Origin of the sequence: Hyunsoonleella sp. 2307UL5-6 (assembly GCF_047345485.1) — a bacterium.
Classification (GTDB): Bacteria; Bacteroidota; Bacteroidia; order Flavobacteriales; family Flavobacteriaceae; genus Jejuia.
Genome location: NZ_JBLFEN010000004.1, coordinates 346029 through 403699 on the forward strand (window position 1 = coordinate 346029; position 57671 = coordinate 403699).

Genomic DNA, 57671 nt, shown 5'->3' on the forward strand with positions numbered 1-57671 from the left:
ACCAGTTTTTGAGTCGTTTATGTTAATAAGCTGTGTTAATCCAGTTTCATGATTAACATGAATAGAATCTGATTTACCACTCATATCAGATTTATAAAGCTTTACATTTCTAAATATACGTGTTATACGCTTCTCTGGCTTACCAGTAAGCATAAGGGTATCCCCATGTATATATACGGAGTCTTTATCTTGTACTGTAATAGCATAAGCACGTTTTGTTATAAATATAGAATCTTTTGCTTTAAACACTTCAGCGTAATGTCCTTTTACAACGCTATTATTTAGGGTATCAGTAATTTTAATATTATTTGTGGCAGAGGAGAAGTTTGTATTTTGATCAAAATATAAACTATCACCCACTATTTCTTTACCATCATAATCAATCTTAGCGTTTTTCATGGCATAACCAATTTTTGCCTTAGTATCATAAAAACCTTTTTCGCAATAGGTTACACTTTCTGTTGTGGTTATTGTTGATGGTCCAAATAAATAAGCATTTCCAGTATCAGAATAAAAATCAAAATAATCTGTTACTATTTCTGCATCAGGATTTGTAAGTACAACGTTTTCAACAAATCTGTACTTTTTTTGTTGCATATAGTATCTGCCAATTTTGCTAGTAATGGTACCAGAAGAATCTTTCACAACAGTACCATTACTTCTGTAAAAAGCTTGTTGGCGTTCTCTGTCAAAATATAAAGTGTCTGAACTAATTGTAGAACTAGGGTCTGTTAAAACCACGTTACCACTAGCAAATGCTAACTGTGTAGCGCCATTATATTCAACATACTTAGACGTCATATTAATAGTATCACCTTGTATCATTTTTACATTTCCATATGCTTCAATAAAATTTTCTTTACCAAAATAATAGGCCTTGTCGCACCACATATCTGTTCCACTATGAAAAATATGAACCTGCTCAGAGTCGTCACGGGTTAAAATTTGTGCGCCAGGGTGTTTGTTTTCGTCTTTATTTAAAAAACCAGAGTATTTAATTTCGATTTTTTGTTGAGAATAGAGTACAGAAACTCCATAAAATATAAATAAAAAAAACAGGTAAGAAGTGATAGGTGTTTTCAAGTTAAAAATAATTTATAACAAAAATAACGATAATATTATAGTATAAGTATGAAGCAACAAAAAACGCTCCAAAATAATTTTTGAAGCGTTTTTTTAGATTTAACTATTTATTAAAATTTAAATCTTAGCAGATTTAACTGTTTTTATGATTCTACCTGCAATTTTGTATGGATCTCCGTTAGATGCTGGTCTTCTATCTTCTAACCATCCTTTCCAACCTTTCTCTACAGTAATAATTGGAATACGGATTGAAGCTCCTCTATCTGAAATTCCATAAGAGAAATCTGTAATAGCTGCAGTTTCGTGATCTCCTGTTAAACGTTGGTCGTTAAACTCTCCGTAAACAGCAATGTGTTCTTTTACAACAGGACGGAACGCTTCACAAATAGCTTCGTAAGTTTCTTTAGACCCACATGTTCTTAAAACCTCATTTGAGAAGTTTGCATGCATACCAGAACCATTCCAGTCCATATCTTTACCTAATGGTTTTGGATGGTAATCAATATAATAACCATACTTTTCGGTTAAACGATCTAATAAATATCTTGCAATCCAAATTTCATCACCCGCTTTTTTAGCTCCTTTTGCAAACAATTGAAATTCCCACTGTCCAGAAGCAACTTCTTGGTTAATACCTTCAAAGTTTAAACCTGCATCGATACATAAATTTGCATGTTCTTCAACTAAACCTCTACCGTGGGTATTTCTTCCTCCTACAGAACAGTAATACATTCCTTGAGGAGCAGGATAACCACCTACAGGAAATCCTAAAGGCAATTGCGTTTTAGTATCCATAATAAAATACTCTTGCTCGAAACCAAACCAAAAATCATTATCATCATCATCAATAGTAGCTCTACCATTAGATACATGAGGTGTTCCGTCAGCATTTAAAACTTCTGTCATTACTAAATAGCCATTTATTCTATCTGGATCAGGATAAATAGCCACAGGTTTTAATAAACAATCAGAAGATCCTCCTTCTGCTTGTCTTGTTGACGATCCATCAAAAGACCAGTTTCCTAGCTCATCTAATGTTCCTTTAAAGTTTTCATGTTCTTCAACCTTAGTTTTACTTCTCAAGTTTTGTGTTGGAAAGTAACCATCTAGCCAAATATACTCTAATTTAATTTTTGCCATAATTAATATTTTATAATGAATATCTTATTGTAATAAACACAAATATATATTTTTATCAAGATACTTTAAATTTTAGGGGTGGTTTTCATAAAAAGCAATGTTGTTTTTATTTATACCCTATTTTTTTATGGTTTATTTTAAAAAAAGTATAGTAAATTATGCATATATTGAAATATCTTTAATTATAATAAATATTATTTTGGGGTGTTTGTTTACCATTATCCACTATTTTTGTAGCAAAATATTACAAAAAATAAACCAATTTAAATCATGGCAATTTTACGATTTCATGCGCTTAAGGCTTCTATAAATTATAAATCTACTACGTTTCTTGAAGACGGTAAACGATCAGAAAACTTTGGATTAAATGTGTTTAATGTAAATACAATGCGCCAGTATCTTACAAAAGATGCTTTTTTAGGTGTAATGAGTGCTGTTGAAGATGGAAAAAAAATTAATAGAACTGTAGCAGATCAAGTCGCGTCTTCTATGAAAGATTGGGCGCTATCTAAAGGTGTTACACATTATACACATTGGTTTCAGCCCTTAACAGGTGCTACAGCAGAGAAACACGATGCTTTTTTTGAGACACTAGAAAATGGAAACGCTATTGAAAAATTTGGTGGTAATCAATTAGTACAACAAGAACCTGATGCTTCTAGTTTTCCTAGTGGTGGTATTCGTAATACGTTTGAGGCCAGAGGCTACACCGCTTGGGATCCTACCTCACCAGCATTTATATATGAAACTACCTTGTGTATTCCTACCATTTTTGTGGCTTACACAGGTGAGGCTTTAGATTTTAAAACCCCTTTATTAAGAGCATTACACGCCGTAGATGATGCTGCAACAGCTATATGTAAGTATTTTGATAAAAATGTAAAAAAAGTAACCTCGTCTATGGGGTGGGAGCAAGAGTATTTTTTAGTTGATAAAAATCTTGCAGCAAGCAGACCAGATATTACTTTAACTGGGCGCACATTACTAGGACATTCATCTGCAAAAGGTCAGCAGTTAGACGATCATTATTTTGGATCCATTCCAAATCGTGCCCTAAATTTTATGCGCGACTTAGAAAATCAATGCATGCTTTTAGGTATACCTGTAAAAACACGCCATAACGAAGTGGCACCGAACCAATTTGAAATAGCACCAATTCATGAAGAAGCAAATTTAGCAGTAGATCATAATTCATTACTTATGGATGTTATGGGGCGCGTAGCTTCGCGTCATAATTTTAAAGTGCTTTTACACGAAAAACCGTTTGCTAATATTAATGGTTCTGGAAAACACAATAATTGGTCGTTATCAACAAATACAGGAATTAACCTATTAAAACCAGGTAAAACACCAATGAGTAACCTACAGTTTTTAACCTTCTTTATTAACACGATAATGGCGGTGTATGAAAACGAAGAGTTACTAAGATCATCAATAGCATCTGCAAGTAACGATCATCGTTTAGGGGCAAATGAAGCACCACCAGCAATAATTTCAATATTTATAGGAGAACAACTTACAAAGGTGTTACAAGAATTAGAAGGTGTTACAAAAGGAAAATTATCCCCAAAAGAAAAAACCGATTTAAAACTAAATGTAGTTGGTAAAATACCCGATGTACTTTTGGATAATACCGATAGAAATAGAACATCACCTTTTGCATTTACAGGTAATAAATTTGAATTTAGAGCTGTAGGTTCCATGGAGAATTGTGGCAATCCAATGATGGTGCTTAATACCATTGTAGCTAAACAACTTAAAGAGTTTAAAAAGGAAGTAGACGTACTTATTGAAGATAAAAATTTTAAAAAAGACGAAGCTATTTTTAATGTATTAAGAGAATATATTAAAGCTTCAAAAGATATTTTATTTGAAGGTAATGGCTATGGAGAAGCTTGGGAAAAAGAGGCAAAATCTAGAGGCTTAAGTAATAATAAAACAACGCCAGAAGCTCTAAAGGTTAAGTTGCATAAAAGCACCATAAACTTATTTAACGAAATGAACGTTATGAGTAAAATAGAATCCGAAGCGCGCTACGAAGTTGCAATGGAAGCTTACATTAATCATATACAGATTGAAAGTCGTGTTTTAGGTGATATTGCTAGAAACCATATAGTGCCAACTGCGGTTAAGTATCAAAATATATTAATTGAAAACGTAAAGGGATTAAAAGAAATTTACGAAAATGACTATAAAAATTTAGCCAAAGAGCAGCTTAATCTCATCAAAGCAATTTCAAAACATATTGATGGTATTAATAGCAATGTTACTAAAATGATTAACGCACGTAAAACAGCAAATACTTTAGAGGATGTTACTAAAAAAGCCGAAGCTTACTGTGAAACTGTTAAACCATTTTTAGCGGATATACGTTACCATTGTGATAAATTAGAGCTTTTAGTAGATGACGAGCTTTGGCCCCTAACTAAGTATAGAGAATTACTGTTTATAAGATAGTTGTTTAAGCTATAATATGTTAATTATATAAAATTTTGGTGCTTTTAATTAGCTTATCGTCTTTTTTTAAATATTAAGGTATTAGGGCGTTACCCTATCGGGTCGGGCTTTTCATTATATCTTTTTAAAAAGTATCCTACTAAAAATAAACTATTAGGTTATTTGCCAAATTGGTACATTACGTTTAGTATTATACTTATATTTTTTTAAAAAGGATGCCATTTCAATCCCTAACGCGGGTGTATCTGCCAAAGCATTTTTAGTATATCAGCATTCTACATATCTGTATAAGTAATTGTTTAAAAAATAACATGACAAATACCTAAAACTAATTTATAATACGAGTTCACTCATTAATATATTAAGTTTAATAAAACAGGATAGTTTATAATATTTCTTATTTTTAGTTTCGAGAGAACAATAAATATTATATCATGAAAACACATTTAAGTATCTCAATGCCAAAACCGTGCTCAAAGCAGTTTAGTCAGTTTAAAACAACAATAAACGGAGGTTACTGCAACCCCTGTAAACAAGAGGTTATCGATTTTAGGCAAATGCCAGATAGTGCATTAGTAAATCATTTTAAACAGCATAATACTAAAACTTGTGGTATTTTTAAACAGTCGCAATTACATAACGCCATGCAAAATTCTACAGGTAAACAACAAAAAACTAGTATCTTAAAAATAGCAGCAATAGCTGTGTTTTCAATACTTTCTTTACATACAATACAAGCTCAAAATAAAACAACTAATACACCTGTTCAAAAAGAAGTTACACAAAATAACGTGTTGCGTGGTATCGTTTTAGATGAAGATGGTCCACTTGCTGGAGCCAATATTTTATTAAAAGACACACGAATAGGCGCAACTGCCGATTTTGATGGTAAGTTTAAATTTCCAAAGGCCTTAAAAGAAGGCGATGTACTTTTGGTAAGCTATTTAGGGTATAAAACTCAAAAAGTTATAATTAAAAAAGGAGAGACTTTTTTAAATATTAAATTATCTGGTGACGATATTGATTTATTGGGTGCGGTAGAGGTAAATGCAGTATATAGCTCTAAGCGTAAGTAATTTTTAAGTTTGATAAAATCATTTTTATATATTTTAATCCTGTTTTTAAGTTTTCAAACGGAAGCTCAAAAACAGGATTTTGCACATATAGATTTTAACAAGGCAGATCGTATTGCAAAATCTCATACTAATGCCTCATTACGTAATATGCCAGTTTTGGTGTATAATTTAACCAATACCTTAACAACCGAAGTAGAAAAATTTAGAGCCATCCATACTTGGGTGTGTTTAAATATAGAGAGCGATCATTATTTTAGTGATGCTACAATTAAAAAGAGACATCAATTAATTAATAATAAAGCTGCTCTTGCTAAATGGAATACAAAAGTGCAATCTAAAGTTTATAAAAAGCTGTTACGAGAAAAAAAAACAATATGTTCGGGTTATGCCTATATACTTAAGGCATTATGCAATCTGGCAAATATAGAATGCGAAATTGTAAATGGATATGCACGCACAGTAAGTACAAATGTAAATACTGTTGATTTTCCTAATCATTCATGGAATGTGGTAAAACTTAATAACAAATGGTACTTTGCAGATACCACACAGGCCAGTGGTTTTTTCAATTTAGATGAACCACAATTTATTAAAAACTATATTGAGGGTTATTTTTTACCAGAGCCAGAATTATTTGCTAAAAATCATTTTCCTTTAGATACAAAATGGCTGCTTTTAGAAGATGCTATCTCGCTTACCTCGTTTGTAAAAGGCCCAATTATTTATCAAAATAGTTATAAATACGGTGTTATTCCTTTAAACCCTGAGATTTTGGTAACTAAAATTAAAACAGGAGAAACGGTTGTTTTTCGTTTTAAAATTTTAAATAGCGAGGTTTTAAAGACTACAAAACTTTTGTTAAGCTCTAGTTTTCGTTCTAAAACCATTGTGCCAAATAGCACCGCTTATAAAAATGGAATTTTAGAGTTACAACATCAATTTAATAAAAAAGGACAATACGATGTGCATTTAAAAATTGATAATGCTGTAGTATCATCTTGCACAGTAAATGTTGAAAAATGAAAAACCGTTGTATCCTCTCAGGTTACTAAATCATTTTTTATTAAAAATACATTTCTTACATTTAAGCAGTAAATAAAAAATATGCTTAAAAAAGTTTATGCAAGTGCTGTGTTTGGTGTAGAAGCCTCCACTGTAACTGTAGAGGTTAATGTAGATAAAGGCGTGGGCTATCATTTAGTAGGATTGCCAGATAATGCTATAAAAGAAAGTAATTTTAGAATTGCCGCTGCGCTTCAAAATAACGGCTATAGAATTCCAGGAAAAAAAATAATCATTAATATGTCTCCAGCAGATTTGCGAAAGGAGGGAAGTGCCTACGATTTAACCTTGGCAATAGGTATTCTGGCCTCAACCAATCAAATTAAAGCTGACAATTTAGACCACTATTTAATTATGGGCGAACTCTCTTTAGATGGCAGTTTGCAACCCATAAAAGGCGCATTACCTATAGCTGTAAAGGCAAGGGAAGAAGGTTATAAAGGCTTTATTTTGCCAATACAAAATGCTAAAGAAGCCGCTATTGTTGATAACCTAGAGGTGTACGGTATAGAAAATATTAAGCAGGTTATTAATTTTTTTGATAAAAACGAACCTCTAGAACAAACCATAATTGATACAAGAAAAGAGTTTGAGAAAAACTTAGATTTCCCTGAGTTTGATTTTGCTGATGTAAAAGGGCAAGAAGGTATTAAACGTTGTATGGAAATTGCAGCAGCTGGCGGCCATAATATTATTTTAATTGGACCTCCAGGAGCAGGTAAAACCATGTTGGCAAAACGCTTACCGAGTATTTTACCACCAATGACTTTGCATGAAGCTTTAGAAACCACAAAGATTCATTCCGTTGTGGGGCGTGTAAAAGATACAGGATTGATGGCACAACGGCCTTTTCGAAGTCCGCATCATACTATCAGTAACGTAGCCTTAGTTGGTGGTGGCAGTTATCCGCAACCTGGAGAGATTTCATTGTCGCATAACGGGGTGTTGTTTTTAGATGAATTACCAGAATTTAAGCGTGAGGTTTTAGAAGTAATGCGTCAACCTTTAGAAGATAGAGAAGTAACGATTTCTAGGGCAAAATTTACGGTAACTTATCCATCATCGTTTATGTTGGTGGCGAGTATGAACCCAAGTCCGGGAGGTTATTTTAACGATCCTGATGCACCTGTAACGTCTAGTCCTGCGGAAATGCAACGCTATTTGGGTAAAATTTCTGGTCCGTTATTAGACAGGATTGATATCCATATTGAAGTGACACCAGTACCTTTTGATAAGTTAAGTGATGATAGAAAAGGAGAATCTTCCGTGGATATTAGAAAACGCGTTACCCAAGCTAGAGCATTACAAACCCAACGTTTTGCAGATTCTGATGTTGTACATTACAATGCGCAAATGAATGTAAAGCAAATTAGAAAACATTGTGTGTTGGATGATGCCTCTAAAGCATTATTGAAAACCGCTATGGAACGCTTGAATTTATCAGCCAGGGCTTATGATAGGATTTTGAAAGTATCTAGAACGATAGCTGATTTGGAAGGTACTCAAGATGTAAATGGCTCTCATATTAGTGAAGCGATACAGTATCGTAGTTTGGATCGTGAAGGGTGGTTGGGTTGACAAATTCCTGCGGAGGCAGGAATCTTATTAATAAAGGTTATTAACCAATCTTTGACGCCACTAGTCACAGACTAGCGGTAGCGGGGGAGTAAGTAAAAGTAATTAGTCACTGACTAGTAACTTTTATTTCTTATTAAATCAACCATACTAGCTCTGTTGACACTATGGACAAGGTATTAACTGTCAGGGTATTAATAAAATACTACTACTTTTAGTTGTAGAGAGGACTCTTAGTTCTTAAGCTTTGTAGGTTTTTACAAAATTTAGATATATAATCAGAACGTTTTTTTGATGTTTTATATACTTTTCCTTTTTCAGAGTATTCATATGTCTTTTCCCAATCCTTCATTAAAAAGTATGCTATTGCCATATTATTATATAGTCCGCCGATAATTTTATCATTAATTTTAGCTTTTTTAGTATTTGGCTCGTATTCTGCTATAGCATTCTGCCAAATATTAATGCAATTTTTAATTTTTTGTTTAGATTTTTCGTCTTTGATAAAAAGCTTTCTAGTGTTTTTTGTTATTGTTTTAATAGAATCGAAGGCCTGTTGTAGATTTGAATAATCGTATTTTTTCCCTTTACCCATTGTAATTTTGAAGCTGACATTTTTAACAGTATAACCATATTTTTCACTAATCATATCTGAAAAATCAAGAATTCTTTTGTCTAGCATATTTCGGTACATGCCAAATGCCTTCTTTTTACCATCTCGTTTTAATATTTTAGCTGCTAACCCTATTTGTTCCATTGCACCTGTATCATAAATTTGTTCTGAAACAAAATCTTTTTGAACAATTATGTCTTTGCCGTTTAAAACATCACGCATCAAAATATCTGATTTAATTGATGAAGTTATGATTAACTGTTCAGCTGGGACTTCAACTCGTTCACCATCTTTTTTAACAGTTGTGGTAGTTTTATTGATTTCCGATTTGTATTTAGCTGAGTGAAAATTCATTTTTAAAAGAACATGTGCTTTGGTCGATTCTTCAGTTTTAGTATAACCGTTAAATCTAAGCTTTATATTTTTAATCTTCTTGATTGTAAAACCATTAATATCAGCTATTTCAGGTATAGTATTAAGAATCTCAGTATAATAGGTTTTTACGTTTTTTGGAAGTGGATCTGTTGGTGGTTTAACATATTTAATACTTATATTTTTATAGCTAGGTTTTTGTGCCGATATACTTAAAAAAACAAAAAGCAAAGAATAAATAAAAAGAAAATATTTTATCATAATTACAAAAAAATATAGTTAATAACATTCCAAATATATGATAAATAATAATTTAATATGATTTATATTTGAATTTAGCCTCCGCTACCGCTAAGCTCCGCTTAGTGGCGACAAGAGTGATTTTTTCTGTTTCCAGTTGAGAAGTATGTAGAAATACTCCTTACCAAAGTAGAAATTTTGTAAAAATAAATTAATGAAGCTACGAACGAGACGTTCGCGATAGGTAGGAATATTCTAAAATTAATTTAAAATAGTTTATGACTAGTGTTGATTTGAGTGGTAAAAACTAAGTTGAAATTTACCAGATACAACTTTTTTTCAAAGAGTTGGCAAACCAACCCGAACCATTACGTTTAAATCCATAGCCAGAAACGTAAACTTAGAGTTAGAATGCATCGATAGCGTTCAGCACAGACTTCCCCGACGAAGTCAAGATTGAGTATTGAAATACTTATATTTTCGAATATTTTTTTTGAAATAAAAATCAATGCGTAAAGCCAGTCTCGACCTTAGGAGGTTAGCCATTAAAAACAGGCTTCCCACTCTTTAAAGTGCTATTACATAAATAACTTTACATAATCCGCTCATCGGCATCCCAAACACCAGAGTCTGTAATATCTCCTGTAGCACTAAAAATTTTGCCTTTACCATTTTTAAGGTTTTCTTTCCATTTACCACTCCATTTTGTGCCATCTTGTAAAATAAGAGAGCCTTTACCATGGCGTTTGCTTCTTTTAAAAGCCCCTTCGTAACGCATACCACTTGGAAATATATAAGTGCCACGTCCGGAGATATATTTTCCGTTTAAGTTTCCAGAATACGATGCGCCATCTGGCCAAAAAATATTGCCTTTAACGTATTTGCCTTGTTGAATTTCTACATCAAAACTAACGCCTTCTAGTTGAAATTTATACCAACCATCAGTCAGTAGTTGTAAATCATTATTTGTAGGTAAAGTATTAATATTTTGAGCTGAAACAGTTCCAAAAGTGATAAGTGATATGATAAAAAGTAGTGTTTTCATAATATAAGTTTTTTATTTAGGTCGTTACCTTTTTGTAAAAACTTACAGAATGGTTAGTAGATTATTTTTATAATGATGGTTTTGAAACGCAGGATTTTTGATTGTGTTTACTAAAAGAAACGACAGAATTGCTAAGTGTTTTAAGTTACTGTTTTAAAGATAGTTTAGGTATGTAAAGTGGAGATATACGCTTTTTGATAATACTAAATTACACTAATAATTAGTTAACTCGTAACTAGAAACCTTGCCATTTGTAATGGTAATATGATATAGGTTTCCATAGTCGTTTTCATTTATATCCGCATACACATCACTCTTAATTATCGCATTTACCAATTTTGGAATAGTGTTGCTATGACCAACAATTAGAATGTTGTTATTAGAGGTTACTAATGTTTTAGCCTTAAGTGTAAAGGGTTTATAAATTGTAACTTCAAGGTTGTTTTTAAGTGCTGTTGGTTTAGCTGTCTGTAAGGTCCTGTTATAGTTCGTAGCATATACAGCTTGCAGTGGAAAAGCACTTAAAATAGTACTTAATTGTGCCGCACGTAACATACCTTCTGGTGTTAATTTTGGATTATGGTCCTCAGGATTTGTTGTGTCTTTTTCAGCATGCCTTACTAGATATAGATGATTGCTAGTAGTTTTAACTTCTGTGTGTTTATCTGTATTATTTTTACAAGACAATAGAGAAGAAAAAATAAAAAGAAGTAAGTATTTTTTCATTATGTAGCTAAATGTTAATTCATAACTAATTTAAGGCTATTATTTTATATTTTTATGGAATGAAAAAAATTATAATAGTTTTAGTTGGTTTGGTTGCCCTTAATTGTAACACTTCAAAAGAAGAAAAAAAGACACCTGAACACGTAAAAGCTATAGAAATTGTTTCGGCGCCTATTTTAAATATAGAACAAGCACAAAAATTGGCCGACTTACCTTTGCATTGTATGAATATCGAATACCCAAACCGCTTATCGCAAACTTTGGGTAGTGCTAAAGATTTAAAACCACCCACTGTTTTGCACCCTGCATTTTATGGATGTTTCGATTGGCATTCTTCGGTTCATGGGCATTGGAGTTTGGTGAGCCTTTTAAAATCATTTCCAAATATAGAAGGAGCAGCGACGATTAAAGAACGCTTACTCAGTAATATTTCTAAAGAAAATATAGAAGCTGAGGTAGCTTATTTTAAAGGAAAACACAATACATCTTACGAGCGTACCTATGGTTGGGCTTGGTTACTAAAACTAGCGGAAGCATTACATAGTTGGGAGGATGCTACCGCAAGACAATTAGAGCGTAATTTACAACCGCTAACCGATTTAATTGTTGAAAAATATATTGCGTTTTTGCCTAAGCTTAACTATCCACAGCGCGTGGGCACGCATACCAATACTGCTTTTGGATTATCGTTTGCTTATGATTATGCCGAAACTTTAGGAGATGACAACTTAAAAAATGCAATTAAAAAAAGAGCCTTGTTTTTTTTTACTGATGACGCACAATGCCGAATAGGTTGGGAACCTAGTGGTAGTGATTTTTTATCTCCATGTTTAGAAGAAGCGGCGCTAATGAAACGTTTATTGCCACTAGAAGATTATAAAATATGGCTTGATAAATTTTTACCACAATTAAAACAAAAAGATTTTAATATTGAGGTGGGTATTGTATCTGATAGAACCGATGGACACTTGGTGCATTTAGATGGTGTAAATTTTTCGCGCGCTTGGAATTTTTATAAAATAGCCGAGGGATTACCAGAATACGCGCATCTTAAAAATATAGGCCACCAGCATATTAAATATTCCTTACCAAGTATTTTTGGTGATAGTTATGAAGGCGGACATTGGTTAGGTAGTTTTGCTATTTATGCACTAAACGCTTCTAAATTATAATCGGTTTTTGTTAAACAAACTTTAATTTGTTTAAATACTACTGGTATTAGTTTTATTTTTAGGGCTATAACTAACATAACCCATGAAAATGAAATTATCATCATCGTTTTACGCATTAATAATTCTAGTATTTTCCCTTACAGTTATTGCTCAAAACCCTTTAATTAATTTTCCTGCTATTAGTCCAGACGGACAAATGATAGCCTTTAATTATCAAGGTGATATTTGGACAAGCACTATAACAGGACAAAATGCTAAACGGCTCACGGTACACGAGGCTTACGATACTAAACCTGTTTGGAGTGCCGATGGTGCTTCAATTGCTTTTATAAGTGAGCGTTTTGGTAATAATGATGTGTTTGTAATGCCAGCTTCTGGCGGTATGCCTAAACGTATCACATACCATTCCGCATCTGATATAATAACCGATTATACAGCTGATGGTAATATTATATTTTCTACAAGACGAAATTTTGTGCAAGTAGAGCGTGAATTTGAAACGCATATTATTAGCCAAAATGGAGGCACACCAAAGCGTTATTTGGATGCTACGGGTTATGATGCTGCAATTTCTCCCAACGGTAAGTTTGTGGTTTTTGTAAAAGGCAGTTGTAGGTTAGAAAGAGAAGCGTACCGTGGGCCTGCTAATAGAGATATTTGGCTTTACACTATTAAAACTGATAGTTATACCAAATTAACGGATTATGATGGAAACGATTTCTATCCGCAATGGGGAGATGATAACACTATATATTTTCAATCTTCAAGATCTGGTAAGTACAATATTCATAAACTTAGTATAAGCGAGAGTGGAACAAAGCAGGGTGATATTTCGCAAATCACTAGTTTTTCTGATATGGGTATTTTTTCATTTCAAATCAGTAAAAACGGAAAAGATATTGTAGCTGTTAAAGGGAACGACGTATTTGTAATTAATGCTATAACTAAAAATCAAAAGGCAGTAAGCATAACTATAAATTCTGATTACAGGTTCGATCCTGTGGTGCATAAAACATATAGTGGAGATGTTAATGCTATTGCTATTTCTCCAAACGGTGCCTATGCCGCTATAAATATACGTGGAGAATTGTTTGTTCGTGAAACTTCAAAAGATAAAAAACGCACCGTGAACTTAACAAAATCATCTTATAGAGATACAGATGCTACGTGGTTAAATGATAGTACGTTGCTTTTTATTTCAGATAGAGCAGGGCAAAAGGATATATATTTAGTAAAATCTGATAATAACAATGAAGGTGATATTTTTAAAACATTAAAGCATAAGGTTGAAAGATTAACTAAAACTTCAGGTAACGAAGATAATTTGGTACTGTCTCCTGATGGCAAATCGATGGCGTATACTCTTGGAAGAGGGAAATTGGTTGTTGCTAATATTAATAATAAAGGGCAACTCTCTAATAAAAAGACACTTTTAGATGGTTGGGCAACAGCAAACGGCGTATCATGGTCTCCAGATTCTAAATGGTTAGCCTACAGTTTAAGTGATTTAGATTTTAATGCTGAAATTTATATTCATAAAGCTGATAATAGTACAAAACCTGTAAATATTTCGATGCATCCTAAACAAGATCGCGGACCAGTTTGGAGCCCCGATGGAAAAAAACTTATGTTTTCTTCTAACAGAAATAATAGTGATTACGATGTGTGGTTTACGTGGTTAACAAAAGCCGATTGGGAAAAAACAACCGAAGATTGGGAAGAAGCGACGGATGATGAAAAGTTAAAAAAAGAAGAAAAGAAAGCTGATAAAAAAGGAGAAGAAGATAAAAAAGAAAAAACACCTAAAGTAAAACCGATTACTATAAATTTTGATGATATCCATGAGCGTCAAGTGCAAGTTACGGCATTTACTGGCGGAGAATTTGGTCAGTTATTTTCAAAAGATTCTAAAACTATTTATTATACTACAGGAAATGGGAGTAGAGGTGATGCAGAAACAACATCAGACTTATTTAAAATAAAATGGAACGGTAAAGATAAAAAGGCGTTAACCACTAGTAATGCAAGACCTTCTAATATTACTACCAATAATAAAATATCTAAGCTTTATCTTACTAAAGGCGGTAGCTTATCAAGCTTAAACATGTCAAACGATAAAATGGAGTCATTATCATTTTCGGCCAAAATGGATATTGACTATAATGTAGAGTCTCAGCAAATATTTAATGAAGCTTGGAAAGCGATAAACGATGGATTTTACGACCCTGATTTTCATGGTCAGAATTGGGAAACTCTAAGAGCAACATATGAGCCTTTAGCTTTAAATGCCTCTACACGTGATGATTTTCAAACTATATTTAATTGGATGCTAGGGCAAATTAACGCAAGCCACATGGGGTTATATCGCGTAGAAACAAGAGAAGATGTGCAACGAGAACGCACAGGATTATTAGGTATAGAACTAGAACCCTTAGCTAGCGGAAATTTAAAAGTAATATCTGTTGTACCGAGAATGCCAGGAGATAGAAGTGCTAGTCAAATTTTTGTAGGTGATGTAATTACTGCTGTAAATGGAAACAGCTTAGACAGCTCTACAAATATATATGAGTTTTTAGAAGGTACTGTAAATGAGAAAATATATTTAGAGGTGAGTCGTAGAGGCGTTTCAAAAGAAATTATTATCCGTCCAAAATCGAGTAACCGAGCAGAGAATTATAATGCTTGGGTTAAAGCAAGAAAGCGATTAACGGATACCTATTCAAATGGGAGATTAGGGTATATTCATATTCAAGGCATGAATTGGACAAGCTTTGAGCGTTTTGAGCGCGAGTTAACTGCAGCAGGATTAGGTAAAGAAGGTATAGTAATAGATGTGCGTTTTAATGGTGGTGGTTGGACTACAGATTATTTAATGGCAGTTTTAAACGTGAAACAACATGCGTATACTGTACCAAGAGGTGCAGCAAAAAATTTAAAGAAAGAACAAATAAAATTCGTTAACCATTACCCGTATAGCGAGCGTTTACCATTGGCATCGTGGACAAAACCATCCATAGCACTTTGTAACCAAAATAGTTATTCTAACGCTGAGATATTTTCTCATGCGTATAAAACTTTAAATCTTGGTACTTTGGTTGGTACACCCACGTTTGGTGCAGTAATTTCTACTGGCGGTACGGGTTTAATAGATGGCTCTTATGTAAGAATGCCGTTTAGGGGTTGGTATGTAAAAGCAACACAATCTAATATGGAATTGGGGCCAGCAGTTCCAGATATTATAGTGAATAATAATCCAGATGATAAAGCAAAACAACGTGATACGCAGCTTAAAAAAGCGGTAGATGAATTATTAAGCCAATTAAAATAGTATATTGAAGAAACTATTTTAATTTGAAAAAATTATTTAAAAATATTGGTCCTGGGCCACTGGTAGCAGCAGCTTTTATTGGCCCTGGTACAGTTACTGTATGTACGCTATCTGGTGTGCAATTTGGCTACGCATTACTTTGGGCCATGGTATTATCAATTATTGCTACTGTAGTATTACAGGAAATGACTGCACGATTAGGATTGGTGACTCAAAAAGGATTATCCGAAGTTATACGCGAAGAGCTTAAAACACCTTTGGTTAAATATTTTGCTATTGCTTTAATAATATCGGCAATAGTTATAGGTAATGCAGCTTACGAAGGTGGTAATATAAGCGGCGGTGTTTTAGGTTTAGAGACCTTATTTGGAACACTGTCATTTTCTATTGGTAGTATGCAATTCAATGTGTTTAGTATTGTTATAGGTATTATTGCTTTTATATTACTTTATATTGGCAATTATAAAATAATAGAGCGTGTGTTAATAGCATTGGTAATTGTAATGAGTTTAGCATTTTTATCGGCTGCTATTTTAACTAAACCTAGTATATCTCAATTATTTAAAGGTATGTTTGTACCTCAATTTCCAAAAGGTAGTACATTATTAATTATTGCTTTAATTGGTACAACCGTTGTGCCGTATAATTTGTTTTTACATGCATCTTTAGTTAAAGAAAAATGGCATGATGTAAAGGATTTAAAACATGCGAGAACAGATACATTTTTAGCAATTGTTTTAGGAGGTTTAGTATCTATAAGTATTATAGTGTCTGCTACCGCAATACAAAGTGATACCATTACTAATGCAGCAGATTTAGCTTTGGGTTTAGAGCCTTTATTTGGTAGTGCTTCCAAATATGTTTTAGCAATAGGTTTGTTCGCAGCAGGAATTACAAGTGCTATAACGGCACCTTTGGCAGCAGCTTATGTAGCATCAGGCTGCTTTGGTTGGGGTACTAATCTAAAATCTATTAAGTTTAGAAGCGTTTGGGTATTAATTTTAGTCTTAGGTGTTCTTATTTCAGCATCAGGATTAAAACCAATAGAAGTTATTAAATTTGCCCAAGTGGCCAATGGTGTGTTACTTCCTGTAATTACTGGTTTTTTATTGTGGATAATGAATAGAAATGCCCTTTTAGGAATACATAAAAATAGTACTCTAAATAATATAATTGGTGTACTTATTTTTTTAATTAGTTTGTTATTGGCAATTACTGCTTTAAATAAGGTTTTTAGTTTACAGTTATTTTTATAATTGCATATAGGTTATATTATTATTAAAGTTTCATCTGTTGTGCATTTTAACAAAATTCTATTAATTCGAGTGAATTTCACGATTGAAATGAGTAAAATTTATATTAAGAATAAGTATTTTCTGATGTGAATTGGTTCTCGGTACTATTTTTTGTCAAAAAAACACTCGAATTAGTTGACTTCTAAAGAGCTGATATTATGTTATATTCTTAACTCAAAATGCTAAACAGGTTAAGATTATATAAATATATTATAAAAAAAGGTTGTGTTACACTGAGTAACACAACCTTTTAAATAACATCAAAATTTTTAGTTATAGTTTAGTATCTAATGATTTATTTGATAATCAATTTGGATGTATATCTATTATCAAATTTATCTGTAGCAGTTACAAGGTACATACCCGATTTAAAAGCACTACCTTTTCTTAACTCCAAATTTTCATTATCAGTAGTAATTTTATATATAGTTTTACCTAGTAGATCGCTTATAACTACATCAGTTTCACCCATACCTTTGAGTCTAATATTAAATACATCTGAAACAGGGTTAGGAAATATAGAAAGCTCTTTGGTAAGTGTTAATTCATCTTTGTCTAATTTAGGAAGAGGTTTAGCTTCTCCTTTTAGTTTTTCTTGTTTACCATATTTGTAAAACCCAAAGACATCAAATTCTTTTAATGAAATATGATTGTAGGGATTACCTAGAGATTGTACTGAAATCCATCGGGCTGTTCTATTTACAGATATCTCCTGTGTGTAGTAATCAATTTTAGCATCTTTTGCTATGTACCAACCACCACCATTGTTTACCCAAATACGAACATTGTATGCATATGCTTGGTCAAAATGTAATTTTATTTTTCCAATATCATAATGTCCTTGTAAATCATATGCCATATATGGATTGACTGTATTTGCTTGAGATGCCCAACGTGTGTTTAAATTATTATCATTAGCTCTACTATTTTGGTAACCAGGCCAATCTCCACTAGACCATGTGTATTTCCCAGGACTTATTTCTGGCCAGTTAGTACTACCGCTGTTGTTGCCACCGTTATTACTACCTCCACTACTTGAAAATCTTGCATCCAGGTCAAATTTAACATTTATATTACTGCCACTAAAAGCACCAAATGCTTCTACGCAATAGGATATTTCAAATAAATTATCAATACGACTTACTCTGGTAGCAGATAACATATTATCAAAGTGTACCTGCATGTTTAATGTTCTAGTACTTGTTTTAGCTACAGATGATCTTCTTACACATTTTATTTGTGTGAAGTTTACAACATTATTATATACTGAACCTTGATTAACTATGTCTTTAATATAAACATCATAAGTTCCTCCTGCATCTTCATATGAAAAACCTTGTACTTTATCCATACCGAAAGTAGGATGTTCTATATCGTTATGCCCTTGCACTACATACCATTCTACTACACCGTTTCTAGCACCACCAATAAAACTGTTATTGTTAGAATTGCCATTTCTCCACCACCCATACGCGCCATGATATACATTGTTGGCAGAACTTTTATTGTTTTCTGAAAATGATATAGTATAACTTAATCTGTCATTTATTTGGGGGTTTCGTCTTTTAGATTCTCTCAATAAAACGTTACCTACATTTCCATTTATTTCTCCATTAATAATTTTTAATTCGTTATTGCCAGCACTTGTAGCAGTTAAACAACCTACACCACCAGACGTGGATTTAAATACTTCAAAGGTTGTGTTTTGGTTATCATTAAGGTTTGCTGCATTTGATGGTGAAGCTTGAACATTACTACAGTATCTTTGAGAATAGGAATTAAATGTTACTAAAAAGATAACAGCTATAATGTATAGCGAAATATTTGATTTATTTATATTAAATGTTTTCATAATTTGTTTTGTTATTAAATTAAGTACTATTAATAAAGCAGTTTATGTACTAAAATATAAAACCGTATTACATCACATGAAGTATGTAACATAACGTCTATTTTAGTATTTATTAAGGCTTTATTAAGTCACATTTTATTTGTGAAAATAAGTTGTATTAAGAATAATACAAATGTCTAAACTAGTTTTGATTTAGCTTTACAATATTAAGTTTGTAGTTTTAATATGAGATATCTTAATAACTTAGATAGTTATCACATAAATCCTATTGTTGGTCTCAAAATATTTCACTATTGTAGATACAAATTAAATATATAGGTCATGATATCTCTTTAATAAAAAGAATTGTAAGTTGGTTATATTTACAAGATCTTTATTCAAGAAATAAAAATAGTTTTTGTCATAGATGATTAAATGTTTGGTTTGTAACTTGTTTTTTTTGATGTTAATTTGTGATTAGTTAAAAGTATTATATATACTAATTTACAAGTGGTATAAATCAAGCATTCACTATAATTTTATGAGCATTAGCGAATTAAGTTTAGAATATATGTTAATCGTTCAGATTTTTTATAAGCATAGCTTAATTAGTTTTAAGTTTTTTTATTTGAAGCTTTTTAATAATAAATTCTATTTTAACCCATAAAAACTTATTTGTTCTACTAAACAATTAATTTTTTAATCAATTTATCCAACTTTGAGGTCATTTCACAAAGAATATTATATTAATGATTGTTAAACTTATCTTATAGGCATTAACTTTTGTTAAAAATATGAAAGCAATTTAATTTTACCACAGTGTATAAGTATTCAATAGATATAAATGCAGATTTAGGAGAGGGCATTGGTAACGAGGCGCAACTTATGCCTTTAATTTCGTCTTGCAATATTGCTTGTGGTGGTCACGCAGGAGACGAATTTTCTATGCAACTAGCCGTAAAACTTGCCCAAGCCCAAAAAGTTAAAATAGGGGCACACCCATCGTTTCCGGATAAAAAAAATTTTGGGCGGCTTTCTATGGATTTATCAAGTGCAGCACTGTTTAAAACTATAGAAGATCAAATTAATAGTTTGGTTGCTATTTTAAAGAAAGAGAATGCTACATTACATCATATAAAACCACATGGTGCCTTGTATAATAAAGCAACGACTGATCCTAAAATTGCATCTGTTATAATAGAGGTAATTAAAGCTATACATTTACCTGTGTATTTATATGTGCCTTACAATTCAATTATTGCTAAAATTGCTATTGAAAATAGAATTCCGATAGTGTACGAAGCCTTTGCTGATAGAAATTATAATGATGATTTAACTTTGGTATCTAGACTAAAGGATAATGCAGTTTTACATAATCCAGATGCTGTGTTTGAGCATGTTTTTAGAATGACTTCCAAAGGAAAAGTAAAAACAATCATTGGAAATTACAAAGAAATAAAAGCCAATACCTTTTGTATTCATGGTGATAATCCTAAAGCGTTAGAATTGGTTAATATATTAAGGCATAAATTAGAACTAGAAGGCATACGTATTTTATAAATTATGGCGTTTGATTTAAAATATAAATACTATGGAGCGAATGGAATTCTTGTTGAGTGGCCGCAACGGATTGATGAATCAATATTGAAAGACATTTTAGCCTTTAAATCAAAACTTAAAAATAATAAAGCGGTTGGTACTAAAAATTTACATCATGGGTACGCCTCACTTTTAATTACTTATCAAAACAGTAATTTTAATTTTTCTTCTGAAGTTAATATCTTAAAACAAGTCTATAATACATCAGATATATCAAAAAAGGATAAAAGTGTAATGTGGAAAATACCAGTGTGCTACGATGTGAGTTTTGGAATAGATTTAGAGCAAATTTCAAAAGAAAAGCAAATTTCTATACAAGACATAGTAACCTTACATAGCAAACCAACATACACTATTTTTTTTATCGGCTTTTTACCAGGTTTTTTATATTTAGGCGGTTTAGATAAAGTGCTTTTTACACCAAGAAAAGCAACACCGCGTTTAGCTATCGAAAAAGGTGCATTAGGTATTGGTGGAGCGCAAACGGGTATTTACCCAACTAGTAGCCCAGGCGGTTGGCATATTATTGGTAATTGTCCTATTAATTTTTTTGATATTTCTAAACCAAAACCTTGTTTTGCTCGTGCTGGAGACAGCCTTAAATTTTATCCAATTTCTTTAAAAGAGTTTCACAATATTAAAACTTTAGTAAACGCTGGTGTGTATCAAATAGAAAGTGAGGTATTAAATGATTAAGGTTTTAAAAGCAGGTTTTTATACTACTATCCAAGATTTAGGACGTGTTGGTTGTCAACAATACGGTGTGCCTTTATCTGGTGTTATGGATAAAAGAGCTGCTATATTGGCTAATACTTTGGTTGGGAATACTGCTAATGCTGCTGTATTAGAAATTACAATGAGCGGACCGCATTTACAGTTTGAATGTAATTCTGCAATAGCGATAACTGGAGCAAATATGAGTCCTGTATTACATCATAAACGCATAGGTAATAATCGTTATATTTCTGTTTCTAAAGGAGATATTTTAAGTTTTGGAGCATTACAATCTGGTTTTAGATGTTATTTAGCTATATCGGGCGGTTTTAAAACTCAAAAAATTTTAGGTAGTAAAAGTATGTTTAAGGGTATTACTAAATCATATTCTATAACTAAGAATACTACTTTGACAATATCTCAAAATAGTAAAATACAGCAAGAGCATTTTGCTGGTGTAAAAATTGATGATTCTTATGTTAAAGCTAAAACCCTAGAAGTGTTTCCAGGAATAGAATTTGATATGTTATCAAAAACTCAAAAGCAAAAATTATTTTCAGAATCGTTTTCAATATCTAAAGACAATAATAGAATGGCGTATCAACTTAATGAAACTATAGAAAACGCTTTAGAAGGAATAATTACTTCACCCGTATTACCTGGTACTGTACAACTAACACCATCAGGGAAATTGATAGTTTTAATGCGAGATTGTCAAACCACAGGAGGCTACCCAAGAGTTATGCAATTAACAGAAAATGCAATAAGTAGTCTGTCTCAAAAATTTGTAGGAGAAAAGATTGTTTTTAAGTTAAAAAACTAAAACTTAACTTTAATATCTTTTAAAACATCAAGAGATACTTCGCTTTTTTCAGAAGTTTCCATATAACGTCTGTAAATTTTAGAATTTCGTTTTTGAAGAGTATCGCTTTCTGGTTTTAATATTTTAGAAGTGCCAATTCTATCGGCACCAGATTCTAAATACTTTACAGCGCTTTCAAAGTCTGCTATACCGCCAGAAGCCTTAATTTTAGCATTGTTTTTTACTGTCTTTTTCATAATTTTAACTGCAGTAAAAGTAGCGCCTCCAGAAGCAAATCCTGTTGAGGTTTTTACAAAATCAGCATTAGCATCTACGGCTATTTCACAAGCCTTTACTATTTCATTTTTGTTAAGCTCAGAAATTTCAATAATTACTTTTAAGGTTACGTCTCCAATGGCACGTTTAACGTCTGCTATATCTCTTAAAACAGAAACATAATTCCTGCTTTTTAAATAACCTAAATTTATAACCATATCTATCTCGTCAGCACCATCTTCTACAGCATTTTTAGCTTCAGCAATTTTACTTTCTGTAGATGAAGCACCAAACGGAAACCCTACAACTGTACACACTTTTAAATTTGTATTCTTTAAAAGTTGTTTCGCTATTTTTACATAACACCCATTGATGCATACTGAAAAATAATTATGTGCTTTTGCTATTTTACAGACATTAATAATATCTCTTTCTGTAGCAGTTGGCTTTAAAAATGTATAGTCTATATAGTTAGATAAATTCATAAATAAAAGTAGGTTTCCTTTTAAAATTATTATAAATTAAAATGTACTTATTGGGGCGATAAGATTTGTTGTGAAATTAAAAAAAAAGTACAAACGAAGCGGAGTCGTTCTACATATTTATCAACAGATTAATAAACATTTAAAAGTAAACATTATTATACAACAAGGTTGTTTTATATTCTATTTTTCGATAAACGGAGTTAATGTATAGATTTAATAATTGATAAACAGTGAGTTATGTGTTTTAGTATAAAAAGCATTTTTTATGCTAAATACACTATAAAATTTAAGACGAAGAATAAATTTTAGTTGTTTTAATTGTTTCTTAAAAGTGCATTTATCTATCCTATTATTTTACTTTTTTAAACCAACTGTGCATTTTGAGTTAAAATAAATAGTTTAATGTAGCTTCTGCATAGAGTCCATAATTCGATGACTGAATTTTTTCAAAATGAACAACGTTTTATTAAAATATATACATTTAATATTTTGAGTATAATTTGCGATGTTATTCTAAAAGGCTAAATTATTGACGAGTCTTCTAGATAATAGAAATTATAACTCAAATTAGTATTTTTTTAATTCAAGTATTAATTTACTGAAAATGCGGATAAATGAATTGACGTTTTTTAAGCTTCATTTTTTAATTAAATAGCTGTAATTGTAAATCCTGCTTTTCTTAAAAGGTTAATTACACCTTCTTCTCCAGCTAGATGACCAGCACCAACAGCGAAAAAAGTAGGTTGGTCTGTAGCTAGCGATTTAATTTTAGAAATCCAGTTCTTATTACGATTATTTAAAAACACATCTTGATATTTACCAAAGGAGTTGTTTTTGTCTTCAACTACCATTTTTAGTAATTCTGAAATATCTTCATCACTATATAATTCAAGCATTTTTGCAAAATTTTCTTTGTCGTACTTAAGCTTATCTTTAGCTGTTTTTAATAAATCGTTTATCTGATCTTGATACGGTATGGTATCAAACACTTTTAATTGATCTTCTATGGTTTCTAAACCTTTAATGTCTTCGTCTTGTGTTTTTGCAATTTTAACCAACTCTAATTCATAAGATTGAATTGGACAATCTAACATTTTTGGGTATAACATTGTAGACAAAAAGAAAGGTTTTATGTTTAACATAGTTTTTAAAGGCATTCCTAAATATTCTAAAAAGAAGGTTTCTAATGTTTTATAATCTTCTTCAGAAACAAAATCATTTAAGGTTTTACCGTTTTTCATAAACATGTTACCCATCATTTTTTGTTGTAATCCAGGATCGTCCATATCAATCTCTAATACAATTTGAGTGGTGTCATCTAAAGCTTTCTTTACATCTTCATCAAATGAAGCGTTACAGGTAAGATGAATTGTTCCGAATAGGTATGACGGTTTTTCAAGCGTATTCCCGCTAATTTTCCAGAGTGTAGATTTTTCTAAATCTTGAGCAGTTATTGAAAAAATTGATAAAAAGGTGGCTAATGTGAGTAAAATGGATTTCATAAAGTAGTTTTGTTTTGTAATAAGTAACCAAAACTAATAACTTGTTACAAAAAAAAGCAACGTTTATCTTAAAAAAGATTCACGTTGCTTTTCAAACTAAACCAACCAAATTTTATATTTACTAATAAGTCGTTAGGGTTTTTAATAACTAACATTAAAAATTTGTTATTAAACAAAAAAAGCAGCGTTCATCTTAAGGGAGATTTTCGCTGCTTTTCAAACTAACTAACCAAACTAAACTAAACTAAACTTTATATTTTTTTTACTAAGTCGTTTTGATTTCTAAAAACTAACATATCATTAAAAGCATCTAACAAAATAATGCTATCTGTTGTTACTTTTCCTGCTAAAATCTCTTTACTTAAAGCATTTAGTACTTCTTTTTGTATGACGCGTTTTACAGGTCTGGCACCATATTCTGGATTATAGCCTTTTTCTGCTAAATAGCTTACCGCTTCTTTTGTAGCATCAAACGTTATATTTTGCTGCCCTAACATTTTGGTTAAGCTTTTTAATTGTAAACCAACAATATCAACAATATTTTCCTTAGTTAAGGGTGCAAACATTACGGTATCATCAATTCTATTTAAAAATTCTGGTCTCACTGTTTGCTTCAATAATGCTAGAACATCAACTTTTGCAGCTTCAATTGCAGAATCAATATCTTTAGTTGCTTCAAAACGCTCTTGTATAATGGCGCTACCCATATTAGAAGTCATTATTATTATAGTATTTTTAAAATCTGCTACACGTCCTTTATTGTCTGTTAAATGTCCTTCATCTAAAACCTGTAATAGTATATTGAAGGTGTCAGGGTGTGCTTTTTCAATTTCGTCTAATAACACTACAGAATACGGTTTACGCCTTACAGCTTCAGTTAATTGTCCGCCCTCATCATAACCAACATATCCTGGAGGTGCACCAACCAATCTGCTTACTGCATGACGTTCTTGGTATTCACTCATGTCTATTCTGGTCATGGCGCTTTCATCATCAAATAAATAAGCAGCAAGTGCTTTAGCTAACTCTGTTTTCCCCACACCAGTTGTTCCTAAAAATAAAAAGGTGCCAATAGGTTTTTGTGGATTTTGTAAACCCGCACGACTTCTTCTAACTGCGTCACTCACAGCCTCAATAGCTTCTTCTTGTCCTACAACTCGTTTATGTAATTCATCTTCTAACTTCAGTAGTTTTTCACGCTCACTTTGCAACATTTTAGTAACAGGAATCCCTGTCCATTTTGCTACAACTTCGGCAATATCATCATAAGTAACCTCTTCTTTAATTAAAGAAGTTTCAGATTGTGCTTGTAATTGCTTTTGGAGGTGCTCAAGTTGTTCTTGGGCTTCTTTTATTTTACCATAGCGTAACTCTGCTACCTTACCATAATCGCCTTCACGTTCTGCCTTTTCAGCTTCTAGCTTGTAGTTTTCAATATCTTGTTTTGTATTCTGAATATTATCTACAACCGTTTTTTCTGATTTCCACTTGGCATTTATCTCATTGCGCTGTTCTTTTATATTTGCTAAATCTGCACGTAATGATTTTAATTTCGTTTCATCTTTTTCGCGCTTAATGGCTTCAATTTCGATTTCTAGTTGCATGATTTTACGATCTAGAACATCCAATTCTTCTGGTTTAGAATTAATTTCCATACGCATTTTTGCAGCAGCTTCATCCATTAAATCAATCGCTTTATCTGGTAAAAATCTATTAGTAATGTAACGCTCTGATAATTCTACTGCGCCAATAATAGCATCATCCTTAATACGTACTTTATGGTGTGCTTCGTATTTTTCTTTAATTCCTCTTAATATTGATATAGCACTCTCGGTATCTGGCTCATTTACCATTACTTTTTGGAAACGACGCTCTAAGGCTTTATCTTTTTCAAAATACTTTTGGTATTCGTCCAAAGTAGTAGCACCAATAGCACGCAACTCGCCACGCGCTAAAGCTGGTTTTAAAATGTTAGCAGCATCCATAGCGCCTTGACCGCCACCAGCACCTACAAGTGTGTGAATTTCGTCTATAAACAATACAATATCACCATCACTAGTAGTTACTTCTTTAATCACTGCTTTTAAGCGTTCTTCAAATTCACCTTTGTATTTAGCGCCTGCGATAAGCGCACCCATATCTAAAGCAAAAATTTGTTTTTCTTTTAAATTTTCTGGTATATCACCATCAATAATTCTATGCGCTAAGCCTTCGGCAATAGCAGTTTTACCTGTACCTGGTTCTCCTACTAAAATAGGATTGTTTTTAGTACGTCGGGATAAAATTTGAAGTATTCTGCGTATTTCTTCATCGCGTCCAATTACTGGGTCTAGCTTACCATCTTTTGCTAATTGGTTTAAGTTTTTTGCGTATTTATTAAGCGAATTATAGGTGTCTTCTTGACTTTGCGATGTTACATTTTCTCCCTTTCGTAACTCTTCTATAGCTGCTTTTAAGTCTTTTTCGGTAACGCTTTGGTCTTTTAGCATTTGCGCTATTTTACTGTTTGATTTAAATACAGCTAAAATTAAATGCTCTATAGACACAAAATCGTCCTTTAATTTTTTAGCAATTATAGAGGCTTCATTTAGAGTTTTTCCAGCATCGCGAGATAGCATGAGTTCGCTACCCGACACTTTTGGGAAACTTTCTAATTGTTTGTCTAAGGCTTGTTGTAGTATGGATACGTTTACATTTAATTTTTTTAAAATGAATGGTAATACGTTTTCGTCCACCTCAAAAATACCTTTAACGATGTGTTCGTTTTCAATCTGTTGATGCCCAAAACTTTGCGCGACTTGTTGCGCTTGTTGTATGGCTTCTTGCGATTTTATAGTATAATTATTAAAATTCATTATATGTGTTTTATATTCTTTTTCGTTAACTTTACGTGATGAGTAAGTCAATTACCTTACCAAATTGAGTAGCGTTTTAATTTGCGACAAAATGTCTTGAATTTCCCTAAGAATAATGACGTTTAGTCAGTTGTAAGTAGTAGTTAATGTAATCGACTTATAGTAAATATATTAGAGTAAGCACATAACAGTGGAGCGTTAGGGATTGTAGTGGATAGCCCACAGCCCGACGCAGGAGGTGCGAGGACTTGTAACGTAAAGCCCGACCCTTGGGTAACGCCCAAAACCGTATATACTAAATGTGTAGAATTTTAGTTTATATTAAAAAGAAAAATTAATAGCAACAAAATGGGATTATTAGATAAATTATTTGGAGGCGAAAAAGAGAAGCGAGAGGAAAAGGTTTTACCGTGGATTCCTTTAAACGATTTGAAACAGCTTGATTATATTAAAAAGAAATCTGCTATAAAAACACAAGTTATTTTTAAACATTCAACACGATGTGGTATTAGTAGCATGGTACAGCGCCAGTTTATTAGTGAGTATAATTTTAGTGAAAAAGAACTGGATTTATATTACTTAGATATTTTGAGTTATCGCCAAATTTCTGATGAAGTTGGGTATAAATTTCAATTAATACACCAATCGCCACAACTTTTAGTGATAAAAAATGGAACGTTGGTGGCCAATGCGTCTCACGGGCAAATTAATCAGGTGGATTTAAATAGATTTGTATAATTTTTACTTTTGAATACCGATTATCTTTTTGTTTACGGCACATTGCAACAGGATTTGAATAATGAGATGTCTCAATTTTTATCGCAGAATGCTGAAGTTATTGCAAAGGGATGTATTCATGGTAAACTTTACATTATTTCTTGGTTTCCTGGGGCGGTTTTAAGTACTGGTACTGCAAACCGTGTATATGGTACTGTTTTTAAGTTACAACATGCTTTTAAAACTTTTAAAGTACTTGATGCGTATGAAGGTTGCGACCTAAGCCAGCCCAATACCAGCTTATTTACAAGAGACATTACAACAGTTTTTTTAGAGAATGGTACTTCTGTAGCTGCATGGGTGTATCTTTACAACCAAAATGTAGACCATAAAATACAGATTTTATCTGGGGATTTTCTAAAAGATGCAAACAGCTAAATTTACCGATACTTTTTTTCATAACCTTACAATTGATTTGGATATAGATGTACCAAAACAATTTACCTTTCCGTTTTATTATACACCGCACCAATTAAGTGTTTTAGCTGCTGAGGATTTACAGCGTTACTTAGACACACAAACCGATTTTGTACATAATTTTGGATTGGATGCGAACACTGATGGTATACAAATAGGGAAGATGTTTGGGGTAATGGTGGTGCAAACTACAACCGGAAAGTTGGGGTATTTAGCGGCATTTTCTGGAAAGTTGGCCGAAAGTAATTACCACAAAGGTTTTGTGCCTACAGTTTTTGATACGCTTAACGAAAATGGATTTTATAAAAAAGGCGAAGCTACATTAAACCAACTTAATTGGGATATTACACAATTAGAAAATGCGGAAGCATTAAGGATTGCAAAAGCTGCTTTGGAAGATACGCATAGTACTTTTGAAACCGAGTTACAAGCGTTTAAACAAGATATAAAAGCGAAAAAAACCGCACGTAAGTTAGAACGCGAAAAAGCTTTGAATACTTTGTCTGAAGTGGCATATAAACGTTTAGATGAAACGTTAAAACAACAGAGTATTTATTATCATTTTCGTTTGAAGGATTTAAAACAAGAAGGAGAAGCTAAAATTGCAAAAGCCACAGCTAATTTAAATACGCTTACACAACCTATTGAAGCACTTAAAGCTAAACGTGCTAAACTTTCTGCATCTCTACAAAAGCGGTTACACGCACAATATCGGTTTTTAAATGCTGAAGGCAAAACTAAAGATTTACTAGATATTTTTAATGATGCTAGGGTGCCACCACCTGCAGGTTCGGGAGAATGTGCTGCACCAAAATTATTTCAATACGCTTATGAGAACCAATTGAAACCTATTGCTATGGCAGAATTTTGGTGGGGCGCTTCACCAAAATCTGAAGTACGCAAGCATAAACAATACTACCCATCTTGCCGTAGTAAATGCGAACCTATTTTAGGCCACATGATGCAAGGTTTAGATGTAGAGGCTAACCCAATACAAATAATTACAGAGCATAAAGCAGCACTAGATATTGTTTATGAAGATGACTATTTGTTATTAGTAAACAAACCGCCTGAGTTTTTATCGGTGCCTGGGAAGCATATTACAGCATCTGTACTTACACGAATGAAACGCTATTTGCCAAAAGCCAAAGGGCCGCTATTGGTGCATAGATTAGATATGTCTACCTCTGGATTGTTGCTAATAGCTAAAAACGAAAAAACACATAAAAATTTACAAAAACAGTTTATAGCACGTAGTATTAAAAAACGCTATGTGGCGATTTTGGATGGCGAAATTTCTGCGAAAACAGGTATTATTGATTTGCCATTGCGAGTAGATTTAGATAACCGTCCGCAACAATTAGTATGTTACGAGCATGGTAAACCTGCCAAAACTAGATATGAAGTTGTTGGTGTTGAAAATGGTAAAACTAGAATTCACTTTTATCCTATTTCTGGACGTACCCACCAATTGCGTGTGCATGCGGCGCATGTAGATGGGTTACATACGCCAATTCTTGGTGACGATTTATATGGTGTTAAAGGCGAACGTTTACATTTGCATGCAGAAAAACTCACATTTACGCACCCTGTAACATTTAAAGTTTTAGAGGTCCTTTGTGAAGCTCCTTTTTAATAATTACAAACACGTATTGTGATATTTAAATTGTTGATTTTATGTGTTTTACAATATAAAAGGTTATTCGTCGAAAAACACTCTACTTATTTAATCACTATACATCGTTCTTTAGCTTAAAATTCACAAATGTGTTATCTTTAAGCTATTATTTTTAACCCTACTATAATGAATTTAAAATTACTTTTTGGAGTTCTTCTGTTTAACGTATCAATAGCATTAGCCCAAACAATAGATATTAGATATAATCAGTTAGGTTATTTTAGTACTAGAGAAAAAACTATTAGTCTTAACTCAGCAAGTAACTTTTCACCCCAATCTTTTTCGGTGTTAGATGCTAATGATAATGTAGTGCTTTCTGGTACTTCAGAGGTGGTTAGATTTTGGTCTGATGCTCAAGAATATGTATCAAAAGTGGATGTTTCTGAAATTTCTACAACAGGAGTTTACAGACTTCAAATAAATAATAGTGAAGTAAACTTTAATGTAGGTACTGATATATACGAATCTATTTCAAGCGCAAGCTTAAAATACTATTATTTTAATAGGGCTTCTACAGTTATTTCATCAACTTACGGAGGTGTGCATGCAAGATCTATGGGGCATCCAGATACTAATGTAAGGGTACATAGTTCAGCAGCATCAGCATCACGACCAACAAATACTGTAATATCATCACCAAAAGGATGGTATGATGCAGGAGATTATAACAAATATATAGTAAACAGTGGTATTTCAACATATACACTTTTAGCAGCTTTTGAGCATTTTGATACGTACTACAAGAGTAAAACACTTAATATTCCAGAAACAGGTGGTACGTTACCAGATGTGTTAGACGAAGTAAAATGGAATTTAGATTGGATGTTAACAATGCAAGAACCCGCTGATGGTGCTGTATATCATAAACTTACAGGATTAAATTTTTCTGGTAGAATAATGCCAAATAATTATAATGCGCAACGTTATGTAGTTGGTAAAAGTACTTCTGCAGCACTAAATTTTGCAGCGGTTATGGCTGTAGCTTCTAGAGTTTATGCTGAATATGAGACTGAATTACCAGGATATAGCGCTACTCTTTTAAATGCAGCAGAAGCTGCTTATGCATGGGCAGAAGCTAACCCAACTCAATATTTTACAAACCCTTCGGATGTTAGAACGGGTGAATATGGTGATGGTAATGTTACCGATGAATTTCAATGGGCTGCTGTAGAGTTATTTGTTACCACAGGAAATACTGACTATAGTAACGATATTAACATATTTAGTATTGGTAATGGTACTCCTAGTTGGCAGTATACTGCCCCATTAGCGTTAATATCAATATTACATCACGATACCGTATTTTCTTCAAATATTAGTAATACCGCCAGAAGTACGTTTTTAAATACTGCTAATACGCTAAAAAATGGCGTAGAAAATGGAGCTATGAATATTACTATGGGTACTTCTAATTTCGATTATGTGTGGGGTAGTAACGGTGTAGCTGCAAATCAAGTGGTTTTATTAATTAGGGCTTATGAGTTAACTGATGATGAATCCTTTTTAGATGCTGCTTATGTAGCTATGGATTATTTGTTTGGAAGAAACGGAACAGGGTATAGTTATGTAACAGGGTTTGGAGATGTATCTACAACTTTCCCTCATCACAGAGTCTCGGATGCCGATGGCGTTGCAGCACCAGTACCAGGAATGCTAAGTGGTGGTCCTAATCCAGGAAGGCAAGATGGTTGCTCTGGTTATATAAATACATCGAATGCTGGATCTTATGTTGACGATTGGTGTTCTTACGCTTCAAATGAAGTGACCATTAACTGGAATGCGCCATTAGCTTATGCCGTAAATGCTTTAAATTTCTATCAAAATAATGCAGCATTAAGTACAGAAGATTTTAGTTTGTCGCCTTCTAATGCTGTAGTGATATATCCAAATCCAACACAAGGCCAATTCAACATAAAGTCTTCAAAAACCATTACATCAGTAGTGATTTATGATATGCTTGGGCAAATAGTACACACATCTACCACAACACAATTAAATTTAACTAACTTTAAAAGTGGTTTATATGTCTTAAAAATCACTAATACAGATAATGAAATAGATATTAAGAATATAATAAAACAATAAAAATAAGAATATGTCTAATATCACTATTAAGTTTTAGTTATACATATGTATTTTTAAATTTAAGATTATTTAAGATTAATTCTTCTCAATGATAACGTACCTGTATATAATTAAATCTCATTTCTCACAATTACCATTTTAATTATAGAGCCACACGATTTTAGTATATTTGCAATCTTTAAACTATTAATTGTCAGTATCAATACATATTAAAAATCTATTATAATGAAACTAAAATTAAGTATTACACTAGTATTATTTAATGTACTAATTTGTGTATCTCAAACTATAGATATAAGGTACAACCAATTAGGGTATTTTAATAATAGATCTAAAATTATCAGTTTAACATCAGGTGATAACTTTTCACCACAATCCTTTAATGTTTTAGATGCTAATGATGCTATAGTACTTTCTGGAACTTCTAAGTTGGCTACATATTGGGCTGATGCACAAGTATATGTATCACAAGCCGATATATCCGCTATAAATACCGCTGGTGTTTATACGTTTAAATCTGCTAATAAAGAAGTGTCTTTTACAGTGGGCACCGATATTTATAAATCTATTTCTAGTGCAAGTTTAAAATACTACTATTACAGTAGAGCTTCCACAGCTATTCCAAAAAAATATGGTGGTGTTTATGCAAGACCTATGGGGCATCCTGACACTAATGCGCGTGTTCATAGTTCTGCAGCATCAGCGTCAAGACCTGTAAACACTGTAATTTCATCACCAAAAGGGTGGTATGATGCTGGCGATTACAATAAATATATAGTAAACAGCGGTATTTCAACATATACACTTTTAGCAGCTTTTGAGCATTTTGATACGTACTATAAAAGTAAAACACTAAATATTCCTGAAACAGGAGGTGATGTACCAGACGTACTCGATGAAATAAAATGGAATTTAGATTGGATGCTTACTATGCAAGAGCCAAGCGACGGCGGTGTGTACCATAAGCTTACAGGATTAAATTTTTCCAACAAAATTATGCCAGAGAACTACAAGTCACAACGTTATGTAGTTGGTAAAAGTACTGCTGCAGCATTAAATTTTGCTGCGGTTATGGCAGTAGCATCTAGAATTTACGCAAATTACGAAACAGCACTACCAGAATACAGTACCACGCTTTTAGAAGCAGCAGAGACTGCTTATACATGGGCAAAAGCTAACCCTAAAGTATATTTTACAAACCCTAAAGATGTAACAACTGGTGAGTATGGTGATAACAATGTTGCAGACGAATTTGAATGGGCTGCCGTAGAGTTATTTATTACTACTAAAAAAACAGAATACAATAAAGCTATTAAAGTATCAAATATTGATAATAAAGTACCTGGTTGGCGATATACAGATGGTTTAGCGTTAATATCTATGTTGTATCATAAAACGTTGTTTCCTTCAAACACTATTACTAGTGCTAAAAACTCGTTTTTAAGTACAGCAGATAAAATAAAGCATCAAGTAGAACATTCAGCGATGCATATATCTATGGGAATTGATGATAAAGATTATACTTGGGGCAGTAATGCTGTAGCAGCAAACCAAATACTACTATTAATTAGAGCTTATGAGTTTACTAAAACTAATGCTTATTTAGATGCTGCTTATACTGCTATGGATTATCTATTAGGTAGAAATGGCACAGGATTTTGTTATGTTACAGGCTTTGGAGATATGCCTACTACATATCCGCATCATAGAATATCAGAGGAAGATGGTATTGAGGCACCAATTCCTGGTATGTTATCTGGTGGTCCTAACCCTGCGAGGCAGGATAAGTGTTCTGGTTATTTAAATACATCTAAGGCGGGTTCTTATGTAGATGCATGGTGTTCCTTCGCTTCAAACGAAGTAGCTATTAATTGGAATGCACCATTGGCTTATACTTTAAATGCTTTAAATTTTTATGGGAATACTGCTCCATAAGGTTTTAGGAGATGTATTATTTAAATTTTGCGACGGTAGTAAAGCCATCTTTTTAATTATGTTTTGCGTTTGTCTTTTTGTTGATAAATACGTGTAAGTACGTATAGATTTTTTGGTGCGAAAATTCTAATTTCGCTTATCGAACGATATAGTGCATTAAAACGAAATTGTATCTAAATTATTGGTGCTAAATTGAACTTAACAAAATCAACGATTGACATGAATGTCGTAAAAATGTCGTATTTAAACCGTTATCAAGATGATAGTTTCATAATTAGTTTTGACAAAAAGTAAACGATATTAATTATGAATGAAATTGGAAAAAAAATTAGAGATGTTAGAAAGAAAAAAGGTCTATCTCAAGAAGAGTTAGCTGAATCTGCTAAAATTAATTTGAGAACTATTCAACGGATTGAAAATTATGAAAGTGAACCGAGAGGAAAAACTCTGAATTTAATTTGCCAAGTTTTAGACTTAAATACAGAAGACATTCTAGATTACGGAAAAAAAACTGACAGAAGCTATTTAGCTTACTTTCATTTATCTGTATTATTTGGTCTTATTATTCCAACAGGTAATATAGTACTTCCATTTATCTTATGGGTAACGAAGAAAGATAAAATAATTCATTTGAAGGATATTGGAGCTAATCTTTTGAATTTTCAAATTATTTGGACTCTACTTGCTTTTTTTGTGTTGATAATCGGAGCATTTTTAAAAATTATACATTTAGATATTGGACCAGGAAGTTTAATACTGTCACTATATTTCTGGCTTTTTCTTTATCTTTTAAATATCATTTTACCAATAATCTTTGCAATCAAAGTTAACAAAGGAAAAATAGGAAACTTTTATCCGAACATAATAAAATTAATAAAATGACTGGTGCTAACATCATATTAAAATAATTACCGTTTAGTGCTTAAATAAAGACTACTTAAGTCGTTCTCTTCTACAGTAATGACGTTAATGGGTTTGCCTTTTTGTTGTTTAAGATTACTTCGGTCGTTCTTTCTTTGTAATGAGGCTAATGGATTTGTTCTTGGATTTTTTATGAAAATTCGTCATTGCGAGGACGTAGGACGCGGCAATCTGGTTAATTGTATGTTGGGTTTGACTTTTTGTTGTTTGAGATTACTTCGGTCATGCTTCCCTCGTAATGACGTTAAGGAGTTTGTTCTTTGGAGTTTTAATGGAAATTCATCATTTAGATTAACTAATTTTTGTTTTTAATTTAACTTGAACTATAGATTTCATTAACATTTTTAAAAGTAGATTTATTATATGTTTGACTTAAACAATCAATATACTTTAATGAAAAAATATTCTTATTTATTTATTTTTTTTCCATTTCTAACGTTTCAATCTTATTCACAAACGATTGAAATGAATGGAACCATAATCGATTCAGAAACGAAAAACCCTATTGAGTTTGTAAACATTGGTATACTAAATAAGAATAAGGGAACAATTTCTAATCTAAATGGTGAGTTTAACTTGAGCGTTTCCAAAGCGTTATTGAATAATAGTCTAACTATAAGCCATGTTAGCTATTATACTATCAAAATTGCTATCAAGAATTTTAAAGACCAAACAATAAGTCTTGAACCTAAAACAAATAAGCTATCCGAAGTTATAATTTCAAACAGAAAGAAAAGAAATAGGAAAATCGGAGTTAAAAGTTACAACCCATTATTATGGCTTGGTGCAATTTCTGAAGATATAGACATTATCGAAAATGCTCAAAGGATAAATATTCCCGATACATCTGTAAAAGTAAAATATATAAATATCTACTTACGTAGCGGTTTCAAATCTGACAGCAGTTTTATTAGAATAAACTTTTATAAAAATGTAGATAATAAACCTGATGAAAAGATAGTCTTTGAAAATATCGTTCAGAAAAAAAAGATTGAACCAGGTTGGTTACAAATTGACTTGACAAAACAAAATATTTACTTAGAAGAAGATTTTTTTATTGGAGTAGAATTTATACCAGATTTTAAAAACAAACTTGAGGTATATATTGGAGCAATATTGACCAAGGGGAAAGGCTACTCTAGAAGGAATAGTCAAGGAGAATGGAATAAACTACAAGGAGCATCTACAATAAATGTAGAAATTGAATATTAAAAAGTCTACGCATAATAATGGCTATAAATGCACGCACTCTAAAACTCATTCAAAATTTTCAGCCTAATGTGTATTTGTAAAGTTTAGTTATAACTCACACATTTACTCATATACATAACCAACACGCATAACAAACAACTCCCAAATCACTTTGGGAGTTTTTGTTTTATTTCTAAATCCCCGCCAACGCGCTAGAAGAAGAATTTATAATCTGTTTTACCTGTATTTTTAAATCTTCACCTGTATCAAATATCATTTGTTCTTCGGTGGGGAATGGTACCGCACGAAGCTCTAAAAACGGTATTAAACTAGATTCTAATGCTCTTCGATCACCTCGTGATGTGGCGTAAATATGTTCGAATATAAATTCGCTACTTATCGGAAAGGCATCAACTAATTGGTTGTTGCTTAAGTTATAATATTCCACATTTCCTGTAATTTGTGAGGCTTTAAATTGTGTGAATTCATAATACTCGCAACGTACGGTTTTCATACGGTCTATCTTTATGGTATTACCCAAGCTGTCTTTTACAACCTTTCCATCCTGTATTAAATCTTCTTGCCCATCAACAATCTGCTTTTCTTTAATAATTTGGCGTTCTTTTATTTGTTCTGGCGAAATGTCGATATTTCTCAGGTTTACTTTCATGTTATAGTCGTATGTCAACTTTTCTTCAGGAATACTGTGAAATTGTAACCAAAAATTAGTTAAACCATAGCTGCTAAAGTTTAGTAAATCGTTTTCTAAACGTGCTGGAATAATTTTTCCAGAATCGTTAATCATATCAACAAGTACAAAATCTGTCCCTTTTTGGTGTGCTATGTTCATTAACTCCCGCGTGTCTTTATAGTTGGGGTTAATCTCGTCTATCTCTCGCAGTTTATCATAAGCAGCTCTAATATCAAACTTATTTTTAGAGTTTAATAGTGCTTGTGCGTTGTTGTATAATTGTAAAGACGCACTGTTTCTGTAGGTAATAATATCGCTACTATAATCATTAAAATTAAAGCGTATTGCGTTACCATTAACGTAAAGTGGCAATAAGGGTTTAATAATTTCTTGTCGGTTATCTAAACTAGAGTAAGCGTCAAAAATACGTAGATAGCTCTCTGGGTTATTGTCCTTCTTTAAAAAACTAATATTTTCTAAATCGCGAGCATTCGCCTTAGCGTAGGCTTCTTCTAAAAGCATGATAATATTTGCTTTTCCTCTTCGGTCTTTATTTATTTTGAGTTTGCCTATGGCATCATTTATGGCGCGGTCGTAGTTGCCATAGCTAATGGTTTTTTCCATTTGTCGTCTCGTACTGCAAGATAACAGAGTACCAAATACTAATACTGAAAGTAATAATTTTTTCATAGGTTAAAATGTTTTGGTTATTGGTTGTACTTTTCAATAGTTGTGCCAAAATATTGATTAATACTATGAAATGCTAACTAATTGGGTTAAAATACATTAATTTACTATTTATTGAAGGTTTATTCTTTCTTATTTTGATTGTCTTTTATGCTTTGTAGTAATTATTTATAGAAGCACTAACTAAAAATTAAGCACTAGGTTAATACACAAATGCGCATAATCTATCTTTAGTTTTTGCGTAGTACATCATAATATATATTTTAGAATCTGTTACTCAAACTTAAGTGTTTTTTCCTTTTCTATAGAAAAAGAATAATAAAATATAGGTTTCATTAGTAGGTTAATAAATCGGTGTATAACTTGCTTAGTTAATAGATGTATTTTGATGTTTTTAAGTGTTCTATTTGTTATTTTTGCACAATTATTTAACGACAATTTAATTTTATGCAACGCGACGAACAAATTTTTGAATTGATTCAAGCAGAAAAAGAGCGCCAATTACATGGTATAGAACTGATAGCATCAGAAAATTTTGTAAGCGACCAAGTGATGGAAGCAGGGGGTTCTGTACTAACCAACAAATATGCCGAAGGCTATCCCGGAAAGCGTTATTATGGTGGTTGTGAAGTGGTAGATGAAGTAGAAACCATAGCTATAGAACGCGCAAAAACACTCTTTAATGCAGAATATGTTAACGTACAGCCACACTCTGGAAGTCAAGCCAATACTGCAGTGTACCATGCTTGTATAAAACCAGGTGATACTATTTTAGGTTTCGATTTGTCTCACGGTGGGCATTTAACACATGGCTCTCCAGTTAACTTTTCTGGGCGCTTGTACAACCCTGTATTTTACGGTGTTGAAAAAGAAACAGGCGTTTTAAATTATGATAAAATTCAAGAGATTGCTACTAAAGCGCAACCTAAGCTTATTATTGCTGGGGCGTCTGCATATTCAAGAGATATAGATTTTAAGCGTTTTAGAGTTATTGCAGATAGTGTTGGTGCCATTTTACTAGCCGATATTTCGCATCCATCAGGATTAATTGCTAAAGGTATTTTAAACGATCCCTTACCACATTGTCATGTTGTAACAACCACCACACATAAAACCTTAAGAGGTCCAAGAGGTGGTATGATTATGATGGGTAAAGATTTTGAAAACCCATTTGGTATCACATTAAAAAGTGGGAAACTTAGAAAAATGTCGTCTTTGTTAGATTCTGCTGTTTTTCCAGGAAACCAAGGTGGCCCGTTAGAGCATATTATAGCAGCAAAAGCAATTGCGTTTGGCGAAGCTTTAACTGACGATTTTTTACAATACCAATTGCAAGTCAAAAAGAACGCATCAGCTATGGCCGATGCTTTAATAGCTAAAGATTATCATATTATTTCTGGTGGAACAGATAACCACATGATGCTTATCGATCTTAGAAATAAAGACGTTTCTGGTAAAGATGCAGAACAAGCCTTAGTAAAAGCAGATATTACCGCCAATAAAAACATGGTACCGTTTGATGATAAATCGCCATTTGTAACCTCAGGAATTCGTTTAGGTACAGCTGCCATTACCACACGAGGTTGTAAGGAAGACGATATGCGAGCTATAGTAGAGCTTATCGATGAAGTTATCACTAACTACGATAACGAAGCGGTGTTACGTGCCGTAAAAGCTAGAGTAAATGGAATGATGAAAGATAGACCTTTATTTGTGTAACCCACATAAATTGAGATAATTATATAAAAAAATCCTGCCTTGTGTGGGATTTTTTTATGGCGTTACCCTGTCGGGTCAGGCTTTCGGCAGTCGCTCCTCCTACGTCGGGAGCTTCAACAAATGCCTCAATCCTTAACGCACTTATCCGCCAAATTTTTTTATTCAAGGCATAAGTCATGTCTGCAATTATTATTTATAAGACCTCACAGGTTTCGAAACCTGTGAGGTCTTCACGTTACATGGTATTTTATATTCATTCAACTCTACTAAGTCAATCTTCTAAGGCATCATTGTTATCACTCCTGTAAATATTTAGTTAGAACTGTTTCTATCATAACGAGATAAATTTTAAGAATTCTTTTAGGGATTCAAAGTTTCATAAACCCTATATTTAGCTTCAAAAACAACATGCGATTACTTACACTCGGTTTATTATTTGTATTAAGTTTAAATGCAACACTTATGGCGCAAGACACCAAGAAATTACCGTATTACGAAATTCCTGAAGCTGCAGAAACCTACACAGCAGGAACTTCTATATCGAGAATGATTGATGGATTAGGGTTTCGTTATTATTGGGCCACAGAAGGTTTACGACCTGAAGATTTAGCATATAAACCAAGTGCGTCTAGTAGAACGTCTGGTGATACTATAGAGCATTTATTTGGCTTATCTAATTTTATACTTAGTACTGTAATAAAAGATTATAAACCTGTAGACGGCACAGAAATGACTTTTGAGCAAAAGCGTAAACAAACATTATTGAACTACAAAAAAGCATCAGATATTTTAAGAGCTACGGATGATATTTTGGAAATAAACCACAATAAGTTTCCATTTTGGAATGTTATAAATGGTCCAATTGCAGATGCTTTGTGGCATTGTGGGCAGGTTGTAATGTTACGTCGTGCCTCTGGAAACCCATTTAACTCAAAAGTAAGTGTGTTTTCAGGAACGTTGCGAGAGTAACTATAAGTAGCTTAACCACCACTTATCCTTATTATTAGCTTTATATATCATGTATTTTTTACTCGGAACATAGAGTAGGGCAATTACTAAAAGCCAAACCGTATATACAGTGAATAAAGAATATCCATAGTCTGATAGTTTAGCATTCATAAACACATCTTTAGTTAAAATCATATGTTCCCAATTACCACCAAATAGTATAATACCAACTATAGCTAAAACATGTATTAATAAAATATGTAAGAAATAATAGAATAAAGGTACGCGTCCAAAGACTAATAGAAAGTCTGTTACTTTATTTTTTATATTTTCAATAGCATATAAAAATAGAAGCGCTGGCCCCATGGTAATCAATATATAGCTTAAAGATGGCGGATATTTGGTGACTTTAAAAAATGATAATACGGTTTTAGTTGCGGTGTCTTGCGTTGTCCACGGTACTAAATCCCCATAAATATTGATACCTCTTACTACAAAAAATAGTATTATAGATGTAATACCTATAGACAGTAAATACGTTTTTCTTTTTTCTAAACTAAAATCCTTACTATAAAGTTTGCCAAAACAATATCCAAGAGTAATGAGTCCAAACCAAGGAATAATTGGGTATGCAAATGCTACCATCTTGTCATCTAGCAAGATAAACTGTTGTTGATGCAATATATACCAAATTATAGATGTAAAGCTGCTACCTTCAACAGTGATGCCGTCTAGTAGATTATGACCAGCAACTAAAGCTATACCTATTATTAATAGTGCTTTAATTGGTATATAAATTGCAAATGAAAGTAGTATCATACACAAGCCAATAGCCCAAATAACTTGCAGAATTATAAAACTATAAGTAATGTCAAACTTCCAAAGGAAATTATTAACAACGATAGCTAGAAATATTAACCAAAACCCTCTAGTTACTAAAAATTTAAATACCTGAGCCTTAGTTTTTTTAGCACCATATAAATATGCAGATGTGCCTGCTAAAAAAATAAAAATTGGCGCACAATAATGAGTTATAAATCTTGTAAAAAACACAAAGGGTGTTGTAGTTTCTAAATCTGTTGGGTTTGAGAAAAATGCACCATAATGAAAATAGTCCCTAGTATGGTCTAAAGCCATTAATACCATGACTAAGCCACGTAAAATATCGATAGATTCAATACGACTAGATTTTATTTTCATAATTAAGATGAGATTTCAAAAAACAATTAATATGCTAAAACTATATAAAGCTTTAACATTCAACAAATTTATAGTGCTTTTTACATGTTTTTAGTTCCTAAGATAAATAAGAATTGTAATTTTATAAAAAAATTTAAATTATGAAAACAAAATTACTTTCACTCTTTTTACTAACTATTTTTTTGGGATTTTCTCAAACAGATATCGAGCAATTTCATAGTGTGGATGGATCTCAATTTACAGTAATGTCTGGAACTATAGATCAATCTGCTATGGGAGCTAATGTATCTTGGGATTTTACGAATCTAGTTCCTACCACTCAGGTATTTACTGATACATACACAATAAATGGTACTACATCTACTATTGAAACCTTTGAGGGTGGTACTTTACAAAGCACCATAAATTTGGCAACTAGTAGTATGGGAGAACTTTCTACAACTGGGTTTTTTGCGCAAGATATAACAGCTACATACACTGATAGTGCTATCATTGGTACGTTTCCATTGGCTTTTGGCTATTCAAATACTGATGGATTAGAAGGTAACTTTACGAGTGATGCTGCTAATGGTTCTATTCTTAGTTCAAGCACAATTAATGTAGATGTGGATGCGTGGGGTAATTTAAAAGTAGGCAATTTTGATGGCGAGGTCACCAGACTGCGAATTATCCAAAATCTAGATTTTAATGCTTTTTTTAATTTCCCAGGAACAGTAACGACTTACAATTATTATGATGCAAATACTAATGATTTGGTATTTAGATTTAACAGAGTACAGGTAGATCCACCAATTGGCGATAGTATTGATCAAATTGTATTAGAAAGTTTATCTTCCACTGTATTATCAAATGAAGATAAATTAATCGCAAATTTAGAAATTAATATTATTAGTAATCCTGTTAAGCACCTATTAGAGTTTAAGGCAGAAAGCAGTATTATTATAGAAGGAATTAGCGTTTTTGATATAACAGGTAGAGCTGTATTAAACTTTGAAAATCCAAATAAGCAGATAGATGTCACAACATTAAAATCTGGTATTTATGTTACTGTAATAGAAACTAATAAAGGCAATGTATCTAAGAAGTTTTTAAAATTATAAAAATTTTAAAATACAATGTACTCACAGTTAAAATGTTTTATAAAAAAAGTGTTACTTAATGCGTAACACTTTTTTTTGCTTTTAATGCGTTGAAATTTTCTCTTTTTTAGAAGAAAAATTTACTTCAACTTGGTTATGCATTATATCTTCAAAGCTTTCTCGCTTTCTAATTAAATGTGCTTTATTTTCATACCATAATACTTCGGCAGGTCTATATCTAGAGTTGTAATTACTTGCCATAGAAAAACAATAAGCTCCTGCATTTTTAAAACGCAAAATATCACCTTCGTTAATTTCATTAATACGTCTATTATTACCAAATGTATCAGTTTCACAAATATAACCTACAACAGAGTAGAAGCGTTCGCGACCATTAGGATTAGAAATATTATCTATATCATGATGAGAGCCATAAAACATCGGTCTTATTAAATGATTAAAACCAGAATCTACCTGAGCAAAAACTGTAGAAGTCGTTTGTTTTACAGCGTTTACTTTAGTTAAAAAATGCCCAGACTCACTTACTAAAAACTTACCAGGCTCAAAAGCTAAGGTTAAATCTTTACCATACTCCTTACAAAATGCATTAAATTTAGAAGCTAGTTTTTTCCCTAATTCTTCAATATTAGTTTCAATATCACCTAATTTGTATGGCACTTTAAATCCAGACCCAAAATCTATAAACTCTAAGTTTTTAAAGTTTTTTGCAGTGTCAAATAAAATTTCACTAGCATATAGAAATACATCAATATCTAAAATATCACTTCCAGTATGCATATGAATACCATTAATATTCATTTTGGTATTTTCTACAATACGTAATAAATGTGGTATTTGATGAATAGAAATACCAAATTTAGAATCTATATGCCCTACAGAAATATTGGCATTTCCTCCCGCCATAACATGCGGGTTTATTCTAATACAAACAGGTATATTAGGATGCTTTGTACCAAATTGTTCTAAAATAGATAAGTTATCAATATTTATTTTAACACCTAGTTTTGCGGCTTTTTCTATTTCATCAAGCGCTACGCCATTAGGAGTGTATATAATTTGTTCTGGCTTAAAACCTGCGGCTAATCCTAATTGCACTTCTTGTATAGAAACTGTATCTATACCAGCGCCTAATTTTTTAAATAACTTTAATATCGATAGGTTTGATAATGCCTTAACAGCATAATTCAGCTTTAATTTTTTAACAGATTTAAAAGCAGATGTTAATCTATTATACTGTGATTCAATTTTTTCGCCATCATAAACGTATAAGGGACTTCCAAATTCGTTAGCAATCTTTAATAATTGGGTGTTTTCCATCAGTTTTAAAATAATTTCATGCAAAGATATTTCTTTAGTCTTAAAAACAAATTAATAATCATAAATTATTACAAATTAAACATTTTGTTAATTATATAACAAAAAATCAATTTTTATGTTTTCCAAAATTATCAATACTACGTTAAATATTAGATTTATTACAAGTGATTAATTATTTTTGCTTCACTTTAAATGTAAAAGTTAACTATGAATTTACACGAATATCAAGGAAAAGAATTGTTAAGTAGTTTTGGTGTGCGTATTCAACGCGGAATTGTTGCACAAACTGCAGATGAAGCCGTAAACGCAGCAAAAAAACTAACCGAAGATACAGGCACAGGATGGCATGTTATAAAAGCTCAAGTTCATGCTGGTGGACGCGGTAAAGGTGGTGGTGTTAAACTTGCTAAAAGTTTAGATGACGTTAAAACAATTGCTGGACAAATTATTGGAATGGATTTGGTAACTCCTCAAACTTCTGCTGAAGGAAAGCGTGTACATCAAGTTTTAGTTGCTGAAGATGTGTATTACCCTGGAGATTCAGAACCAGAAGAGTATTATATGTCTGTTTTATTAAATAGAGCTAATGGTACAAATATGATTATGTATTCTACTGAAGGTGGAATGGATATAGAGACAGTTGCTGAAGAAACACCACATTTAATATTTACAGAAGAAATTAACCCTAGTACAGGAATATTACCGTTTCAAGCGCGTAAAGTAGCCTTTAATTTAGGACTATCTGGTGCTGCCTTTAAAGATATGACTAAGTTTGTAACTGCTTTATATACAGCTTATGTAAAGTCTGATTCATCATTATTTGAAATAAATCCGGTTTTAAAAACTAGTGATGATAAAATTATGGCTGTTGATGCTAAAGTGTCTTTAGATGATAATGCATTATTTAGACATAAGGATTTGGCTGCCTTAAGAGATTTAAGAGAAGAAAATCCAATTGAAGTTGAAGCAGGAGAAAAAGGGTTAAATTATGTTGACCTTGATGGGAATGTTGGCTGTATGGTTAACGGTGCTGGTTTAGCTATGGCAACTATGGATTTAATTAAGCAAGCAGGTGGTGAACCAGCTAACTTTTTAGATGTTGGTGGTACTGCAGATGCTGCTAGGGTAGAAGCTGCTTTTAAAATTATTTTAAAAGATCCAGCAGTAAAAGCTATTTTAATTAATATTTTTGGTGGTATTGTACGTTGTGATCGTGTAGCACAAGGTGTTATTGATGCTTATAAAAATATGGGTAATATTAGCGTGCCTATTATTGTAAGACTACAAGGTACTAATGCAGATATAGCAAAAGAGTTAATTGATAATTCTGGGCTTGATGTGTTAAGCGCTACGGAATTTCAAGAAGCAGCTGATAAAGTACAAGCTGTTTTAGCTTAGAAAGCTGAAATATAAATTTAAAAAAAGAGCGATTAATTTATTTATCGCTCTTTTTTTGTGTTCTATTTTCTCCTTTTGGAGTAGATTTTTGTTTTGGAGGTAAAAGACCTCTCATATGAATTACTAATCCATTCAAAAAATTTCTGAGAATTTGATCTCCACATTCCATATATTTTGGGTGATCTTCTCGTCTAAAAAATGCTCCTAATTCACTTTTTGAAATTCTAAAATCTACTAGCTCTAATATTTTTACAATATCATCATCACGTAACTTTAATGCTACTCTTAGTTTTTTTAAAACATCATTGTTTGTCATATCTGTGTGTCTAAATTTTTAACATGCATTTCATCGATAATGTAATATAAGAAATGTGCTTTTAGCGTTTTGCTTGAGTTTTCAAAGATACTTTAATATTTACTATAGAAAACCTTTGTTTTTTCTTTTTTAACCCTAATTAAATATCTGTATATCAGTAGATTAATGATTATATTTTTTATTTATTGAAATTATCGATTAAATGTTGATGTGCATTTATTTTAGACTAAAAAAAAATACCATTGATAAACATGATAAAATAGCCGACTAATAACATTCTACTTTTCGACAAGAGGTATTATATCTACGATTAGTAAAAAACCTTTATGTGTAAATTTAAATTAATCTAAAATTACCCTCAAAACATGATTAATAGAGTAGAAAAACTAAGTCTTTTATCAGAAATGATTGCCTTTGCGCAATATGATAAGGATATACAAAATATAGAATATAATTTTTTGCTAGGTGTCGCTAAACAATTAGATATTTCTCGTGAAGATTTCGATTATTTAATTAATCACCCCATAAATTATACACACCTAAAATCTCATAGTGAGCGAATTGTGCAGTTTCATAGGTTAGTACTTTTGATGAACATTGAACAAGAGCATGGAAATAATTCGGCATCAGCTGGTGTAATTAAACTTTATAATTTTGGATTAAGAATGGGATTAAGTCACGAATCTATATCAAAAGTATTGTATTTAATGGAAAGTTTTCCTAACAAAATAGTACCACCAGATGTTTTAATAGATATTTTTAAAACACAGTATAACTAAAATATAGTAATGGATACGTTTATAATAGGCTTTATATAAAAGCTAAAAGTTTAAACTTTTAGCTTTTCTAATTTATCTTGATAGTTTGTTATTTCGTCTCTTAATTTTGCAGCGATAATAAAATCTAATTGTTTTGCCGCCGCTTCCATTAGTTTACGCTTTTCTCTAATTTTCTTTTCTAGCTCAGGTTTAGTTAAATACTCACTTTCAGGTTCTGCGGCTCTTGCAGCCTCTAACTCATAACTATACGTGCTCACTGAATTTTTAGATAATACATTGTCTAGGCTTTTGTTTAAAGCTCTAGGTTTTAAATTATGTTTGGTATTATACGCTATTTGTTTTTCGCGCCTATATTCGGTTTCATCAATGGTTTTTTGCATGCTGTTGGTAATTTTATCGGCATACATAATAGCCTTACCATTTAAGTTTCTAGCAGCTCTACCAACAGTTTGTGTTAACGAGCGGTTAGAGCGTAAAAAGCCTTCCTTATCAGCATCTAAAATGGCTACTAATGATACTTCGGGTAGGTCTAAGCCTTCTCTTAATAGATTAACACCAACTAAAACATCAAATAAACCCTTACGTAAATCCTGCATTATTTCAACACGCTCTAAAGTGTCTACATCACTATGTATATAACGACAACGAATTTGAATTCTATCCAAATATTTAGTGAGTTCTTCCGCCATACGTTTTGTCAAAGTAGTAACTAGTGTGCGTTCATCTTTTTCTACACGAACCTGTATTTCCTCAATTAAATCATCTATTTGGTTTAAACTAGGGCGCACTTCTATAATTGGGTCTAATAATCCTGTGGGGCGAATAACCTGTTCTACATAAACGCCATCTGTTTTTTGCAATTCATAATCCGCAGGTGTAGCACTCACATAAATGACTTGATTTTGTAGGGCTTCAAACTCTTCAAATTTTAAAGGACGGTTATCCATAGCAGCTGGTAATCTAAACCCATATTCTACCAAATTTTCTTTTCTACTTCGGTCTCCTCCGTACATGGCATGTACTTGCGAAATGGTAACATGGCTTTCATCCACAACCATTAAATAATCATCTGGAAAATAATCTAATAAACAAAAAGGTCTTGTTCCTGGTAATCTCCCATCTAGATATCTAGAATAATTTTCAATACCAGAGCAATACCCTAATTCTCTAATCATTTCTAAATCAAATTCCGTGCGTTCCTTTAAGCGTTTTGCTTCTAAGTGTTTACCAATGTCTTTAAAATAATCGTGCTGTTTTACTAAATCGTCTTGAATTTCTTTAATGGCACCTTGTAAAACTTCAGGAGAAGTTACAAACATATTAGCAGGATAAATATTTAGCCTATCATATTTTTCAACAATTTCGTTAGTTTGAATATCAAAAGACTCTATATCTTCAATTTCATCCCCAAAAAAGTGAATTCTAAAGGCATCGTCTGCATAACTAGGAAAAATATCAACTGTATCTCCTTTTATTCTAAAATTACCATGTTTAAAATCTGCTTCTGTTCTAGAGTATAAACTTTGCACTAATTGATGTAATAATTTAGTTCTAGAAATTACTTGATCTCTTTCTAAAGTAATTACATTTTTTTGAAATTCTATAGGGTTACCTATACCATAAAGACAAGATACAGAGGCTACTACTAATACATCTCTTCTACCCGAAAGTAATGATGATGTAGTGCTTAAACGCATTTTTTCTATTTCTTCATTAATAGATAAATCTTTTTCTATGTAAACACCAGAAACAGGAATGTAAGCTTCAGGTTGGTAATAATCATAATAGGAAACAAAATACTCTATGGCATTCTCTGGGAAAAATTGCTTAAATTCTGAATATAATTGCGCTGCAAGTGTTTTGTTGTGTGCTAAAACTAGAGTAGGGCGTTGTACCTCCTCAATAACATTAGCTACAGTAAATGTTTTACCAGAACCTGTTACACCTAATAGCGTTTGGTATTTTTCTTCTGAAATAATACCATCTTTAAGTTGTTTAATAGCTGCTGGTTGATCTCCAGTTGGACTAAATTCTGATTCAATTTTGAATTTCATTTAGCAAAATTACGTAAAATATGTGGTTATCTTTTTAAGGTAAAATTCCCCATAAATGTTCTGCCGTCTTGAAGGTTTACCTTAAACCAATAATCATCAGTTGGCATAAGTTGTCCATTAAATGTGCCATCCCAACCTCTTGAACTTGGTGATATTTGTTTTATGAGTTTCCCATACCTATCAAAAATATAAATAATAGTATTTGGTTGCGTATTTTCGTTTATACCTTGAATTTGCCAATAATCGTTAATACCATCTGCATTTGGTGTAAAAAACTTTCTACTTCCAACAACTGAGATAGGTATTTCTGTAATCCCACAAATGCTTTCTCTGGCAAATAATGTGTAAAAACCAGCTCTAACATTCGTAAAAACAGGCTCAGTTTGATAATCTATAAAATTAGAGCCTTCTTCTTCCAATGCAAACTCATAAGTACCACGACCTATATTACTAATATCTACAGTAACGGTGTTGTTATCTGAAATGTCTGCCACAGTAATATCATCTAAAGTAATGTTTGCAGCTTCTGAGGATTCAACATTAATCTCTTTAGTTGTAAAACAGCCTGTGCCATCGGTTTTAGTTAATGTTATCGTATAAGTGCCTGGTGTAGATACATTTTCTAAAACGGCATTTGTAGAGATTATGTTACCTTCAAAAACCCACTCATACGTAAATATTTCGCTTGAATTTACTTCTAGAGGTTCTAAACTAATATTAAATGTAGGATCTGAAGAACATACTATTCTTGGGCTTTCTACTTCAAATTCTGGTATAGGGTTTACAACAAATTCAACTGAAGTTGTTACAGAACATAAAGGGTTAATTGGGTTAAAAACTTCTATTGAAATTGTTTGATTACCTGAAAGAAATGGATCAGGTAATGTTGAATTATTTGTTATTGAAGATCCGTTCTCATCTATATAATTGTAAACGATTTCCATATTGGTTTGATTTCCTAGTATTGTACTAGCAAATGTTGTGGTAACAAACGGGAAAAATCCATCATCATCAATATCACTAGCACTTCCATCACATTCTATTTGTGTTGGGATAGCACTTGCTATTATAGGTTGTTGGTCTATAGTAAAATTAATTGTGGTTTCATCAAAACAAGCACCATCGGGGTCTTGGGTATTATTATTGGTAACCCTAACCACTATATTTTGATTTTCAGTTAAAAAACTGGGCTGAATTGGGCTGGTAACTTGTGTGCCATCTTGATATAACAGCGGATCTCCTGTTTCGGTAAAATAGGTGATAGTTACATCAGCTGGGTTTTGTCCATTTAATATATCAGCCTCTAATTGTGAAGTATCGAAGGGAAAATTTAAAATTGTATCCGTCGTATCAATATCACATGCTCTATCAAAAATAACAGGATTTGCCATAGGCAATGCTTCAACGTTTAAAATATTAGTTAGTTCTTTTAAACCTAAACAATCGTTTCCTAAATTACTTTTTACCCTCACCCAAATGGTTTGTACATTTGGTGAGTTACTATTTTCATGATTAGCAATATCTGCTATTTCGTTATTTTCTAATTCTGCATCTGCAATAGTTTCATAAAAATGCACAGTAACTGCAACTGTGTTAAAAACATTGGTTTCTATAGCGTCTCGTATTGCTGTCATATCAAAAATAGAGATACCATCACGATCATCAGTTCCATCATCACATTGAAACAATGGTTGCGGATTAAATGTTGTTAATGCAGCACTACTTGGATTTACCTGTAATGTTAATGGTACAATGCTTCGGCAGCCATTAGTGTCTTCTACTCTTACCCAAACCGTTTCGGGTGTAAAGCCTAAAGCATCTTGGTAGGCTTCAGGAGTGCTAATAGGATTAGTATTATCGATAGCCTCTACTTCAGTTTCGAAATAGGTAAAAACTAAATTTTCTGCTACAAAATTGGGGTTTATTTCAGATTTAATCTCATCTAAAGTTAAATTGAAAAAGGATTGCCCGTCGTTACTATCATCATCACATTGTTCGTATGTACTTGGGTTATTTGCTACAGGTATAGGATTAACTTCTAAAAGTGCAGCATCAGAATACAAACCACAACTATTACCACTTCTATCTAATTTTACGCGATATTGAAAATTATTAAATGTAGTTTGAATATCAGTTATTGTTAATTCATCTGTTTGAGCGCCAGAATAGGTAGTATCGTCAGTAATAATTGTCCAAGTAGTGGCACCATCTGTACTAAGTTCCCATTGAAAAACCTCAGCTTCTGCGGATACTATTGTAAAAGTATCTGTTGATGCTTCGCAAGCCTCTAGATTTAATGGTTGTTGCGAAATTGTAATAGGGCTAAATGTTAAATAATCAGCATCTGGTACCGTATACCCATCTGTGGCATTAGTAACTAAACCTTGGCCTGTAGTAGCATCAGCAACTATATCTACTATTACTGCTGCGTCTCCTAGGTATGTATCCATATTTCCATCAGAAAAACCAGCTTCAATAACATCTGTACACTCATCGCCATCGCTATCTTCGTCTATATAACTATACACACCATCAATATCTAAATCATTTAAAGTATATCCTAAACTATTACTATCTGGTGTAGTTTCGGCAGCATTTATCCAACCATTAATTCCAAAATTTGGACCATCAACAATACCATTTAAATCGGTGTCTGAAAGTAATCCTAGTTCTCCCGTTTCAATTAAATCAGTTATACCATCGTTATCACTATCTAAATCATAAAAATCGGGTACAGTATCATTATCTGTATCGTTAGGTACTGCATTAGTATCATAAATATCGTCTAAACCATCATTGTTTGCGTCTACACCTGATAATGCAATTAAGTTACCAGTACTTTCAATAAAATCTGGGATACCGTCATTGTCGCTATCTAAATCAAATTCATCTTTAATACCATCAAAGTCATTATCTTGTTTAAAACAGGTTAATGAGATATTTCCATTAAAAGTTGACGTTTCAGAGGTGTTTTCTACAATATGAGTAAATGAAAACCCATCAACTTGATTTGCAAAAAATTGATAAGGTGTTGTTCCATTAGGAGATGGATTGAATTGAAAACGTATTTCAGAACCAGAAATTATTGTAACTCCAGTTTCAAAAATGCCATCAAAATTTGAATCTACGAGTAATCTACCATCAGGATCTACTAGTGTAATATTTTTGTTTACGGGTAAAATACTAGCAATAAAAAATTCACCATCAATACTGGTATGCGGAGGTGTAGTAGTATCTTCTGAGAATTTAACATTTACAGGTTCTGAAAATGAAATAGTATAATCATTATCAGCATTAGTATCTTGGGGTATCTCGCTTATTATATTACCAGTTGCGGTTAAGTTTAAGGTACTTGTATCAGGACCGGCACGGTTTATTGTGATATTATCGGTTGCAATAGTTGTGTTTACTGTTCCGTCTTGAAATATTAATCTAGGTGGTCTTGTATTTGACATATCTATAACAACATCGCCTCTAGATTCTGTACAATTTAAAATACCGTCATTATCATTATCAATATCAATATTATCAATGATACCGTCATTATCTCTATCATCTGGACAAATACTTACCGGGATTTCAATAGATTCTAGTTCTTCGCCAGTACAGGTTATAATACCAATTAATTTATAGGTTCCAGGTATATTAGGAGTTATGCTTGAATTGGTTTCCATAAGATCTATAAATCCAGATCCTGAGCCATCGTCAAAAAGCCATCTAAAATTATCGAAATTTTGAGCATTAGCAGCTTCTAATGTTACATTAGGGATACAGTTACCTAATGCTTCGAATTCAGCTTCAAAATTAATTTCTGGCGGCGATGGAAATCCTGAATAAAAACTTCCAGAAGTAGCAGCACCACTATAGTTAAAGTAAGCACAGTATAATTCGTCATCACTTTCAACCGTAATATTACCATTTATACCTTGTATTTTATAGGTGATATATTCTGGCTTACCAGTTACGTTAGCAGCTGTACCTAAATTAATGTTACCAGTTGTAGAAGAAGTAACTGTAACATTGGCTGTACTTCTACTAACTATGGTAATGCCACCTTGATAGGTAGATGGTCCTATGTTATTAATATTAGCAATATTGTCTAGATTACCTCTAGTTTCGCAACTAAGCGGTGGTACAAAAAACATGCCTTGGTTGGCTTCTGAAGGATTACCACCATTGTTTAAACCACCAACACCTTGATACGCAAAAACAGGTTGTGAGGTTTCTACATACATATTACCACTATTACTATAATTATTACCTTCTATAACAAAATAGTCTCCTTCGTTTATTGTAATGCCTGTAGCATTCCCGTTAATATTGATTGTAGTGTTATTTGTATGTGCAACAATTAAGACGTTTTCCCAATCATTAGTACCATCTCCTCTAACAAAAATATATTCTGTACCAATTTTACTTTCTCCCACAATTTGGTCAATGCCATAGTCTCTAGCACCACCACCACCAAAACTTCCGTTAGCAGAACCACAGTTTACTACAATTGGTTTATCTGAATTTACGAGACAACCTATTAGACCATCAGTATTTACGCTAGTATCATTACTATTAATAGCTAAAACGTAACTTTCGCCCTCATCTAATGTTATATTTACTGGTATTGGTCCTGTATAGTTTTGTATGATAATACCATTAGGAAGATCACTAAAACTTACCTGAGTATCATCTTCTGTAGCCATTACAGAAACAAAATTTAAGTAGTTGTCTTGTGGATTTTCGTTAGTATAACTGCCTATTCTAAATGTTGTGTCTGGCGCAGATAACCCTTTGCTAACTAATGCTCCAGCTTGTGATCCTGCATTCATTCTAACTGATACGTAAATTACATCTTCAGATTCTATAATGTAACCTTTATTGGCACTTACAACACTAGATGAAGGGGATGGAATAAATAGTTGTGTGTTGCCACCGCTACCTATTGATATTTCTACAGGATTAGTATTGCTAACAACACCTGTTATATAGTTAGCTTCTGGTTGTCCTACTGGTTTTATTGTATAAGGAACATCAGATGTTCTTGGTGTTGATAGGTAGATGTATTGATCCTGAGGCGTTGAACTTCCTGAATTAGCGTACGTTAATGGTGGTATATAATGCCTTTTACTTAATTGAGAAAAGCCTTTATAGCTTATTAAAATAATTAAGAATATGAGTAACTTTTTTAGTAGACGACTATTAATCATTAAAATATGTACTGTAGATTTATGAACAAAACCTAAATATATGTTATTTAAGTCTTTTAGACTTAAAAAAACGCTTAAGGTTTAACTTTTAGTGTTGAAAACTAAAATTATTTTAAAGAAATATAAAAATTTAGGAGATTTAAAGTCATTATCGCTTTAAAGCGAAATGTCCTCTAATATTAAAACGTTCGCCATCTTGAACAATATCTGCAGAAAACCAATAATCATCTGCGGGCATATTTTCACCATTAAAAGTACCATCCCAACCTAAAGATGTATGAGGTAACATTTTAATAAGTTTACCATGCCTGTTGTATATAAAAACTTGAGTACCTGGTAAATCGTTTACACCTGTAATATGCCAAGTATCAAAAAAGCCATCATTGTTAGGGGTAACAAATTTTGGAATATCATATATAAATACAGTATCAAATGCTGGAGAACATCCGTTTAAATCTAGAATTGTAATTTCATGGCGGCCAATAGATACATTATCAAAAATATTTGATGTTTGTGGTTCGCCATCATCTAAAATAAATCTGTAATCTCCAGTTGCATTAGCCTCTATATTTACAGTTATACTATTAGGATCGGTAAAGTTTACCGTTGTACTTGGGTTTAAAGGAGCTTGTTGAGACTCTATAACAGTAAAATTCTTTATAAACTCACAATCTGTAGTTTTGGTAACAGTAACCCAATACTCACCAATTTGATCAGTACCCATTAAGGTTATTTCTGGAGTAGTTTCTCCAGTGGACCATAAATATCTATCGCCACTAATACCTGTTTCAGCACTTATGGTTAGTGGAAGATTATCTGTACATAAAGCAACAACGTCGTCTATGGGAATAATGGGTAATGGTAAAACTTCGGTAATAAAATCTGTAGTACTATAACAACCTGTATCACCATTTTCTAATCTAACATGGATTATTTCGTTTAGATTTACATCACGTAATACATTTAAGGGATTTGTATCTGCTATTGCATCTTCGTTACTTATATGATATGTAATTTCGTAATTAGTTAAATTTTGTATTCCTAAAATATCACTTTCGGTTTCAGAAAGATTAAATTGTAAAATACCATCAAAATCATCATCACAATACACTAAATCTGCAGGCTTATTAGCTATTGGGTTTTCATTAATTTGTAGAGTAAAGCTACCATAGCCAATACAATTGGTAACTAAATCTTCCATACGTGTATAGATTACATGACTACTAGAGGTGTAATTGAATATATTGTCTAGCGTATCTACGTTATCTTGCGCATCAGTGGGATTATCAAAATAAGTAATTGCTACAGTAGTTAAGTCTTCAACTATAATGTCATCCATAGTTGATAAATCAAATGTATTGGTTTCATTATCACATATTTGTTGAGTACCACTAAATTGTATTGTTGGCAGCGGTATAACTATAAGTTCTAGTGGTAATACAGAAAAGCAAGTTGTAAGTGTATTAGTTACTTTTATGTAAACGGTTTTAGAATCTGAGCTATAAGTGTTTGGATTTGTTATGGCTAAAGCATCATTCTCAACATCTTCTATATTTTCGAAATAATTAACGACAGTTCCTGTTTGTATACGATCGAAATTTTCATATTCGGCATCATCTAAATCAAAAGTTGTAAAACCATCATAGTCATCATCACACAATTCGAAAGGGCTAGCTTCAGAGAGGTTTGGAGCGGCTACTACGGTAATGCCAAAATCTTCAATAACAAAACAATCAGAATCTTGATTATCTATTCTAACATAGAGTTGTTGTGGGTTTAAGGTATTTGTAAACTCTAATGGGACAGCCTCTACATTATCAATAGCGTTTTGTTCGTTAGTGAAGAAATTGATATCTAGGTTAGTTGTTGAGTTTTCAGAAATTTCGTTTATTTTTTCGTTTAAATCAAAAACGCCAATACCATCATTACTAATATCATCACAGATTAAAAAAGAGCCTGGATCAATATAATCAGGATTAGCACCAACTTCAATAATAAAAGATGATGTTGCATTACAAGCGGCATCAGTAGTATTTTCTACACGTACGTATATAGTTTGCGGACTAGATGAGTTTGTGTAAAAGCTAGTTTTATCAATAGGAGAGGTAAACGCAGCATCTTCAAAATAAAATACTTCTTTATTAATTTGACCGTTTAATATTTCGTTATCCCAGTCTACAAATAAAAATTCTGTACGTTCGTCATTATCATCTTCACATAGTTGAAAATTACTTATTGAAGTTATAATAGGTAGTGTGTTTACAATTATTTCTAGATTTGCAATTGCAAAACACTCAGAACCTGTGGTATCTTCTACCCTAACAAAAATATCTTGGGTTTCAGTTTCAAAAGTTGTTCTATCTGTTATGGGATTAGTGTTAGTATTTGCATCTTCTACTGATGTGAAAAAATCTATATTTAAACCAGTTGTACTTGCAACAATTTCTGAAATTTTATCTTCTAGGTTAACAATTGCTATTCCGTCGTCATCAGTATCACAAATTAACCAAGGCGCTGGTTGAGTTATAGGTGGCGCAGGGCGTATTTCTATATCAAAAGAATTAATGGTAAAGCATTGTGTTTCTATATTTTCAACTCTAGCATAAATAGTTTCGGTTGAAGATGTGTTGTTATAAAATGGTGGTAGTTGATTAAAATCAGTTTCAGCATCGGTTTGATTTTCAAAATATGATACCGTAAAATCTGTATTACCACCAGTTATAATCTCGTCATATACAGCTAATTCTATACTAACAATACCATCATCATTATCATCGCAAAATGGAATTGGATCAATTGGGTTAAATACTAACACGGGATTAACAATTAAGCTAATATTTGAGACCTCTGCACAATTACCATTTTCTATACTAATTATTAGGTTTGTTGGGTTTGTTGCGTTATAAATTTGGTTTTTATCCAATGGGTTATTAGTATCAAAATCATTTTGAGTTTCATAAAACGTAACTACAATATCTGGAAGTTCGTTAGCAATATAAGTTTCTACTACAAATAGATTAAAGCCAGATATTCCATCGTTTGAAGGGTCGTCACATAAAGCAAATTCTCCCGTGTCTGTACCTGTTAATAATAAATTTGTATGAATTTCTAAAGGCACTATAGAAGCACAACCTGTCATATTATCTTCTACTCTAACAAAAACGGTTTGTACATCAGGTCTTATGTTTTGGTAATTAGTTTCATTAGCAATTACATTTATACCTTCGTTTGCATCATCAAAATTTTCATGAAATGTTAATACAACTCCAGTAAGGCCTTCTAATATATCATCAATAGCTTCGGTTAAATCAAAAGTATCAATACCGTCTTGGTCAGAATCACATCCATCCAAAGGTACTGGTTCTCTATTTACTATCGGGCTGTTGGTAATATCTACTGTTAGCGTGCTTGTAGTATAGCAACCTGTAGTAAGGTTAATAACCCTAACAAATAAAGATTCTGTGGGTGTATTTGTATTTATATATGGTATAGGTATTGGGTTGTCTCCCGTATCAGCATCTAAAGCATTATAATGATAGGTTACAAATAGGTTTGTATCCCCAGCCGTTATTTCATCATCTTTTACGCTTAAATCTATAGTTGTAAAACCATCGCTAGGGTCATTATCATCATCGCATATGGGTAAATTTGTTGGTTCGGTAATAGTTGGTATTGTATTAACTACAAGACTAAATGTGGTATAACCAACACAACCAGAATCTAAATCGTCAACTCTAACAAAAATGGGTTGAGATAATGATGAATTTTGAATAGGGCTAGTAATAGCATTATTACCAGAACGTGCTTCAGCATCAGACAAGTGATAGCTATATGTGAAATTTGTAAATGCTATAATACTTTCCAGTTCAGCATCTTTAGTTGAGAGATCAAAAGTTTCAGTTTCGTCACCACTCAAATCGTCACAGAGTTGAAAATTTGAAAGAGTGTTTAAGTTTATTTCATTTTCTATTGTAACAACAACTTCATCTTCCTCAATACAACTTGAAGA

At 32.3% G+C, this 57671-nt stretch carries 38 protein-coding genes (2 of these 38 cut by a window edge); 22 read left to right on the top strand and 16 right to left on the bottom strand.

Translation table 11 applies throughout. The annotated features are described in order from the left end of the window. On the bottom strand, nt 1-1083 hold the 5' portion of the coding sequence (locus ACKGJY_RS09660; RefSeq protein ID WP_413973674.1) for an OstA-like protein. The gene continues 705 nt to the left of window position 1, outside the view; only the first 1083 of its 1788 coding nucleotides appear in the window; the start codon lies at nt 1081-1083; its stop codon lies beyond the left edge, outside the window. Between the two features lie 117 nt (nt 1084-1200). Beyond that, nucleotides 1201-2223: a glutamine synthetase beta-grasp domain-containing protein gene (locus ACKGJY_RS09665; protein WP_413973675.1), complete on the bottom strand. Its 1023-nt coding sequence runs from the start codon at nt 2221-2223 to the stop codon at nt 1201-1203. Nucleotides 2224-2493: 270 nt separating this feature from the next. Here ACKGJY_RS09665 and ACKGJY_RS09670 point away from each other — a divergent pair, with 270 nt between their 5' ends. From ACKGJY_RS09670 to ACKGJY_RS09685, 4 genes are all read left to right on the top strand, one after another. Further along, nucleotides 2494-4680 carry a glutamine synthetase III gene (locus ACKGJY_RS09670; protein WP_413973676.1) on the top strand — a complete coding sequence of 729 codons (2187 nt, stop codon included), beginning with the start codon at nt 2494-2496 and terminating at the stop codon, nt 4678-4680. A gap of 434 nt (nt 4681-5114) precedes the next feature. Beyond that, nucleotides 5115-5756: a carboxypeptidase-like regulatory domain-containing protein gene (locus ACKGJY_RS09675; RefSeq protein ID WP_413973677.1), complete on the top strand. Its 642-nt coding sequence runs from the start codon at nt 5115-5117 to the stop codon at nt 5754-5756. A gap of 9 nt (nt 5757-5765) precedes the next feature. Next, on the top strand, nt 5766-6779 hold the full coding sequence (locus ACKGJY_RS09680; protein ID WP_413973678.1) for a transglutaminase domain-containing protein: 1014 nt from the start codon (nt 5766-5768) through the stop codon (nt 6777-6779). A gap of 81 nt (nt 6780-6860) precedes the next feature. Further along, on the top strand, nt 6861-8396 hold the full coding sequence (locus ACKGJY_RS09685; RefSeq protein WP_413973679.1) for a YifB family Mg chelatase-like AAA ATPase: 1536 nt from the start codon (nt 6861-6863) through the stop codon (nt 8394-8396). Nucleotides 8397-8607: 211 nt separating this feature from the next. On the opposite strand, the gene ACKGJY_RS09690 is transcribed toward ACKGJY_RS09685, so the two are convergent. From ACKGJY_RS09690 to ACKGJY_RS09700, 3 genes are all read right to left on the bottom strand, one after another. Continuing rightward, nucleotides 8608-9639 carry a hypothetical protein gene (locus ACKGJY_RS09690; protein WP_413973680.1) on the bottom strand — a complete coding sequence of 344 codons (1032 nt, stop codon included), beginning with the start codon at nt 9637-9639 and terminating at the stop codon, nt 8608-8610. Nucleotides 9640-10210: 571 nt separating this feature from the next. Further along, complete coding sequence (locus tag ACKGJY_RS09695; protein WP_413973681.1) at nt 10211-10663, bottom strand: hypothetical protein; 453 nt, start codon at nt 10661-10663, stop codon at nt 10211-10213. Nucleotides 10664-10876: 213 nt separating this feature from the next. Beyond that, nucleotides 10877-11389, bottom strand: a complete 513-nt coding sequence (locus tag ACKGJY_RS09700; protein ID WP_413973682.1) for a SixA phosphatase family protein — start codon at nt 11387-11389, stop codon at nt 10877-10879. Nucleotides 11390-11448: 59 nt separating this feature from the next. Here ACKGJY_RS09700 and ACKGJY_RS09705 point away from each other — a divergent pair, with 59 nt between their 5' ends. From ACKGJY_RS09705 to ACKGJY_RS09715, 3 genes are all read left to right on the top strand, one after another. Continuing rightward, nucleotides 11449-12561 carry a DUF2891 domain-containing protein gene (locus ACKGJY_RS09705; protein WP_413973683.1) on the top strand — a complete coding sequence of 371 codons (1113 nt, stop codon included), beginning with the start codon at nt 11449-11451 and terminating at the stop codon, nt 12559-12561. Nucleotides 12562-12649: 88 nt separating this feature from the next. After that, nucleotides 12650-15889 carry a S41 family peptidase gene (locus ACKGJY_RS09710; RefSeq protein WP_413973684.1) on the top strand — a complete coding sequence of 1080 codons (3240 nt, stop codon included), beginning with the start codon at nt 12650-12652 and terminating at the stop codon, nt 15887-15889. A 23-nt stretch (nt 15890-15912) separates the two neighbouring features. Further along, nucleotides 15913-17145 (top strand): Nramp family divalent metal transporter, encoded by a 1233-nt coding sequence (locus ACKGJY_RS09715; protein ID WP_413973685.1) that lies wholly within the window; start codon nt 15913-15915, stop codon nt 17143-17145. A gap of 334 nt (nt 17146-17479) precedes the next feature. Here ACKGJY_RS09715 and ACKGJY_RS09720 read toward each other — a convergent pair whose 3' ends face one another. Next, nucleotides 17480-19036 (bottom strand): T9SS type A sorting domain-containing protein, encoded by a 1557-nt coding sequence (locus ACKGJY_RS09720; RefSeq protein ID WP_413973686.1) that lies wholly within the window; start codon nt 19034-19036, stop codon nt 17480-17482. 798 nt (nt 19037-19834) lie between these two features. On the opposite strand from ACKGJY_RS09720, the gene pxpA reads away from it, so the two are divergent. The 3 genes from pxpA to ACKGJY_RS09735 are packed head-to-tail and all read left to right on the top strand — an operon-like array spanning nt 19835 to nt 22151. Then, entirely contained in the window at nt 19835-20575 is a 741-nt protein-coding gene (gene pxpA / locus ACKGJY_RS09725) for a 5-oxoprolinase subunit PxpA (protein ID WP_413973687.1), read from the top strand. Between the two features lie 3 nt (nt 20576-20578). Then, nucleotides 20579-21310, top strand: coding sequence for a 5-oxoprolinase subunit PxpB (gene pxpB, locus ACKGJY_RS09730; RefSeq protein ID WP_413973688.1), 732 nt, complete (start codon nt 20579-20581; stop codon nt 21308-21310). Next, entirely contained in the window at nt 21303-22151 is an 849-nt protein-coding gene (locus ACKGJY_RS09735; RefSeq protein WP_413973689.1) for a biotin-dependent carboxyltransferase family protein, read from the top strand. The genes pxpB and ACKGJY_RS09735 overlap by 8 nt, the downstream gene beginning before the upstream one ends. Here ACKGJY_RS09735 and deoC read toward each other — a convergent pair. The 3 genes from deoC to clpB form a co-directional block, all read right to left on the bottom strand. Next, a complete protein-coding gene (gene deoC / locus ACKGJY_RS09740) occupies nt 22148-22891 on the bottom strand; it encodes a deoxyribose-phosphate aldolase (protein ID WP_413973690.1) in 744 nt (247 codons plus the stop codon). The genes ACKGJY_RS09735 and deoC overlap by 4 nt on opposite strands. 647 nt (nt 22892-23538) lie before the next feature. Next, nucleotides 23539-24393: a TraB/GumN family protein gene (locus ACKGJY_RS09745; RefSeq protein ID WP_413973691.1), complete on the bottom strand. Its 855-nt coding sequence runs from the start codon at nt 24391-24393 to the stop codon at nt 23539-23541. Nucleotides 24394-24644: 251 nt separating this feature from the next. Continuing rightward, nucleotides 24645-27248, bottom strand: coding sequence for an ATP-dependent chaperone ClpB (gene clpB / locus ACKGJY_RS09750; RefSeq protein ID WP_413973692.1), 2604 nt, complete (start codon nt 27246-27248; stop codon nt 24645-24647). A 348-nt stretch (nt 27249-27596) separates the two neighbouring features. Between clpB and ytxJ the strand changes: the two genes are divergently transcribed. The 7 genes from ytxJ (at nt 27597) to ACKGJY_RS09785 (ending at nt 36273) form a co-directional block, all read left to right on the top strand. Beyond that, nucleotides 27597-27986 (top strand): bacillithiol system redox-active protein YtxJ, encoded by a 390-nt coding sequence (ytxJ, locus tag ACKGJY_RS09755; protein WP_413973693.1) that lies wholly within the window; start codon nt 27597-27599, stop codon nt 27984-27986. Between the two features lie 9 nt (nt 27987-27995). After that, the gene (locus ACKGJY_RS09760; RefSeq protein WP_413973694.1) at nt 27996-28403 is read left to right on the top strand and encodes a gamma-glutamylcyclotransferase; all 408 of its coding nucleotides are present in this window, start codon (nt 27996-27998) and stop codon (nt 28401-28403) included. Continuing rightward, nucleotides 28390-30078, top strand: coding sequence for a pseudouridine synthase (locus ACKGJY_RS09765; RefSeq protein WP_413973695.1), 1689 nt, complete (start codon nt 28390-28392; stop codon nt 30076-30078). Before ACKGJY_RS09760 ends, ACKGJY_RS09765 begins: the two co-directional genes overlap by 14 nt. 168 nt (nt 30079-30246) lie before the next feature. Beyond that, nucleotides 30247-32205: a glycoside hydrolase family 9 protein gene (locus tag ACKGJY_RS09770; RefSeq protein ID WP_413973696.1), complete on the top strand. Its 1959-nt coding sequence runs from the start codon at nt 30247-30249 to the stop codon at nt 32203-32205. 225 nt (nt 32206-32430) lie between these two features. After that, nucleotides 32431-34140: a glycoside hydrolase family 9 protein gene (locus ACKGJY_RS09775; protein ID WP_413973697.1), complete on the top strand. Its 1710-nt coding sequence runs from the start codon at nt 32431-32433 to the stop codon at nt 34138-34140. A 306-nt stretch (nt 34141-34446) separates the two neighbouring features. After that, nucleotides 34447-35022: a DUF4870 domain-containing protein gene (locus tag ACKGJY_RS09780; protein WP_413973698.1), complete on the top strand. Its 576-nt coding sequence runs from the start codon at nt 34447-34449 to the stop codon at nt 35020-35022. Nucleotides 35023-35526: 504 nt separating this feature from the next. Further along, nucleotides 35527-36273, top strand: a complete 747-nt coding sequence (locus ACKGJY_RS09785) for a carboxypeptidase-like regulatory domain-containing protein (RefSeq protein ID WP_413973699.1) — start codon at nt 35527-35529, stop codon at nt 36271-36273. 172 nt (nt 36274-36445) lie between these two features. Here ACKGJY_RS09785 and ACKGJY_RS09790 read toward each other — a convergent pair whose 3' ends face one another. Further along, complete coding sequence (locus ACKGJY_RS09790) at nt 36446-37633, bottom strand: hypothetical protein (protein ID WP_413973700.1); 1188 nt, start codon at nt 37631-37633, stop codon at nt 36446-36448. 444 nt (nt 37634-38077) lie between these two features. Here ACKGJY_RS09790 and glyA point away from each other — a divergent pair, with 444 nt between their 5' ends. Beyond that, nucleotides 38078-39349, top strand: coding sequence for a serine hydroxymethyltransferase (gene glyA, locus ACKGJY_RS09795; RefSeq protein WP_413973701.1), 1272 nt, complete (start codon nt 38078-38080; stop codon nt 39347-39349). Nucleotides 39350-39757: 408 nt separating this feature from the next. Continuing rightward, nucleotides 39758-40318: a hypothetical protein gene (locus ACKGJY_RS09800; protein WP_413973702.1), complete on the top strand. Its 561-nt coding sequence runs from the start codon at nt 39758-39760 to the stop codon at nt 40316-40318. Here the strand turns inward: ACKGJY_RS09800 and ACKGJY_RS09805 are convergent, their stop codons facing one another. Beyond that, nucleotides 40319-41497: a DUF1624 domain-containing protein gene (locus ACKGJY_RS09805; RefSeq protein ID WP_413973703.1), complete on the bottom strand. Its 1179-nt coding sequence runs from the start codon at nt 41495-41497 to the stop codon at nt 40319-40321. A gap of 140 nt (nt 41498-41637) precedes the next feature. On the opposite strand from ACKGJY_RS09805, the gene ACKGJY_RS09810 reads away from it, so the two are divergent. Next, entirely contained in the window at nt 41638-42597 is a 960-nt protein-coding gene (locus tag ACKGJY_RS09810; protein ID WP_413973704.1) for a T9SS type A sorting domain-containing protein, read from the top strand. An 81-nt stretch (nt 42598-42678) separates the two neighbouring features. Here the strand turns inward: ACKGJY_RS09810 and lysA are convergent, their stop codons facing one another. Then, the gene (gene lysA / locus ACKGJY_RS09815) at nt 42679-43914 is read right to left on the bottom strand and encodes a diaminopimelate decarboxylase (protein WP_413973705.1); all 1236 of its coding nucleotides are present in this window, start codon (nt 43912-43914) and stop codon (nt 42679-42681) included. A gap of 207 nt (nt 43915-44121) precedes the next feature. Between lysA and sucC the strand changes: the two genes are divergently transcribed. Continuing rightward, a complete protein-coding gene (gene sucC, locus ACKGJY_RS09820; protein ID WP_413973706.1) occupies nt 44122-45312 on the top strand; it encodes an ADP-forming succinate--CoA ligase subunit beta in 1191 nt (396 codons plus the stop codon). A 37-nt stretch (nt 45313-45349) separates the two neighbouring features. Here sucC and ACKGJY_RS09825 read toward each other — a convergent pair whose 3' ends face one another. Then, the gene (locus ACKGJY_RS09825) at nt 45350-45628 is read right to left on the bottom strand and encodes a DUF1456 family protein (RefSeq protein WP_413973707.1); all 279 of its coding nucleotides are present in this window, start codon (nt 45626-45628) and stop codon (nt 45350-45352) included. A gap of 365 nt (nt 45629-45993) precedes the next feature. On the opposite strand from ACKGJY_RS09825, the gene ACKGJY_RS09830 reads away from it, so the two are divergent. Beyond that, nucleotides 45994-46407, top strand: coding sequence for a TerB family tellurite resistance protein (locus ACKGJY_RS09830; RefSeq protein ID WP_413973708.1), 414 nt, complete (start codon nt 45994-45996; stop codon nt 46405-46407). Between the two features lie 50 nt (nt 46408-46457). Here the strand turns inward: ACKGJY_RS09830 and uvrB are convergent, their stop codons facing one another. From uvrB to ACKGJY_RS09845, 3 genes are all read right to left on the bottom strand, one after another. Continuing rightward, nucleotides 46458-48461 (bottom strand): excinuclease ABC subunit UvrB, encoded by a 2004-nt coding sequence (gene uvrB / locus ACKGJY_RS09835; RefSeq protein WP_413973709.1) that lies wholly within the window; start codon nt 48459-48461, stop codon nt 46458-46460. A gap of 26 nt (nt 48462-48487) precedes the next feature. Beyond that, nucleotides 48488-53662, bottom strand: coding sequence for a T9SS type B sorting domain-containing protein (locus tag ACKGJY_RS09840; RefSeq protein ID WP_413973710.1), 5175 nt, complete (start codon nt 53660-53662; stop codon nt 48488-48490). 148 nt (nt 53663-53810) lie between these two features. After that, nucleotides 53811-57671, bottom strand: partial view of a choice-of-anchor L domain-containing protein gene (locus ACKGJY_RS09845; RefSeq protein ID WP_413973711.1) — the 3' portion only. The gene runs 987 nt beyond the window's last position; 3861 of the gene's 4848 nt are visible here — the last part of the coding sequence; the start codon falls outside the window, past its right edge; it ends in the stop codon at nt 53811-53813.

What these genes read in the sequence shown, in the direction of transcription:
- ACKGJY_RS09700 (WP_413973682.1), bottom strand. Translation starts at nt 11,389, where the DNA reads ATGAAAAAATACTTACTTCTTTTTATTTTTTCTTCTCTATTGTCTTGT.
- ACKGJY_RS09710 (WP_413973684.1), top strand. Translation starts at nt 12,650, where the DNA reads ATGAAATTATCATCATCGTTTTACGCATTAATAATTCTAGTATTTTCC.
- ACKGJY_RS09810 (WP_413973704.1), top strand. Translation starts at nt 41,638, where the DNA reads ATGAAAACAAAATTACTTTCACTCTTTTTACTAACTATTTTTTTGGGA.
- ACKGJY_RS09695 (WP_413973681.1), bottom strand. Translation starts at nt 10,663, where the DNA reads ATGAAAACACTACTTTTTATCATATCACTTATCACTTTTGGAACTGTT.
- ACKGJY_RS09825 (WP_413973707.1), bottom strand. Translation starts at nt 45,628, where the DNA reads ATGACAAACAATGATGTTTTAAAAAAACTAAGAGTAGCATTAAAGTTA.
- ACKGJY_RS09745 (WP_413973691.1), bottom strand. Translation starts at nt 24,393, where the DNA reads ATGAAATCCATTTTACTCACATTAGCCACCTTTTTATCAATTTTTTCA.
- ACKGJY_RS09785 (WP_413973699.1), top strand. Translation starts at nt 35,527, where the DNA reads ATGAATGGAACCATAATCGATTCAGAAACGAAAAACCCTATTGAGTTT.
- ACKGJY_RS09685 (WP_413973679.1), top strand. Translation starts at nt 6,861, where the DNA reads ATGCTTAAAAAAGTTTATGCAAGTGCTGTGTTTGGTGTAGAAGCCTCC.
- ACKGJY_RS09800 (WP_413973702.1), top strand. Translation starts at nt 39,758, where the DNA reads ATGCGATTACTTACACTCGGTTTATTATTTGTATTAAGTTTAAATGCA.
- ACKGJY_RS09735 (WP_413973689.1), top strand. Translation starts at nt 21,303, where the DNA reads ATGATTAAGGTTTTAAAAGCAGGTTTTTATACTACTATCCAAGATTTA.
- ACKGJY_RS09830 (WP_413973708.1), top strand. Translation starts at nt 45,994, where the DNA reads ATGATTAATAGAGTAGAAAAACTAAGTCTTTTATCAGAAATGATTGCC.
- pxpB (WP_413973688.1), top strand. Translation starts at nt 20,579, where the DNA reads ATGGCGTTTGATTTAAAATATAAATACTATGGAGCGAATGGAATTCTT.
- sucC (WP_413973706.1), top strand. Translation starts at nt 44,122, where the DNA reads ATGAATTTACACGAATATCAAGGAAAAGAATTGTTAAGTAGTTTTGGT.
- deoC (WP_413973690.1), bottom strand. Translation starts at nt 22,891, where the DNA reads ATGAATTTATCTAACTATATAGACTATACATTTTTAAAGCCAACTGCT.
- uvrB (WP_413973709.1), bottom strand. Translation starts at nt 48,461, where the DNA reads ATGAAATTCAAAATTGAATCAGAATTTAGTCCAACTGGAGATCAACCA.
- ACKGJY_RS09705 (WP_413973683.1), top strand. Translation starts at nt 11,449, where the DNA reads ATGAAAAAAATTATAATAGTTTTAGTTGGTTTGGTTGCCCTTAATTGT.
- ACKGJY_RS09805 (WP_413973703.1), bottom strand. Translation starts at nt 41,497, where the DNA reads ATGAAAATAAAATCTAGTCGTATTGAATCTATCGATATTTTACGTGGC.
- ACKGJY_RS09765 (WP_413973695.1), top strand. Translation starts at nt 28,390, where the DNA reads ATGCAAACAGCTAAATTTACCGATACTTTTTTTCATAACCTTACAATT.
- ACKGJY_RS09840 (WP_413973710.1), bottom strand. Translation starts at nt 53,662, where the DNA reads ATGATTAATAGTCGTCTACTAAAAAAGTTACTCATATTCTTAATTATT.
- ACKGJY_RS09690 (WP_413973680.1), bottom strand. Translation starts at nt 9,639, where the DNA reads ATGATAAAATATTTTCTTTTTATTTATTCTTTGCTTTTTGTTTTTTTA.
- lysA (WP_413973705.1), bottom strand. Translation starts at nt 43,914, where the DNA reads ATGGAAAACACCCAATTATTAAAGATTGCTAACGAATTTGGAAGTCCC.
- ACKGJY_RS09670 (WP_413973676.1), top strand. Translation starts at nt 2,494, where the DNA reads ATGGCAATTTTACGATTTCATGCGCTTAAGGCTTCTATAAATTATAAA.
- ACKGJY_RS09675 (WP_413973677.1), top strand. Translation starts at nt 5,115, where the DNA reads ATGAAAACACATTTAAGTATCTCAATGCCAAAACCGTGCTCAAAGCAG.
- ACKGJY_RS09665 (WP_413973675.1), bottom strand. Translation starts at nt 2,223, where the DNA reads ATGGCAAAAATTAAATTAGAGTATATTTGGCTAGATGGTTACTTTCCA.
- clpB (WP_413973692.1), bottom strand. Translation starts at nt 27,248, where the DNA reads ATGAATTTTAATAATTATACTATAAAATCGCAAGAAGCCATACAACAA.
- ACKGJY_RS09720 (WP_413973686.1), bottom strand. Translation starts at nt 19,036, where the DNA reads ATGAAAACATTTAATATAAATAAATCAAATATTTCGCTATACATTATA.
- ACKGJY_RS09775 (WP_413973697.1), top strand. Translation starts at nt 32,431, where the DNA reads ATGAAACTAAAATTAAGTATTACACTAGTATTATTTAATGTACTAATT.
- ACKGJY_RS09780 (WP_413973698.1), top strand. Translation starts at nt 34,447, where the DNA reads ATGAATGAAATTGGAAAAAAAATTAGAGATGTTAGAAAGAAAAAAGGT.
- ACKGJY_RS09770 (WP_413973696.1), top strand. Translation starts at nt 30,247, where the DNA reads ATGAATTTAAAATTACTTTTTGGAGTTCTTCTGTTTAACGTATCAATA.
- glyA (WP_413973701.1), top strand. Translation starts at nt 38,078, where the DNA reads ATGCAACGCGACGAACAAATTTTTGAATTGATTCAAGCAGAAAAAGAG.
- ytxJ (WP_413973693.1), top strand. Translation starts at nt 27,597, where the DNA reads ATGGGATTATTAGATAAATTATTTGGAGGCGAAAAAGAGAAGCGAGAG.
- ACKGJY_RS09790 (WP_413973700.1), bottom strand. Translation starts at nt 37,633, where the DNA reads ATGAAAAAATTATTACTTTCAGTATTAGTATTTGGTACTCTGTTATCT.